The organism is Lentzea flava (assembly GCF_014648475.1).
GTDB lineage: Bacteria > Actinomycetota > Actinomycetes > Mycobacteriales > Pseudonocardiaceae > Lentzea > Lentzea flava.
The window spans coordinates 206-54,980 of the sequence record NZ_BMRE01000040.1 but is presented as its reverse complement, the minus strand read 5'-3'; the positions used below and the strand labels follow the sequence as shown (position 1 = coordinate 54,980).

The window sequence follows — 54,775 nt, the reverse complement described above, 5'->3', positions numbered from 1 at the left end:
AGGTAGGCGACGAGGCGCTGCGACGCGCTCACCGCCACCTCCACCGGCACGCCCGCGAGACCGCTGTTGGCCAGGAGCACCAGCGTCAGGTCGTGCGGCGAGAAGTCCGCCCGCAGCTGCCCGCTCTCCTTCGCCCGCTCCACCAGTGCGGCGAACCCCTCCCACGTCCTGTCCCGCACCTCGGAGTGCAGTTCGGGGAACGTCGAGACGAACGCGGCGGTGAACCCGCGGTCGGTCGCCTGCATCAGGCACACGTTCTGGATCACCGTGCAGAAGCCGCGCCACGGGTCCTCGTCCAGCAGTGCCTCTTCGATAACGGCCCGGCAGTGTGCGAACTGCTCGGTGAACGCCTCCACGACCAGCGATTCCTTGGTGGGGAAGCGCCGGTACAACGTCGCCACCCCAACGCCCGCACGGCGCGCGATCGCGGCCATCGGCACGTCGAGCCCGCGCTCGGCGAACAACTCTCGTGCGACGGCCAGCACCCGTGCACGGTTTTCCTGTGCGTCGGCGCGCAACTGAGACTGCGAGGCGGTCATTTCTTCTCACTTCGAGCCAAGTGGACGGGGGTCTCCACTTACCAGGCTACGTTGGACGTCATGGACTTCAAGGGACCGTTGGTGCGTCGCGTGAACAAGGCGATCGTCGGACTGCGCAACGCACCGCTCGTGGGGAAGCTGGTGCGCAAGGGCATCACCGTCGTGTCCTACACCGGAAGGCGGTCCGGTCGCACGTTCTCCACACCCGTTGGCTACCAACGGAAAGGCGACGTCGTGAACATCCAGGTGATGATGCCGGACGCCAAGACGTGGTGGCGCAACTTCAACGGCGAAGGCGGCCCGCTCACGTTGGAACTCGATGGCACGCAACGGACCGGGCACGCGACATCGCACCGTGACGACAAAGGTCGCGTCACGGTGCGCGTCCAGCTCTAGATCGCGAGGGTGGCCGATGGCCGTCTCCGCCAAGTAGCGTCGGCATGTGCCGGAGCAGGGAGAGGTCATCGCCGAGCGGTACCGGCTGATGTCGTTGGTCGGAAACGGGTCCATGGGGGTGGTCTGGCAGGCGCGCGACGAGCACACCGGCCGTGTGGTCGCGGTCAAGCTGCTCAACGCGGACCGGCGGTCTCCGGACGCGGTGGCGCAGATGCTGCGCGAGGGCCGGGTCGCCGGGCGGCTGCGTCACCCGCACGCGATCAGCGTGTACGACGTCGTGGAGCACGACGGCAAGCCCTGTCTGGTGCTGGAGTACCTGCCCTCCCGCAGTCTCGCGGCGCTGATCGCCGAACGGGGCGCACTGCCGCCGGGCGTCGTCGCGGACATCGGCCGGCAGATCGCCGCAGCGCTGGCGGCGGCACACGCAGAGGGGATCGTGCACCGGGACGTCTCGACGTTCAACGTCCTGGTCGCAGAGGACGACATCGCGAAGATCACCGACTTCGGCATCGCCCGCGCGGTCGGCGAGGGCACGGTGACCGATGCCCGCCTGATCGTCGGCACGCCGGCCTTCCTGGCGCCGGAGGTGGCGGCGGGTGAGGCGGCGACGTTCGCCTCGGACGTGTTCTCCCTCGGTGCGACCCTCTACGCGGCGCTGGAGGGCGTGCCGCCGTTCGGTGTGGACGAAAACCCCTACGCGCTCCTGCAACGCGTGGTGCGCGCGGAGGTCGAGCCGCCGCGGTCGGGTGGCCCGCTCGGCGAGGTGCTGCTGCGCCTCCTGCGCCGTGACGGGGCCGAACGTCCGACGATGGCCGAGGCCCACAAGCTGCTCGCCGCGGTCGCAGAGGGACTGCCGTTGCCCGCCGCGACCCCGAAGAGCGGGACGCGGCTGCTGCTCGTGCGCCGGCCACGCCGGGTGATCGCGATGGTCGCCGGTGCGGCCGCCCTGATCGCCGCCGGCGTGGTGATCGGCACCGTCGTGCAGGGCGATCGGCCGGGAAGTGCCCAGGCCAACCCCACCACGACGACGCCGGCGACCGCCTGCGATGCCCGCTACGAGGTGACCAACTCGTGGCCGGGCGGCTACCAGGTCGAGGTGACCGTGCGCAACACCAGCCCGCGCGGCCTGAGCGGCTGGACCGTCACGTGGCAACCACCCGCAGGCCACACCATCGGCAACCTGTGGAACGGCACCCTGACCCAGAACGCGACCGCGGTGACCGTCACCAACGCCGGCCACAACGCCGTGCTCGCCACCGGAGGCACCACCTCGTTCGGGTTCGTCGCCGCCGGCCCCGAACCCGCCCGCCCTGCCGTGACCTGCTCGACCGCCGCCTGAGCGAAAGGCCTACCGGTCGGCGGAAGCCAGGCGGCGGGGCTCCAGGAACGCGGCCACCAGGTAGGCGCCGCCGCCGAGCACCGCCAGCACGCCGAACAGGCCGGGCGCCGGCACGAACAGGGAAGCGGCCGCGACCAGCGCGAGCCAGGTGCCGAGGTTGTAGTGCAACCCGTTGCGGCGCACGGCTCCTTCGGCGATGTAGATCAGACCGACCACGATCGTCGACCCCGCCGGCCAGAGCACGGTCTGCAGCTCGGGTTGGTCGAACACGGTGCTCAACCCGGTGATCGCGAGACCGAGCGCCACGAACCCGGTCACCCAGGCCGTGCCCACCAGTTTCTCGGCACGGCGCTGTTCCGGAGACACGCTGCGCTGGATCCGCAGCGACACGTTCATGGCCAGCGCCGTGCCGACGGCGAGTCCGCCGGCGAGCAGCCCGATCGGCAGCCAGCCCGGCAGGTCCACCACGCCGGACCTGGACAGCAGCGCGGCACCGTGGCCGAAGACGTAGGCGAACGCGAAGCCGAGGTAGGCGGCGATCATGACGAGACCTCCGCAACGATGACGACCTTGCCCAGAACGGTGCGCGACTCGGCCAGCGCCAACGCGGAAGCGGCCTCCGGCAAGGGAATGCGCGCGGCGATCTGCGGCGTGAGCACTCCGGCGCCGACCAGGCGCAGCACCTGCGTGAGGTCGTCCCGCAGCCGGGCGCGGAACGCGGCGGGGCGGAAACGCTTGCCGGCCCAGAAGTTGTAGAAGCCCGCGCGCTTGCCGTTGGGCAGCAGGTTCCACAACATCAGGCGCCCGAACAGCTTCAGCACCGGCAGCATCGCGTTGCCCGGCTCGTCCTTCGTCGCGGCGGAGCCGTAGTTGACCAACGTGCCGCCCCGGCGCAGCAGCCGCCACGACTCGTGCAGGCCCGTCCCACCGACGTGGTCGAACACCGCGTCGACACCGTCGGGTGCGAGCTCGCGGATCCGGTCGTACATGTGCGGGTCGCGGTAGTCGACGGGAATCGCACCGAGCGCGCGCACTGCGTCGTGGTGACGGGTCGAAGCCGTGCCGATCACCCTGACCCCGGCGTGGCGAGCGAGCTGCACCAACGTCGAGCCGACGCCACCGTTGGCGCCCAGCACGACGATCGTGTTGCCGCGCTTGACCTTCGCGGTGCGGTACAGCATCTGCCACGCCGTGACTCCGTTGATCACAACGGTTTCCGCTGCGGCCGCGTCCACGTCGTCCGGCACCGGCACGAGGTCGGCGGCCTCGACGATCAGGTGGCTGGCCCACCCGCCGACCTTGGTGACGGCGGCGAACCGGCGCGACTTCAGCGAGGGCTCCACTCCGGGTCCGACGGCGACGACCGTGCCGACCACGTCGTAGCCGGGCACGAACGGGAACGGCGGCTGATCGAAGTACTTGCCCAGCCGCATCTGCTGCTCGGCGAACGAGACGCCGGTCGCGTCCATGCGCAGGACGACCTCGCCCTCACCCGGTGCGGGCAGCTCGCGGACCTGCACTTGCAAACCCGTGGGCTCGACGATCCCCGGCAGGACGATCTCGGTGGTGGTGCTCATCGGTCGACTCCTCGGCTCGTTGTGCTGACGGACGTAAGCTAACGGCCGTAAGTCTACGAAGGCAAGACCTAACGCCCATAAACTTTCAGGTGTATGGTTACGGCCGTGACGACCACCGAACCGCGCAAGCGCAACCGTCGGGGCGAGGGCGGCAAGCTGCGGGAAGAGATCATCGCCGCTGCGGTCGCGTTGCTCGACGAGGGCGGCGACGAACGCGCGGTCACCCTGCGCTCGGTCGCCCGCAAGGCGGGCATCGCCGCGCCGTCGATCTACGCGCACTTCGCGGACCAGCCGTCGATCATGCTGGCCGTGGTGCAGCAGGAGATGGACCGTCTCGCGGCAGCACTGCGCGAGGCCGACGAGAACGCGGGCCAGGACGCCCGGCAGCGGCTCTTCGCGGTGTGCAACGCCTACCTGGACGTCGCTCGGCAACACCCGCAGCGCTACCGGATCATGTTCGGCGGCCTGTGGACGCCGTCGGTGAACGACACCTCGATCACCGACGACGACCTCGAGTCACTGGGTGCGGAGGCGCTGACCCTGCTCGCGGACGTGCTCGGTGCGTGCGTGGATCAGGGAATCGCGCACGGCAGCGACGACCTCTACGGCGACGCGGTGGCGTTGTGGCTCGGGTTGCACGGCCTCGCGCACCAACGTGCCGTGGTGCGCAAGATGCCGGGGCCTGCCGACGTGGCAGACCGGCTGATCAAGGCACTCGCGCACCTCAAGGCCTAACCGAACACTTCCTCCTGGCCGCAGTTCATGACCACCTCGCAGTCGCAGTAGCCACCCAGTTCGGCCAGCGCGTCGGCGATCGGATCCCAGGCGAGGCCGTGTTCGTTCACCCAGCGCTCGGTGTGGCGCAGGGTGTGATCGCAGCCTTCCTCGGCCACGAGCACGTCGACGAACTCGACGAGAGCCGTCAGCTGCTCGCGGTCCAGGGGCAGGCCCGCGGTCCGCGCTTGGATCTCCGCGCGTTTGTACTGGTCGCGCAGTTCCCTCCGACGGGACTCGTCCGGTGGAGTGCCCATGTCAGGGAGCCTCGAAGAGCGTCGACACCGACTCGCCGACGTTGATCCGCCGCATCGCCTCCGCCATCGCCGGCGCGATGGACAGCACCTTCAGCTTCGGCACGACCTTCTCCTCCGGGATCGGCACGGTGTTCGTGGCGACGATCTCCAGCACGTCGTCGAACGCCTGCAAGCGGTCCAATGCGCCCGACGAGAACAACCCGTGCGTGCACGCCACGCGGATCGCTCCCGCCCCGCGCTCCCGCAGCTTGTCCAGCAGCTCGATCACGGTCGAGCCCTTCGCGATCTCGTCGTCGAGCACGATCACGTCACGCCCGGCGACGTCACCGATCACCGTCGAGATCTGCACGTTGTCGTCGGCGAACCGCTGCTTGGCGCCCGCGGCCACGGGCACCCCGAGAATCCGCGCGAAGTGCGCGGCCTCCTTGGCGTTGCCGAGGTCCGGTGACACCACGACCGTGTTCGACAGGTCGTGCCGGGAGAAGTGCGCGGCCAGTTCGCGCAGCGCGTGCAGGTGATCAACGGGCACCGAGAAGAACCCGTGCACCTGCGGCGAGTGCAACGTCATCGCCAGCACGCGAGACGCTCCGGCGGCCACCATCAGGTCGGCGACCAGTCGTCCGCCGATGGAGATCCGCGGCGCGTCCTTCTTGTCGGAGCGCGCATAGGCGTAGTGCGGCAGCACGACGGTCGTGCGGGCGGCGGAAGCGCCACGGGCAGCGTCCAGCATCAACAGCAGTTCGACGAGATGTTCCTGCACCGGCGGAACCAGTGGCTGGATCAGGAACACGTCCCGTTCCCGGCAGTTCGCCTGCAGCTGGACCTCGAGGCAGTCGTTGGCAAACCGGGTCAGGCGGCTGGGGGACAGGCCGACACCGAGGTGACGGCAGATCTCCTCGGCGAGGGAAGGATGGGCAGAACCACTGAAGACAGCGATGTCGCGCACATCCCGAAACCTAGTCGATGACCAGCACCAACTTGCCGTCCTTGAAGAACGGTGTGAGGTTCCCGCGCGTGTCGACGGTGTGCACTCCACGCGGTAAAACGGCCTCGATGGCCGTGAACGCGAGGATGTCCGAAACACCGTGACGGCCGCGCAACGACCGTTGACCCTGGAACCGCAGCGCGCGCCCCTCGCGGCGGTACTGGTGGGCCTCGGCAGCCACGGAGGCACCTGCGCGCAGCGTCTCCGGACCGGACAGGCGGCCTGACGAGGCACCGCGCACGGCGACGCCGAAACCCTGCTCGACCAGTGAGTTCACCACTGCGTCGGACGGGGGAACGGGCAGCAGGAAGGACATCGCGTAGTGGCTGTCGACCTCGTGCACCACGACTGTTCGAGCCGTGGTCAGCACCGTGTCGTGCAGCTCCAGCGCGATCTTCTCCGCTTCCCAGCGGTTTTCGTAGCCGGCGTCGATGCCGACGAAGGTGCTGGTCACCTGACCTCCACGAAGATCGGGTTGGTGTAGCACCACAGGTCCTCCCACGGGTTCGCGGCTCCCGGAGTGTCCGCCTGCGGTTCGAACGCACCGCGGTTGCCGTCGGTTCCGCGCAACCGGAGGTAAAAAGGCTCCCGGACGTTGCGGAACGTGTGCGTGAAGACCGCATAGTGCCAGCGCGGCTCGTAGGATCGCTCGACCTTCACGTGTGGCGTGGACAACGTTTCGGCTGACGTCCTGCCGGTTACCAGGCCTTTGACGAGGTCCAAACGACGGAGGCGCGGCACGAATCCCGCGCTGTTCGGGCGTGTCGCCAAACGTGCCTTGACCAGCACCGTCACGTCGGAGCCGCGCCGCACGCGCAGCCGTCCGCCCATGGTCTCGGAACCGCCAGTGCCGTGGACGCTGAACCGCAGGTCGTCGACCAGCCCGCCGTGCGAAACCCATGCCCGTCCGGCCCGCAGGCCCTCCATCACGGCGCCGCGCGTCCGCCGGGTCGCGCCGACGACGATCCGGGAGAACTCGCAGGGGAAGAAGTCGACGTAGGGCGGCGAGAGCTGGGGCGGGCCGGTCTCGACCGGGTCGAGGTGCTTGCCGGTGAGGTCGAACTGGTTGCCCGGTTCCGGCACGCGGACGATCGTGTCGCGCGAGTTGAAGTGCGAGTCGGAGTTCGACGTGATCCACCAGCCGAGGCCCTCGGCGAGCAGCGAGTCCCACACACCGCCGAGCTTCGCCGTCATCCAGTCGAAGCCGCCGTAGGTCCGGTAGGCCTCCGGCGGGTAGGCGGCGTACGAGTTGCCGCCGGGCTTGTTCGCGTACCCGCCGCGGTACCCGCCGGGACCGCGCACCGGGTCCCCGTCGCCCTGCGCACCGGGTGCGCCCTCCATGCCGACAACGATGTCGGGAGCCAGGTCGCGCATGTTCCGCAGTTCGTACGGCGCCACGCGGCCGTTGCGCATCGGGTGGTTCACGAGCACCAGCGCGGACTTCATGGTGCCGTTGCGGATCTTGGTCTGGAGCCACCGGATCGCGTCCAGCGCCTTGCGCTCGTTGGCGGGGCTGGAGGCCTCCTGCCCGTTCAGCCGCCAGTCGAACTGCCGCTCGAAGTCGCGCAGCACACCGGGCTCGTCGTGGCAGTCCTCGAAGAAGAGGGTCGCGTGCTCGGCGCCGGGGACGTTCCACTCCATGCCCTGCCACAGCAGCAGATGCGGGAACTTCTGCCGCGCCCGGCGGATGTCCGCGGCCGTCGCCTCGACGGAGTGCGCCTCGTGCGACGCGTGCCCGTGGTCGGTGATCACGAGCCAGTCGGTGCCGTGCCGCAACGCGCCGCGGATTTGCTGCTCGATGGTGTACATGCCGTCGTACGAGTACTGCGTGTGCGTGTGGTGGTCACCGGAAAGCCAGTGATAGCCAGAAGATGCCGACGCACGGCCGGTGCCCAGCACCCCCGCCAGACCAAGCGCGCTCGCGCCAGACAGGAAACGGCGGCGGGCTACTTCGGACACGGCTGATCCTCCACGCGACTGGTCGGTTCGTGGAGGCTAGACCGATCGGGTGAGGCGGAGGTAGCCGCTGAATGGCTGGTGAGAAAACGATTTAGACAGGCAGCAGGTCGACCCAGTCGAGGAACGGCAACGCGCCCGTGGCCTGCAACGCAGCCAGTCCCAGCCACACCGACAGGATCGTCACGATCGGCCCGACGATCGCCATCTCGACCACGCCGCCGGTCTTCATCCGCATGATCTTCGGCGGGGCCACCGGGAACCAGGTCTTGCCCATGATCGGGATCGGCCACAGGATCGGGCAGCCCTGCTCGGTGATCGCGTCGCCGACGTAGTGCGCGAAACACCCGACACCGACCGCGATTCCGCACGCCGCCGCGGAAGCGTTCGTCTGCGAGGTCCACGCGATCATCGCCCACGTGATCCCCGCGGACACCACCGTGATCATCAGCGCGTCCTGCTTGGGGTTCCAGTCGTTCATGATGCCGCGCACCGCGAGGCCCGCGAACACGAACATCAGCACCGGCAGCGCCCACTTCTGGCTGTTCTGCACGACGGCGGTGGTGAAGATCGCCGCGAACAACGCGAAGACGAGCGTGTGGGTGAGACCGCGATGTCCGCCGTCCCGCTTGGAATCCCTCTTCGTCCTCGTCGTCCGGTACACGAAGCTGCTCACCGCGTTGATGCCGGCGGACAACCCGCCGCTCAGTGCTCCGAACGTGCGCGAGATGGTCGAACCGGGGTGGTCGAGGTCGGGCAGCAGTGCCGCTCCGGTGGCGAGAACCGCGCCGACGGCCCAGCTCTGCGGCGTGAGTTGGCCGATCGGGTGACTCGACGCGAGTGCGGTGACAGCGCTCCAGGCGAGCAGCCCGCTCATCGCATGTGTTGGCCCAGTTGACACTTACGCCCCTTCTGGTGATCACCCGACGGTGAAAACACTAGCTGCCGGTATCAGGTGTCCGAGCCGAATCTCCATATCTCCGGACAACCAACTCCTCGGCAAGGAGCACGGACATGGCGCAGGTTTGGCTCATCACCGGCAGTTCCCGCGGCATCGGCCGCAAGACCGCCGAAGCGGTGCTCACCGCCGGACACCGGCTCGTCGCCACCGCGCGCAACCCCCGCGATCTCGACGACCTCGTCTCTCAACACGGCGACCGGGTCAGATCTGTTGCACTCGACGTGCGGAACGCGGAGCAGGCACGGGACGCGGTGGCGACGGCGGTCCGCGAGTTCGGCCGGCTCGACGTCGTGGTGAACAACGCGGGCGCTGGTCGCGTCACGTCGATCGAGGAGTGCTCGGAGGCCGACTTCCGCGACCAGCTGGAGATCAACCTCATGGGCGTGGTGAACGTGACCAAGGCCGCGCTGCCCGTCCTGCGCGAGCAGCGGTCAGGTCACTTCCTCCAGGTCGGGTCGACCGCCGGGCACATGGCGTTCGGCGGCGGGCTCGCGCCGTACGTGATGGCGAAGTTCGCGCTGCGCGGCTTCACCGAGTCGCTGGCCGCGGAGTGCGCGCCGTTCGGGGTGAAGGCGACGATCATCGAACTGGGAGGGTTCCAGACGGACTGGACCGGCCCCTCTCTGGTGGTGACCGAGCCGGGAGAGGACTACGTTCCGTCTGTCGGGGCAATGCTCGACATGATGCGTGGCGCGCACGGCAACATGCCTGGTGATCCGGCCAAGGCCGCGCGGGTCATGCTCGACGTGGTAGCCATGGACTCCCCTCCGCTGAGTCTGCTGCTCGGCAGCGACGCGGTGGACATGGTCCGGATGGCCGACCAGGCACGGAACGCAGAAATCGACAAGTGGGAGCACGTGAGCCGTTCGACGGACTTCGACCCTGAATCGGTGTAACCAGGGTCGCAGGCACACCTCGGCGGTTTACCAGTACGCTTGTCTTGCTTGCATCGTCGCGAGAGGAGCGCCCGGAGTTATGGGCAAGATCAAGGTTCAGGGCACCGTCGTCGAGCTCGACGGCGACGAGATGACCCGGATCATCTGGCAGTTCATCAAGGACAAGCTGATCCACCCGTACCTGGACGTCACCCTTGAGTACTACGACCTGGGCATCGAGCACCGGGACGCCACGGACGACCAGGTCACCATCGACGCCGCCAACGCCATCAAGAAGCACGGCGTCGGCGTCAAGTGCGCCACCATCACCCCCGATGAGGCGCGCGTCGAGGAGTTCGGCCTGAAGAAGATGTGGGTCTCGCCGAACGGCACGATCCGCAACATCCTCGGCGGTGTCGTCTTCCGCGAGCCGATCATCATCTCGAACGTCCCGCGCCTGGTGCCGGGCTGGACCAAGCCGATCATCATCGGCCGTCACGCGCACGGCGACCAGTACAAGGCCACCAACTTCAAGGTGCCCGGCGCCGGCAAGCTGACGATCACCTTCCAGCCGGAGGACGGCTCGGAGCCGATCGAGCACGTCGTCACCGAGTTCCCGGCGGAGGGCGGTGTGGCGATGGGCATGTACAACTACAACAAGTCCATCGAGGACTTCGCCCGCGCCTCGTTCTCCTACGGCCTGCAGCGGGGCTACCCCGTCTACATGTCCACGAAGAACACGATCCTGAAGGCCTACGACGGCGCCTTCAAGGACATCTTCCAGCGCGTGTTCGACGAGGAGTTCAAGGCGGAGTTCGACGCCAAGGGCCTCACCTACGAGCACCGCCTCATCGACGACATGGTCGCCGCGGCCATGAAGTGGGAGGGCGGCTACGTCTGGGCGTGCAAGAACTACGACGGTGACGTCCAGTCCGACACGGTCGCGCAGGGCTTCGGCTCGCTCGGCCTGATGACCTCGGTCCTGATGACGCCGGACGGCAAGACCGTCGAGGCCGAGGCCGCGCACGGCACCGTGACGCGCCACTACCGTCAGCACCAGGCCGGCAAGCCCACGTCGACGAACCCGATCGCGTCGATCTTCGCGTGGACCCGCGGCCTGATGCACCGCGGCAAGCTGGACAACACCCCCGAGGTGATCCGCTTCGCCGAGGCGCTCGAGTCGGTCGTCATCGAGACCGTCGAGGCCGGTCAGATGACCAAGGACCTGGCGCTGCTGATCAGCCCGGACCAGGAGTGGCTGACCACCGAGGACTTCCTCGCCGCGCTGGACGAGAACCTCAAGAAGAAGATGGCGTCGTTCTGACGTTCGCCTGATCAAGGCAGTCGAGAAGGCCACCCCGGTCACGCCGGGGTGGCTTTTTTCGTCCCGCGTCACCCGGTCGGTTCCTCTTGCGGGTGGTTGCCGCGCCGAGCCGTCCACAAGGGTCCTTCAGCCGCTATATCTGCAGGTCCAGGGCAGTGCGGCAGTCGGAGGCGGCGATGTTGGGCGTTCCCGTGCGGGGCATGATCGTGATCGGCGTGCTTGGCATCGCCGGTGTGATGTACGTGGCGAACGGCGGCAAGCCGATGAACAGCGAGAAGGGCGCCCAGATCTGCAAGGTCACGGTGACCGCGGACATCCTCAACGTCCGCTCGGGTCCCGGTGACATGCAGCCGATCGTCTCGACCATGCCGCGCGACGCCGTCGCCGACGCCCAGCCGCGCGTCGAGAACGGGTACCGGATGCTGAGCGACCGCCGGTGGGTGAGCACCCAGTTCGTCGCGTTGACCAGCGACTCGACCTGCAAGTGAGCGATCCTCCGAATTTCCGGCCTTTCCACGGCCAGGTGCCCTCCATAGGATTGACCCGGCTGGAGTAGCCGAACGCGCCGCCACGTGTTCCAACTGCGTGTGGCGAAAGGGCGTGTCCTGGTGGCGGTCACGAGTTCCGTGGTGTCCGACCGCAAGCGTGAGTTGACGGTTCTGCGGCGTGCGCTGGAGGAGGCCGCCGCGGGCGCGCCTTCTGTGGTGTGCGTCGAGGGTCGCGTGGGCATGGGCAAGACCTCGGTGCTCGCCGAGACCGTGCGGATGGCTCGCGAGCTGGGCTTCGAGGTCTTCCGGGCGCAGTGCTCGCCGTCGGAGCACGGGTTCCGGTTCGGTGTCGTCGCGCAGCTCTTCGAGAGCGAGGCCGACGAGATCCTGGACGGTGACGCGGACCAGGCCGCGATGCACCGGCTGCACCGCCTGGTTCGCGAGGTCTCGCTGGAAACCCCTGTGCTGCTGGCCGTGGACGACGTGGAGCACGCGGACGCGCCGTCGTTGAACTTCCTGTCGTACTTGCGAAGACGGCTGGGCGAGCTGCCCGTGGCCGTGGTGGTGACGCGCGGGCTCGCCGTGGACGCGACACCGTTGCTGCGCGAGGTGGTCGGGGACGCACGACGGGTCCGGCTGTCCGGTCTCGACCAGCTCGCGTGCGGCAGGTTCCTGCGGACGATCTTCGCGAGCGGTGTCACGGACGAGGTCGTCGCCGAGTGGCGGGTCGCCACCCGCGGCAACCCCTATCTGCTCGGACTGCGTCTTCGCGACCTGGGGGAACGGTCGGGCGAGCTGGTCGCCCGGCTCGCGCACGCCGGCGCGGAGGTGGTCGCGCTGGCTCGCTCGTTCGCGGTGCTCGGTGAGGCTGATCTGGCGTTGGCGGGCGCGGCGGCCGGGTTGGAGCCGCAGGAGGCCGTCGACGCGTCACGGGCGTTGCACGGCTTGGGTTTCGCGGGTGTGCCGATGGTGCTGACGACGCTGGAGCAGAGCACCACCGCGTTCGACCGGTCGGTGATCCACGCGCGTGCCGCGCGGTTCCGGCACGACGACCAGGCGCCGGTCGAGGACGTGGCGGCGCATCTGCTGGAGGCCGCGCCGATCGGGGAGGACTGGGTGCGGGACGTGCTGCGGATCGCGGCCCGCCGGTCCACTTCGGACAGAGCAATTGCCTGCCTGCGCAGGCTTCTGCGCGAACCGTTGCCGGACGACCTGCGCGGCGAGGTGCTGGTCGAGCTGAGCGAGGCGCAGTCGCTCGTCGACCCCTGCGCGGCGATCGCGTCGCTCAACAAGGCCGCGAGCGCGTCGATGGACGTGCTGGCCGAGGGGCGGATGGCGTTGCTGATCGCCTACGACCTCGCCGGGCGGCGGCTGTACCGGGACGCGGTCGCGAAGGTCGAGTCGGTGATCGCGCGGGTGTCCGGTGTGGACCCGGATCTCGCTCAGCGGCTGGACCTGTACGCGTTGTCGCTGGGGCTGGAGGAGTCGTTCTTCTCCGGTGAGGTGGAGACGCGGATCGCCCGGTTGTGCGGCTCCCGGATGACCTCGGCGCGCAACCAGCGGTTCCTCAACGCGGTGCTGGCGTACCGAGGCGCGTGCATCGGTGCGAGCCACGGGGAGACGCGACGGCGCGTGCAGTCGTCGTTGCCGCTGCACATCGGGCGCGATCTGATCGACCAGTTCTCGTTCGCGCACCTGATTGTGGCGTTGATCGGGATCGACGAGTACGAGCAGGCGGACCGGCAGTGCGAGGAGGCGCTGCGGGTGACGGCCGAGCGTGATCTCGCCGTGTGCGCAGCGATGGTGCAGGGGCTGCGGTGTCACGTGGCGCGGCGGCTGGGAACGTTGCCCGTCGCGGAACAGCTCGGCCTGGCGTCGCTGGCGCGGCTGGATGCGTTGGGGGCCAACCAGGACGGCAATCTCGTGATCGCCGTCGCCGGGCTCGTCGGCGCGTGGGTGGACACGGGAGACACGACGTCGGCTCTCCGGCTCGTGCGCGAACGCGAGCTCGACGGCGACCTGCCGGAATACGCGCACTACCACGCACTTCTGCACCAGCGCGGCCGTCTGCACATGGCTCTCGGCGACCCGGCGTCGGCGTTGCGCGACCACCTCGACTGCGGCCGCCGGATGGAACGACGCGGCGCGCGCAACCCGTCGTTGCAGCCGTGGCGTTCGCACGCGGCGTTGGCGCACATGGCGTTGGGGGAGCGGGATCAGGCACTGCGGCTGGCAGAACAGGAACTGGAACTGGCGCGGGACTGGGGTCTTGCCGTGCCGGTCGGGGTGGCTCTGCGCGTTTCCGGTGTCGTAACAGGCGATGTGGCGTTGCTGGAAGAAGCGGTGGTGACGCTGCGGTCCACGCCGGCGCGGCTGGAGCTGGCGCGGGCGCTGGTCGACTGGGGTGTTCTTCTGCGCACGTCGGGTCGTGGCCCGGAAGCGCTGGCGGCGTTGCGGCAGGGCCACGACACGGCGAAGAGGTGCGGCGCGATCCCGTTGATGGGCGTGGCGGCACGGGAGCTGCGTGCGGCGGGAGGCAGACCGGCCCGCACACCGTCGGGTTCGGTGCTGACCGCGCAGGAGGACCACATCGTGCGCCGCGCCGTGCTGGGCCTCACGAACCGGCAGATCGCGGCGGAGCTGTTCGTGACGCCACGAGCCGTTGAACTGCATCTGACGCGCGCGTATCGGAAACTGGGCATTTCCGGGCGACGCGATTTGGCGGCGGCATTGGAAAAGGCCGGCGCGTGAGGGCGTCGCCGGCCTTTTCTCGGATGCGTTACTTGATGACGACGATGCCCGACGCGACGATCTTGCCGTCGACCTTCTTGCCGTTGACGCTCACCGACGCGCCGACCTTCAGCTCACCGGAGACGACGGTCTTCTTGAGGTCGTAGTCCACGTCCACCGTCGTGGAGGCGTCGACGCGCACCTTGATGGACTTGCCCTTGACGACCGCGACGACCTCGCCGGTCACGTTCGCCGCTGCCTCGGCCGACTGGCTCGCGGCCGGCGCGGCGACGGCCTGGGCGGCACCGCCGAAGAGCACGGCGGTGGCGGCGAGACCGACGAGAACACCCTTGATCGCGTTCATTTGTTCTCCTTGGTGCTTTCGTGCTTCGGGAGATTTCCTGGGCCCGCCGAAAATCTGGCCCACGCCGATCCGCACGCTCAAGATCCGGGCACGAACTGTTCGTGTTCGCCGAAGTGCCGGTTTGCATTGGGCAACGGCTTCGGTGGCGTGTGGCAAACTTGCAGGCATGCTGCGGAACATGTTTCGGTGGGGCCGGGGTAGGGGCGTCACGCAGTGCTCCTGCACGCCCGAGTGGCAGGGTCTCTACACCGAGATCGACGGCCAGCGCCAGCTCGCGCTGCCCCGCGACGAGATGGCGACCATCGTCGGCTACCTCGACCTGACCGCGCACTGCGCTGGCTGCGGCGCCGAGTACCCGAAGCCCTGGGGCCTGGCCTCCAAGTAGGCTCCTCCGTCGTGCTCACGGTCTCCACGGTCAACGTCAACGGTCTGCGCGCCGCCGCCAAGAAGGGCTACCTGGAGTGGCTCGCCGCTTCCTCCGCCGACGTGGTGTGTTTGCAGGAAGTCCGCGCGGAGCCTGACGAACTGGCTGCGGAGGTCCACTCGCCTCTTGGTTGGCACGGCGTCTACGCCCCGTCGTCGTTGAAGGGCCGCGCGGGCGTTGCCGTGCTGTCGCGCGTTGAACCGTCATCGGTCCGCGTGGGCTTCGGTGTCTCCGAGTTCGAGTCCTCCGGCCGGTACGTGGAGATCGAGCTGCCCGGTGTCGTCGTGGCTTCGCTGTACCTGCCGTCCGGCGACGTCGGCACCGAGAAGCAGGACGAGAAGGACCGCTTCATGGCGGCCTTCCTGCCGTACCTCGTGTCGTTGCGCGAGAAGGCGGCCGTGTCGGGCCGTGAGGTGCTCGTGTGCGGCGACTGGAACATCGCGCACCAGCAGGCCGACCTGAAGTCCTGGAAGACCAACCAGAAATCGTCCGGGTTCCTGCCGTACGAGCGGGAGTGGATGTCGTCGGTGTTCGCCTCCGGCTACAACGACGTGGTGCGCGCGCTGCACCCCGACGTGGCCGGGCCGTACTCGTGGTGGTCGTACCGCGGCAAGGCCTTCGACAACGACTCCGGCTGGCGCATCGACTACCACGTGGCGACGGACGGGCTCGCGGCTCGGGCTCAGTCGGCGGTGGTGGAGCGGGCGGCGACGTACGGCGAGCGCTGGTCGGACCACGCCCCGGTCACCGTCGTCTACTCGGACTGAGAGCGCGCCGCGCCAGGTGATACCCGCCTGAAAGCGTTCGCCCTGCACAAGGACTCCGATGTCGAAGTTCCATGTGCGCTTAGGGGAGAAGCGCGGGGCCGACCTCGGTTCGCAACCAGTCATGTGCTGGTCGAGCTGAGGTATGCCCGCAGATCGACCGGCCGGAGACGAAAGGCGCTCTGGTGGTCGGCGAGATCATCACCATCTGTGCGGTAGCGGCTGCCGTTGCCAAGCCCGCGTGCGACTACCCCAAAGTCCGCGTGCTCGCGAAGAACGCGGACAAGACCGACATCCCCGAGATCGCGAAGGCCGCGTTCCGGAACTGGGCGCTGTCGCTGGAGACCGAGCACTGCGCCGACTGACCCAGCCCACCCGGCCTTTATCGCTCCTGTCGCCCACCCGACGGCTCGATTTCACCTGCCAGCTCCCCGAACATGAGCACGATTCACCATCGATGAATCGGGGGCGCGCTCATGACGGGTTTCAGCCGGCGTTCGTTTCTTCTGGCGATGGGAGTGGGCGCGGCGGGCGTGCCGCTGCTCGACCGCCAAGCGTTTGCGTTCACCACGGGTACCACGCTCGACGTCACCGCAACGCCGATCGGCACCAGCGGCTACCGCAGGCTCGCGGCGGGGCCTGGCTGGCCGACCGTCGTGCGCAGCGACCTGGTCCAGGCGAAGGCTGGCCGGGAAGCGCGGCGGCAGGCCCTGGCGAGCTTCGTGCAGTTCTCCGACATGCACATCTGCGACGCGCAGAGCCCGTTGCGGTTCGAGTACCTGCACCCGCAGATCGGTTCGGGGGCGCACCGGCCGCAGGAGACGCTGACCGCGCAGGGCTCGACGTCACTCGTCCGGCGCGTCAACGCCGTCCGGCGAGGCCCGGTGACCGGCCGGCCCTTCGACTTCCTCATGACGACCGGGGACAACACCGACAACCACGAGCACGTCGAGCTCGACTGGTTCCTCACGATCCTCAACGGTGGCCGCATCACGCCGAACACCGGCGACTCCAGGTACGAGGGCGTGCAGAACGCGGGCATCAGCACGTTCTGGCAGCCGGACCTGTCAGGCCAGGACGACTACAAGGCCAAAGGCTTCCCGCAGCTCACGGGGTTGCTCGACGCCGCGGTCCGCGAGTTCACCAGCCCCGGCCTGAACATCCCCTGGTACGCGACGATCGGCAACCACGACGACAGCGTGGTCGGCTCGTTGCCGGACGGGCTGCTCGACAGCTGGTACACCGGGCGCAAGAAGATCGTCGGGTTCGGCGACCCCGTGCAGAACGCGAAGGTTGCGCAGGCGTTCAACGACCCCAAGGCGATTCCCGAGGCGCTCACCATCCTCACGAGCGGTGGTGTGGTCAGGACCGTCACGCCCGATGATCGCCGCAGGCTGTTCACCACGGGTGAGTTCGTGCGCAAGCACCTGCCGACGGGCGGGCACGGGTACACGGAGGCCAACGCGGACGGCGTCGACGTCTTCTACACGTTCCGGATGGCGCCCGGCGTCACGGGAATCAGCATGGACACGACGAACCTCGCCGGGTTCGCCGAGGGCTCGATCGGGCTGCACCAGCTCAACTGGATCGAGAAGACCCTCAGGCGCAACAGCTCGCTCTACTACGACTGGCTCGGCCTGCCGCAACGGCAGAACGTCACCGACGAGCTGTTCGTCCTGTTCAGCCACCACACGTCCAAGACGATGGGCAACGTCCTGCCCGACCGGCGCCGGCCGCTGGACCCGCGCATGAACGGCGACGCGCTCGTGAACCTCCTGCACCGGTTCCCCAACGTGCTGGCGTGGGTCAACGGGCACACGCACCGCAACGTGATCACGCCACACCGGCACGAAACGCCCAGCAGGAGCTTCTGGGAGATCAACACCGCCGCGCACGTCGACTACCCGCAGCACGCCCGCGTGATCGAGGTAGCGGACAACGGCGACGGCACGTTGTCGCTGTTCACGACCCTTCTCGAAGCGGACGCGCCGTACCAGGTCGACTACGACGACCGGTCGGACGCGGCGCTGGCGAGCCTCTGCCGGGAGTTCACCTACAACGACATCCACTCGCGGACGAACCCGCTGGGCACGCCGCTGGACCGGAACACGGAGTTGCTGGTCAGCGTGCGGTGACGTAATCCTTGCCACACCCTGATCGCGGTGATCAGGAATTTCGGCGGCCTAAGGTCGTTGACGTGGCAGTGGACATCTCGCTAACCCCACCGCAGCCCCGTCCGAGTGCGGCGGCCATGAGGCGTGCGCTGCGCCGGGCCGCTGACGGTGCCGTGCTCGACGCGACCGAGGCCGCCGTGCTGCTGCACGCGCGCGGCGAGGACCTGGACGTGCTGTTGACCGCGGCGGGCAAGGTGCGGGACGCGCACCTGCTCGCCGAGGGCCGTCCCGGGGTCGTCACGTACAGCCGGTCGGTGTTCATCCCGCTGACCAGGCTGTGCCGCGACCGTTGTCACTACTGCACGTTCGCGACCGTGCCGCACAAGCTGCCCGCCGCGTTCCTCGAACGCGACGAGGTGCTGGCGATCGCGCGGGCGGGAGCGGCGCAGGGGTGCAAGGAGGCGCTGTTCACGCTCGGCGACCGGCCGGAGGACCGCTGGCCGGCCGCGAAGGAGTGGCTGGAGGCGCGCGGCTACGAGTCCACTTTGGACTACGTGCGCGCCAGTGCCATCGCGGTGCTCGAGGAGACGGGTCTGCTGCCGCACCTCAACCCCGGCGTGCTGAGCTGGGAGGAGCTGCAGCGGCTGCGGCCCGTCGCGTCCAGCATGGGCATGATGCTCGAGACCACGGCGGAGCGGCTGTGGAGCGAGAAGGGCGGGCCGCACTACGGCAGTCCGGACAAGGATCCCGCCGTCCGGCTGCGGGTCCTCACCGACGCCGGGCGCGTGAACGTCCCGTTCACCACCGGGATCCTGATCGGGATCGGCGAGAACCTCACCGAGCGCGCCGAGTCGTTGCTCGCGATGCGGCAGATCGCCAAGCAGTACGGGCACATCCAGGAAGTCATCATCCAGAACTTCCGCGCCAAGCCGGACACGGCGATGCGCGGCATGCCCGACGCCGACCTGACCGAGCTCGCCGCCACGATCGCCGTGGCACGCCTGGTGATGCCGTCGACCGTGAGCGTGCAGGCGCCACCGAACCTGGTCGGCGAGGAGTTCGGCCTGATGCTGCGCGCGGGCGTCGACGACTGGGGCGGCGTCTCGCCGATCACGCCGGACCACGTGAACCCCGAGAAGCCGTGGCCGCAGGTCGACCAGCTCGCCGACGTCACGCGCGAGGCCGGTTTCTCCTTGCAGGAGCGGCTGAACGTGTACCCGCGCTACGTCCGCGCGGCGGCGGGGCAGTGGATCGACACCCGGCTCACGGCGCACGTTTCCGCGCTGGCGCTGGAAAGCGGGCTGGCGAACCCGGACGCCGAAGTGGTCGGCCGCGAGTGGCAGGAGCCGGACGGCGGGCTCGACACGTTCGGCCGCGCGGACCTGAACACCGCGATCGACACCGAGGGCCGCACGAGCGACCGGCGCGGTGACTTCGACGAGGTCTACGGCGACTGGAACGAGCTGAAGGTTCCCGTTGCGCCGCAACGGTTTCCCGAAGACGTCCAACGTGGACTGAAGATCGCCGCGAACGACCCGGCGGCGTTGCTGGACGACACCGACGCCGCGATGGCGCTGCTGACGGCGGACGGCCCCGCGCTGGAGGAGATGACCCGCCTGGCCGACGACCTGCGGCGCGAGGTGGTCGGCGACGACGTCACGTACGTGGTCAACCGGAACATCAACTTCTCGAACGTCTGCTACGTCGGCTGCCGGTTCTGCGCCTTCGCCCAGCGTGAGCGCGACGCGGACGCGTTCCGGCTCTCGGCGGAGGAGGTCGCGGACCGCGCGCAGGAGGCGTGGGACGCCGGTGCCACCGAGGTGTGCATGCAGGGCGGCATCGACCCCAAGCTGCCGGTGACCTACTACGCCGATGTCGTGCGCGCGATCAAGAAGCGTCTGCCCGAAATGCACGTTCACGCGTTTAGCCCGATGGAGATCGTCTCCGCCGCGGCCAAGGCGGGCGTGAGCGTCCGCGAGTGGCTGACCGAGCTGCGGGAGGCCGGCCTCGACACGATCCCCGGCACGGCGGCCGAGATCCTCGACGACGACGTCCGGTGGGTGCTGACCAAGGGCAAGTTGCCGACCGCGACCTGGCTCGAAGTCGTCAGCACCGCCCACGAGCTGGGCATTCGATCGTCTTCGACGATGATGTACGGCCACGTGGACCACCCCGGCCACTGGCTGACGCACCTCCGCGTGCTGGCCGGGCTGCAGGATCAGACCGGCGGGCTCACCGAGTTCGTCGCGCTGCCGTTCGTGCACCGCAACGCCCCCATCTACCTGGCAGGAGTCGCGCGCCCCGGCCCCACCCGCCGCGACAACCGCGCCGTGCACGCGTTCGCGCGGCTGGCGTTGCACGGGCGGATCGACAACATCCAGTGCTCGTGGGTCAAGCTCGGCGACGAGGGCACCGCGGAGATCCTCAACGGCGGTGCGAACGACATCGGCGGAACGTTGATGGAGGAGACCATCAGCCGCATGGCAGGGTCCGAACACGGGTCGGCGCGTACTGTGCGTGAGCTCGAGACCCTGGCTTCACTAGCAGGGCGTAACGCCCGTCAGCGGACTACGACATATGGGCGAGTGCGAACCGATCATCAGTGACCGATAGTCTGATTCGGCGCATAGACGCTACCGGTGATCGGTAGCTTGGCGGCCAATCAGTCAGCAAGGTTCACTCTTCCGGGGTGGATCTGTGCCATGGGGAGGCTCGGCAAGTGCACGGCATGAGTCTGGTACTGAGCGCTGCGGTCGAGAGCAGCATGACCGGTACCGCTGCTGCGGGTCCCGTGGGTCTGGTCGCGGTCACGGCCGGCGTGGGTGGTCTGGTGTACGGCCTGGTGAAGCGCCGCAAGCCGGCCCCGGTCACCGCCGCCAACCAGCGCGTCGACCTGGTCCAGCAGGACACCGCGCAGAACTGATCCACCTGGTCTGAGAAGATTTCGTCCGTGTCCACGGAGAACGCACCCACCAGCCGCCCTCGTGTCCTGTCCGGCATCCAGCCGACGGCGGGCTCGTTCCACCTCGGCAACTACCTGGGTGCCGTGCGACAGTGGGTGGCCCTGCAGGAAGACCACGACGCGTTCTACTGCGTCGTCGACCTGCACGCGATCACCGTGGAGCAGAACCCGAAGGAACTGCGCCAGAACACCCGCGTCTCGGCCGCCCAGCTCCTCGCGCTGGGCATCGACCCCGACCGCGCGACGCTGTTCGTGCAGTCGCACGTGCCGGAGCACGCCCAGCTCGGGTGGGTCATGCAGTGCATGACGGGCTTCGGCGAGGCGTCGCGGATGACGCAGTTCAAGGACAAGTCCGCCCGCCAGGAGCAGTCCGTCGGCGTGGGCCTGTTCACCTACCCGATCCTGCAGGCCGCGGACATCCTGCTGTACCAGGCGCACTACGTGCCGGTCGGTGAGGACCAGCGCCAGCACCTGGAGCTGACCCGCGACCTGGCGACGCGCTTCAACTCGCGCTACGGCAAGACCTTCCGCCTGCCGGAGGCGTACATCGTCAAGGACACGGCCAAGATCTTCGACCTGCAGGACCCGACGGCGAAGATGAGCAAGTCGGTCCCCGGCGGTGTCGTCGAGCTGCTGGAAGACCCGAAGCGCTCGGCCAAGAAGATCCGCTCGGCCGTCACCGACACGGGCCGCGAGATCATCTTCGACGTCGAGAACAAGCCGGGCGTCTCCAACCTGCTGACGATCTACTCGGCCCTCACGGGCCGCTCGATCGACTCGCTGGTCGCCGACTACGACGGCAAGGGCTACGGCGACCTGAAGAAGGACCTCGGCGAGGTCTTCACCGAGTGGGTCACGCCGGTCCAGGAGCGCGTCCGCATGTACCTCGACGACGTCGCGTCGCTCGACAAGATCCTGGCCCGCGGCGCCGAACGAGCCCGCGAGGTCGCCTCGGTGACGCTGCGCCGTTCGTACGAGAAGATCGGTTTCGTCCTGCCCGAGTAGTGCACTTGCACTAGCGTTCTGACCGTGGACAAGTGGCGGCGGAAGTACGCGTGGCTGGACCACATCATGCTCGCGTACGAGCGCTACACCGAGAGCTACGGCACCCACTACGCGGCGGCCGTCACCTACTTCAGCATCCTGTCCCTGGTGCCGATCCTGATGATCGGCTTCGCGGTGGCGGGCTTCGTGCTGCAGTCCCAGCCGGACCTGCTGGCCGAGCTGCAAGCCAGCATCGCCAAGGCCGTGCCGGACAAGAACCTGCGCGACCAGATCAACGAGGCCGTGACCACCGCCCTGGACTCCAAGGGCACGGTCGGCATCATCGGTCTGCTCGGCGCCGCCTACTCCGGGCTGGGGTGGATGAGCAACCTCCGGGACGCGCTGACCGCGCAGTGGGGGCACGCCAAGGAGAACCTGCCGTTCCTGGGGACGTTGTGGCGGGATCTGCTGGCGCTGGTCGGTCTCGGGCTCGCGATCGTGCTGTCGTTCGGGATCACGGCCGCCGGGTCCGGGTTCGCGAACCACGTGCTGGAGTGGCTCGGGTTCGAAGACGCCGGGTGGGCGCGGGCGCTGCTCAAGATCGGCACCATCCTGTTGTCGTTGCTGGCCAACTGGATGGTGTTCCTGTGGGTGCTGGCCCGGTTGCCGCGCAAGCCCGTCGGGTGGCGCAGTGCGTTGCGGGGCGCGTTTGCCGCTGCCATCGGGTTCGAGTTCCTGAAGCAGGCGGCGACCGTGTTCTTGTCGTTCGTCACCCGGTCGCCCACTTCTGCTGCCTTCGGGTCCGTTATCGGTGTGCTGGTCTTCGCCAACATCGTGGCGCAGTTCCTGTTGTTCATCACCGCGTGGACGGCCACTGCTCGGGAGAACCGGGAGCCTGAGGTGGTTCCGGCGCCGCCTCCTGCCGTCATCCGGCCCGTGGTTTCCGTTCGGTCCGGGCCGTCGCCGTCCCTGATGCTGGGGGCTGGGGCGCTGGTCGGGGCGTTGCTCGGGGTTCGGTGGCGCAAGCGGTAGTCCTGGTCAAAACGAAACGGCCCCAGCGCGCGCTGGGGCCGTTGCTCGTTGCGGGGGCTCAGACGCCCTGTGCCGCCTGGGCGGCTTGGCGGCGTGCCCTTGCCGCTTTGGCTCGCTTGTTGCGGATGTAGAGGAACACGGCGGCCAGGAGGCCGATGCCTGCCGCTGCCGTGATCGGCAGGCCCACCGTGCCGAAGGCGGTGGGGGTGGGGCGGCCCGAGTTCGAGTCGGCGGCCGCCGAGTCGTTGGACGTTTCGGTGTTCTCCTGGGTGGAGGTGACCTTCGGTTTGGGCTGCGGGGCGCCGTCCACCAGCTTGCCGACGCCGCCGGGGCCCATGGCGAAGCCGTAGTCCAGCAGCTTCGCGGCCTGGTTGGTGATGTGCGTGGGCTGCTGCTGGCCGCGCAGCAGGACGACGACGAGGCGGCGGCCGTTGCGTTCGGCGGCGCCCACGTAGGTGTGCTGGGAGTCGTCGGTGTAGCCCGTCTTGCCGCCGATGGCGCCCTGGTAGCTGGTGAGCAGGCGGTTGTCGTTGTTCAGCATGATCGTGCCGCCGTTGCGGCCGGGGAACTGCGCCTGCTGGAGCTTGATGGCCTGGGCGAACTCGTCGTACTTCATCGCGCCGCGGAAGATCAGGCCAACGTCGTAGGCAGAGGTGCTGGTGCCGGGGGCGTCGAGACCGGACGGGGTCACCGCGCGGGTGTCGAGGGCGCCGAGCTCCTTCGCCATCGCGTTCATCTTGCGCAGGGCGTTCGGGACGCCGCCGAGCTGGCGGGCCAGGGTGTGCGCCACGTCGTTGCCCGAGGTGAGCAGCAGGCCCTGCAGCAGCTGGCGGACCGTGTACTGCCCGCCGTCCTTGAGACCCACGCAGGTGCACTCCTGCTGCGTGTCCTCGGCGCTGGCGGTGACGACGAGGTCGCCGCGCAGCTCCTTGGCCACGACCATCGCCAGCAGCACCTTGATGACGCTGGCCGGGCGCTGGCGGCCGTGCGGGTCGTACGCGGCGAGGACGGCGCCGCTGTCGATGTCCGCGAGCAGCCACGAGGCGGCCGTGATGCCGCTCGGGGGCTGCGCCGAGTTCGGCGGCAGGATCAGGCCGCACTCGCCCAGGCGGTCGCCGCCGATCGGCTTCTCCGGCACCTCCAGCGGGGGCGGCGCCTTCTGGCCGGGCGCCGGCTGCTCGGACGTGTCCACCGGGGGCGGCGGGGTCTCGCGGTTCGCGCACTGCGCCGAGGCGGCCTGCTGCGCGGTGCCGGTCGGTGCGGCGAACGCGGCTGTGGCCGTTGCTAGGACCAGGGCGACGATGAGCCGTTTGGTGAAGGGCACGCCTCCAGGCTATCCACCCCCGTTTAGCGTCTTGCACGCACCACGTCCGATACTGGTCGCCGTGAAGCTCTCGCGCCCGATGTCACTCTTCCTGGTGGCTTTCGGGGTCTGGTCGTGGGTGATCTGGCCCACGTTCCTGAAGAACATCTGGAAAGACCCACGTTCGTTCAGCGACGGACCTACCGCATTCTTCACCGTGCACCTGGTGCTCGTGATCGTCTCGCTCGTGCTCGGCAGCATCATCGGGGTGCTGGGCGTGCGGGGCTTCCTGGCCACTCGACGTCGATAGGAAACGCTGTGGAGTTCGTACGCCTGCTGCTGGTGTTCCTGCACCTGCTGGGCATGGGCATGCTCGTCGCGATGATCATGTTGCAGGCCAAGGCCGGCAAGGACGCGCCGGTCAACAAGGGCTGGCTGCACGGCGCCGCCCTGCAGCTGCTCACCGGCGTCGCGCTGGTCGGCATCGACCCGCTGGTCGACTCGGTGAAGTACGACCACATCAAGATCGGCGTGAAGCTGCTGGTCGTCGTGGCCATCGCCGCGGTCGTCGCCATCAACGTGAACAAGCCCAAGGCCCCGTCCTGGCTGATGCCGACGGCCGCGTCGCTCGTCGTGCTGAACGTGGGCATCGCGGTCTTCTGGACCTGATCGGGCGATGTCGGACGCACCCGTGGGTGATGTCCGCCCGCACCGCGCGCGACACGCTGTACGTGGGCGAACCATCGTGACATGTCACGTATCGCCTGTATCGGTGTGCTCGCCGCCGGAGCTGTGTTGACGATGGTCGCGCTGCACGGTGCCGCCTCGGAGGCCTCGGCCTCCGGGGATGGCCGGGTGTGCGCCGCCGCGTGGTGCCCGAAAGAACGTCCAGGATGGCGCACGCCTGCGCCGAGAGGTGACGAACCTCCCACCTCGACGTACCCGACCACCTGGACCAAGCCGTCCACGTCCACGTACACGAAGCCGTCGACCACCACGAGCACCAAGACGACGACTTCGACCACGACCACGTCCTCGACCAAGACGACGACGTCGACCACGTCGTCGACGAGCACGACGACCCCGCCGGTCTCAACGACGACGACCACGACCACGACGACCACCACTCCACCGACGACGAAGCCGCCGACGACGACCAAGCCGGTCGCGAAACCTCCGCGTCACCAGGACAACCGCCTGGCGAACACGGGCGCTTCGCTCGGCTGGCTGCTGTCGCTCGGCGTGCTGCTCGCCGTGGCCGGTGTGCTCCTGCTCCTGTTCGACCGCGCCAGGCACGGCCACCGGAGCTGACCGTCAAAAACTGTCGGTGGCGCTTGTCACACTGACTCCATGCTCATCGAACACCTGCGCGAACGCAGTGATCTGGGAGTCATCAGCGCCACCGCCCTGAAGTCGCTGGGAGTCTCGAACCCCTGGCGCCGATGCGAGCCGGGCGGGCCGTGGCAGCGCATGCACCCCGGCGTGGTGCTGCTGCACAACGGCCCGCCCACCCGCGACCAACAGGTCACCGCGGCCCTGCTGCGCGCGGGCCCCGGAGCCGTCCTGACGGGCGCGGAAGCCTGCCGCCGCCACGGCCTGCCCGCCTCCGGCACCGAGATCCACGTGCTGGTGCCGAATTCCGCCCGCGGCAGCGGCGCGCTGATCCTCGAACGCGCCGCACCGATGCCCGCGTCCACCGACGTGGGCGGATTCCCGGTGGTGTCGGCGGACCGCGCCGTGGTCGACGCGTGCCGCCTGCTGCGCTCGGCCGACTCCGCCACCGCCCTGGTGGCCGCGGCCATCCAAAAAGGCCGCTGCACGCCGGAAAGCCTCGCCGCGGAGGCCAGGACCAACCGCTACGGCACCAAGCTGGTCCGCGCCGTCCTGAAGGAGCTGGGCCGCGCGCAATCGGTGGCCGAGCGCGACGCCCGCCGCCTCTCCCGCCGGATCCGCCTGACCACACCGCACTGGAACGTCACGATCGCCGACGCCGACGGCCAGATCATCGGCAGACCGGACGCCTGGTTCGACGACGTGGGCCTGGCCTGGGAGATCGACTCGAAGGCGTTCCACTTCGGACCGCGCGACTACGAACGCACCCTCGCGCGCAACAGTCGTTACGCGGCAGCGGGAATCCTGGTCCTGCAAACGCTCCCGGCCCGCCTCCGCGACACCCCGGACGCGGTGGCTCGCGAGCTGAAGAAGGCCCACCGGGCAGCGGCAGCCCGGCCGAGACCGCCGGTGCGCATTGTGCCCCTCGATCACCCGGCGGCTTCTGGCGATCCGCCGCAGAAGTCGAAGCGGTAGACGCCGTGCCCGCCGACCACGACCAGGTCGGCGTTCCCGGCCCAGACGCAGTCGGCCACCGTGCCGTCGAGACGAATCGAGGTGAGGCACTGCCAGGTGGCGCTGTCGTAGATCCGCACGACCTGGTCCTCCGTGGCCACGGCGATCAGTGAGCTGTCCGGCGTCCAGGCAACCTCCTCGGCCCCGGTGGTGATCTCCACGAGAGTCACCTCGTGGGTCCAGGTGTTCGTGTTCCACACCCGCATCGAGTCCTCGTGGCCGATGACCAGCCAGCGTCCGTCCGGGGAGATTGAGGCACTGGTCGGCGGTTCGTCCACGGGGATGGTGGTCGTCACCTCGTTGGTGCGGAGTGCGATGACGAAGACCGCGGTGTCGGCGGCGACCACCAGTGAGTCGCCGGACGGGTCGACGGCTGCGCCGACGATCCTTCCCGTGGTCGATCCCTTCCGGCGTTGACGAGACCTGCGTTGGTTCTCCGCCGGTGGCCGCAAGGAGATTCGCACCGAGTTGTCGTCGAGCACGACGAAGATGGGACGACCCCAGATGGCCGTGTCCCAGAGCAGTGCCTGTCCGGAGGAGTCGACCGCGCAGACGAACGAACCGCCGGCGGTGGCTGACGTGAGCATGTGGCCGCGAGGGTTCTCCAGTGCTCGGCCAGCCAGCCAATCACTCTCATCGAGGAGGTGGATGCTGCTGTACTTCTTCACCAGCAACATGCTGCCGCCGTGAAGGGACATGAGAGCGCCGGCGCCGGCGGCGAACTCGAGTTCGAGCACGGGCTCCGCGAGATCGGAGCTGTGGATGCGTGTGGTTCTCGGCGTCGCGACCGCGAGCCACGAGCCGTCGGGCGCGGCTGCACAGGCGGACGCGGCAGTGTGTTGTTGTGTCTGTTCTGACGCGAGCGATGGATCCCACAGTCGTGCTGTCCTGTCGTCACTGGTTGACACGAGCACGGAGCCGTCAGGGGAGAAAGCCAGGGAATTGATCATAGAACCGTGCGCGGCCACCTGGCCGAGCAGACGCCACTCGGCGACGCTCCAGATGGAGATCATGCCTCGGTCGTCGGCGGTGGCGAGCAAGTCACCACGAGGGGAGAACGCAGCCGTCGTCAGATCTGTCTGATGCCGCAGCACGAGTGCGGACTGACCGGGCGCGGTCAGATCGCGCACCGTGAGACCGGTGCCGTCGACCAGCGCCATCCACCGGTGGGTGGGGTCGACCGCCATTCCGGCCCAGTAGCCCGTCGGCAGCTCGACGGGCGTCACCAGCTCGCCGGTGTCCGTGTCGAACAGATGCACGCCGCTGCCGTCGATGCCGAGCAGCGTGGTACCGGTCAAGGCAGCACAGTGGTCGAGGTCGTTCTCGATCTTGAACTTTCGCAGCTGCTTCCCGGTGACCACGTCCCACACGATCAGCTGCTTCCGATTGTTGACCGTGACCAGCGTGCGGCTTTCCTCCATGAAGGCGAAGCACCACACGGAGCCGTGGCTGTCGATGACGGTGTGCACCGTCCACGAGCTGGTGTCGAAAACGTGGACCAGCGCGCGGACACCCTCGACCGCGAGCCACTTGCCGTCCGGTGACAGAACACAGTTGCCGTACAGCGGTTCGTCGCTGCTGATGATCTGCAACAAGCGGCCGCTGCTCGGGTCCCACACACGAATCGTGTCGTCGTCGCTGACTGTGGCGAGCCACTTCCCCGTGGGCGCGAACGCGCATCCCTTGACCTCGTCGTCGTGTCCGACGAGCACTCGGTTCAGCGCCGGATCCGGCAGGTCCGGCATCGGCTCGCGCGGAACCAGCCGAGGCAATTCTCGTGTTTCGGCGATCGCCGCTTCCCGCAGCTTCTTCAGTGCCGGATACCGCACCAGCCGATGCGCCAAGGCGTTGACCACTGCGTGTTCGGGAACGGTCGGGGTGAGTGTGTGCCCCAGCTGGTCGAGGAACCGGGTGAGCTCACGGCTGTGTTCGTTGTCGACGAGGGCGACGTCCTCGGCGACCGCGACCGGGCCGAGCCTGCGCAACTTGCCGATGAGCCAGGCAGGCGTCTCCACCAGCTCGGCCAGCTCCTCGGTCCGCTGCGCACCGGTGAGGTGGTAGGCGAGCGTGCGCCACAGGTGTTCCTGCTCGCCAGGAAGCTGCCACCACCCGTCGCCTGGAAGCGTTGCGGCGACACCGTCGAGGAACGTGTTGTGCAGTGCGGTGAGGCGGTCGAGCCCGCACTCGTGGCGCAGGTACGAGCGGATGACGTCGTGCAGGCGCACGCGGTGCAGACCGGTCGCCAGCGAGAGGTCGACGATCTCCTGGCACAGCAGGTCGGTCTCGTCGGACGACAGACCGGCGGTGCGGTGCCAGAGCAACGCGATCAGGTCCCGCGGGATGTCGGTGTCCTCGGGGAAGATCGCCAGTTCGACGACGCGGTCGCGCCGTTCGCCGAGCAGGCTCAGCGAGGATTCGAGGGTGGCCGCGACGGTGCGGTCCCGGCGGTCCGCGTCGGTGACGTCGAGCGCGGCCGGACCCTCTTCCTGCAGGCGCTGCAACAGTTTTCGCGCGGTCTCGACCACGTCGGCGCCGGTGCGGTCCGCTCGGCGCAGGGCGGCGTTGGCCAGGCTGAGGGCGAGCGGCCACCGGCCGGTGATGTCCAGCAGGCCGTCCCTGACGGAGTCGGGCAGTCCGGCGAGGCCGCTGTTCACCAGCGCGCTCGCCTGATCCGGGCGCATCTCGTTGACCTCGACGGGTTCCGCATCGCCCGGCAGGACGTCCGGGAACCGGGTGGTCACCAGCAGCGTGCAGCCGCGGCCCGCGTCGAGGAACGGGCGCAGCTGCTCCGCGGACCAGACGTCGTCGACGACGAGCAGGGAGCGGCCGCGCTCCTTCAGCAGCGCGCCCAGGTGCATGCCCGCCTGCTCCGGCCGGGTGAGGCCGGGGCTCTGGCCGTCGATGCGCTTGATGACGTCGTTGATCGTGTCGGCGAGCGCGGCGCCGCGCACCTCCTGGCCGACGGTGACCCACCAGATGTTCGCGCCGAACGCCGCCTTGATCTCCGGGTTCTCGCAGACCTCCGCCGCGAGAGTGGTCTTGCCGAAACCGCCGGCGCCCCAGAGCCCGGTGGTGATGGCGACCTTGCGCGTTCCGGAGCCCAGCAGCAGCCGGACGATCCGGCCGGAGAGTTCCGGCCGGGCGACGATTCCGCCGGCAGAGGTCGCCGCAGGCGCGCCGAGGGGCTTGATGCGGCCCGCCGAGACCTGCCACACCGCCAGCGCGACCCAGACGGCGGCCAGCACCGCCAGCAGCACGAAGAACGTCCAGCTCCACCCCGACGTCAGCAGGTTCACGACGATGGCGACGGCAATGCTCACCACGGTGACTGCCGCCGCAGCGGTTGTCTGCTTCGTCAACGTGGGCTCCGTCCGGTCGTGCGGGTCCGGACAGACTTACCACGCCAAAGCAAAGCGCCGCGTCCGAACGGAACGCGGCGCTTCGGAAACAGAGAGATCAGACGCGCTTGAACAGCAGCGCGCGCTTCACTTCCTGGATCGCCTTGGTGACCTGGATGCCACGCGGGCAGGCGTCGGTGCAGTTGAACGTGGTCCGGCACCGCCACACGCCGTCGATGTCGTTGAGGATGTCGAGCCGCTCCTCAGCGCCCTCGTCACGCGAGTCGAAGATGAACCGGTGCGCGTTGACGATCGCGGCGGGGCCGAAGTACGAGCCCTCGGTCCAGTACACCGGGCACGACGTGGTGCAGCAGGCGCACAGGATGCACTTCGTCGTGTCGTCGAAGCGCTCGCGGTCGGCGACGGACTGGATCCGCTCGCGCGTCGGCTCGTTGCCGTACGTCACGAGGTACGGCTTGACGGCGCGGAACGCCTCGAAGAACGGCTCCATGTCGACGAGCAGGTCCTTGTTCACCGGCAGGCCCTTGATGGGCTCGATGGTGATCGTGGTCTGCTTGCCGCCCTTCTCCAGCAGGTCCTTCAGCAGGACCTTGCACGCCAGGCGGTTGACGCCGTTGATGCGCATGGCGTCGGAGCCGCAGATGCCGTGCGCGCAGGAGCGGCGGAACGTCAGCGTGCCGTCCACGTACCACTTGATGTAGTGGAGGAGGTTCAGCACGCGGTCCGAAGGGAGCGCGGGGATGTCGAACGAGTCCCAGCGCGGCTCGTCGTCGAACTCCGGGTTGAACCGGCGGATCTTGACGGTGACCGTGACAGCGCCGTCCGGAACCGGCGGCTGGGAACCGCGCGAGCCAGTGGTGGTTTCAGCGGTGGCGGTCATCAGTACTTGCGCTCCATCGGCTTGTACCGGGTAAAGGTCACGGGCTTGTAGTCGAGGCGGATGTCCGCGGTCAGACCCTCACCCTGCTTGTAGAACATGCTGTGGCGCATGAAGTTCGTGTCGTCGCGGTTCGGGTAGTCCTCGCGCGCGTGGCCGCCGCGGGACTCCTTGCGCGCCAACGCGCCGACGACGAGAACCTCGGCGAGCTCCAGCAGGAAGCCGAGCTCGACGGCCTCGAGCAGGTCCGTGTTGAAGCGCTTTCCCTTGTCCTGCACGGAGATGTGGGCGTAGCGCTCCTTCAGGGCCTGCACGTCGTGCAGCGCCTGCTTCAGCGTGTCCTCGGTGCGGTACACGGACGCGTTGGCGTCCATGGTGGCCTGCAGCTCGGTGCGGATGTCCGCGACGCGCTCCTGGCCGTGCTCCGACAGCGCGAGAGCGATCTGAGCCTCGACGGAGGCCGCCGGGTTCTCCGGCAGGTCGACGTGCTCGTGCGCCAGCGCGTACTCGGCGGCGGCGATGCCCGCGCGACGGCCGAACACGTTGATGTCCAGCAGCGAGTTCGTGCCCAGGCGGTTCGCGCCGTGGACCGACACGCACGCGCACTCACCGGCGGCGTAGAGGCCGGGGACGATGTTGTCGTTGTCCCGCAACACTTCGCCGTGGACGTTCGTCGGGATGCCGCCCATCGCGTAGTGCGCGGTCGGGTACACCGGGACGGGCTCGTGCACCGGGTCGACCGCGAGGTACGTGCGGGCGAACTCGGTGATGTCCGGCAGCTTGGTCTCCAGCACCTCGGCGCCGAGGTGCGTGCAGTCGAGCAGCACGTAGTCCTTGTTCGGGCCGGCGCCACGGCCTTCCAGGACCTCCAGCGCCATCGAGCGGGCGACGATGTCGCGCGGCGCCAGGTCCTTGATGGTCGGGGCGTAGCGCTCCATGAACCGCTCACCCGAGGCGTTGCGCAGGATCGCGCCCTCGCCGCGGGCACCCTCGGTCAGCAGGATGCCGAGACCCGCGAGGCCCGTCGGGTGGAACTGGTAGAACTCCATGTCCTCCAGGGGAAGGCCCTTGCGGAAGACGATGCCCATGCCGTCGCCGGTCAGCGTGTGGGCGTTCGACGTGGTCTTGAAGACCTTGCCGAAACCACCAGTCGCGAACACGACGGACTTGGCCTGGAAGACGTGGATCTCGCCGGTCGCGAGCTCGTACGCGACGGCGCCGGTGCAGACCGGGCCGTTCTCCGTCTCGGTGAGACAGATGTCGAGGACGTAGAACTCGTTGAAGAACTCGATGCCGTGCTTGACGCAGTTCTGGTACAGCGTCTGCAGGATCATGTGGCCGGTGCGGTCCGCGGCGTAGCAGGCGCGGCGCACGGCGGCTTCACCGTGGTTGCGCGTGTGGCCGCCGAACCGGCGCTGGTCGATCTTGCCCTCGGGCGTGCGGTTGAACGGCAGGCCCATCTTCTCGAGGTCAAGAACGGCGTCGATGGCCTCCTTCGCCATGATCTCGGCGGCGTCCTGGTCGACCAGGTAGTCGCCGCCCTTGATCGTGTCGAAGGTGTGCCACTCCCAGTTGTCCTCCTCGACGTTGGCGAGGGCGGCGCACATGCCGCCCTGGGCCGCGCCGGTGTGCGAACGCGTGGGGTAGAGCTTGGTGAGCACCGCGGTGCGGGCGCGCTGGCCGGACTCGATCGCCGCGCGCATTCCGGCACCACCAGCGCCGATGATGACTACGTCGTACTTGTGGAACTGCATTGTGGTGGGCTCCCCGCGCGGGTCAGTTCGAGATGTTCGGGTCGAAGGTGAAGATCACGAACGTGCCGAGCGAGACGATCAGCACCATCGAGACGTAGAGCAGCATCTTCAACCAGAACCGGGTGGAGTCCTTGCGGGCGTAGTCGTTGATGACCGTCCGCACGCCGTTGCCGCCGTGGATCTGCGCGAGCCAGAGCATCGCGAGGTCCCAGAACTGCCAGAACGGGGACGCCCAGCGGCCGGCGACGAAACCGAAGTTGATGCGGTGCACACCGCCGTCGAGGATGTTCATGATGAACAGGTGGCCCAGGACCAGGACCACGAGCAGCAGGCCGGAGAGGCGCATGAACAGCCAGCTGTAGAGCTCGCCGTTGCTGCGACGGGCCGCGGGACGGCGCGGCTGGCGGGGCTTGTCGAGTGCGAGAGACATGGTCAGTGACCCCCAACCAGCTCGGAGATCGTGCGCTCCATCATGAAGTAGAAGCCGGGGATCATGACGACGACCCAGACGGCCAGCACGGTCCAGAGCATGACCCGCTGGTACTTGGCGCCCTTCTCCCAGAAGTCGACCAGCATGACCCGGATGCCGTTCAGCGCGTGGTAGAGCACCGCGCCGACGAGGCCGACCTCGAAGAGGTTCACGACCGGGTTCTTGTAGGTCTCGATCACCGCGTCGTACGCGTTCGGTGACACCCGCACCAGTGCGGTGTCGAGCACGTGGGTGAACAGGAAGAAGAACGTGAGGACACCGGTGATCCGGTGGGCGACCCAGGACCACATGCCCAGATCACCGCGGTAGAGCGTCCCACCCCCTCGGGTGGTGCCCGAACGCTCGGGTGCGCCTGCGCTGGTCATGCGCCGAGGCCTCCAACGTCAGTGGTGGTGGTCGGTGAACAGTTCATGCCGACCATGACCGGAAAATCCTAGTCCCGCACGTTGGACCCGACCCAGCAGGCGCACCCGCTCTGTGATCGATGAGACACGCTGTCGATCGGCCAAGCGGTCTTTATCGATCCCGAAATGCGGTCCACGCCACAAATGGCGCGCGCGTACCGGGAAACGGAGGACGGCGGCCGGACCTCCGCCTTGGTCCGGGCCGCCGTCGTCGGCAAGGGCACTTGCCACCCCCTACACGACGGGGGGACCGCGAACGGTTCACCGTCGCGCCGAGAAACTTCGCCGAACTACGAACGCCGAGGTCAGCGATGCCGCATCCTGGGCCGCATGGGGAGGAATCTGCTGCCGGGAGGGCCGGTGGCGGGAGTGTCGTCGGCACTGGAGCGCTGGGCCCAGCGCGCGGAACTGCGCCGTTTGGACGACGATCAGTGCGTTGAAGCGGCCGAAGAGGACGTTTCACCACGCGCCGAACACGAGTGATCACCACAGGTGGGGCCAATGCGTCGAATGAGTAACCGATAGGGGTCTTTGTAGGTGCTCGCCGCAACAGTGTTGGTTACTAAGAGGTACGGTGCGCCGTCTAGAACCCAACGAGGTCGTTGGGGAGGAACCTCAGGGAGGAGACGAGCCGTGCGTCGTCGTATGCGTGGCGTCGCGGTCGCCGCGATCGCGCTCACCAGCGTGATGACTATGGCCGCCTGCGCGAAGGACTCGGGTGGCGGTAGCAACAACTCGAACACCGGCAGTGGTGCCGCCTGCGAGTTCGCCACGCCTCCCACAGCGCCTGCCACCTCGAACACCAGCAGCGCCGCCGGTGAGAAGGTGGACGGAAGCGCGCTGAAGGTCGGCCTGGCCTACGACATCGGTGGCCGTGGCGACGCGTCGTTCAACGACTCCGCCGCCGCCGGTCTGGACAAGGCCCTCGCCGACTTCGGCATCAAGAAGGAGAACACCAAGGAGCTCTCCGCTGCGCCGAACGAGGACGAGTCCTCCAAGCAGACCCGTCTGCGCCAGCTGGCCGCCGAGGGCTTCAACCCGATCATCGGTGTCGGCTTCGCCTACGGCGAGTCGATGAAGCTCGTCGCCGCGGAGTTCCCGAACGTCAAGTTCGGCCTGGTCGACGCGGCCGTCGAGGGCGCTGCCAACGTCACGCCGCTGACGTTCGCCGAGCACGAGGGTTCCTTCCTGGCCGGTGTCATCGCCGCGTACCAGAGCAAGAAGTGCCACGTGGGCTTCGTCGGCGGTGTCGAGATCCCGCTGATCCAGAAGTTCGAGGCCGGCTACGTCCAGGGTGCCAAGGCCGCCGCGCCGAAGATCCAGATCGAGAAGAAGTACATCACCCCGGCCGGTGACTTCACGGGCTTCCAGGACGCGCCGAAGGGCCAGGAGGCCGCGAAGGGCCAGATCGACAAGGGCGCCGACGTGATCTACCAGGCCGCGGGTGCGTCCGGTAAGGGCATCTTCTCGGCCGCCAAGCAGGCAGGCGTGCTGGCGATCGGTGTCGACTCCGACCAGTACAACCAGGCGACCGTCGCGGACACCAAGGACGTCATCGTCTCCTCGATGCTCAAGCGCGTCGACGTCGCGGTGTACGACTTCGTGAAGGCCGTCGCCAAGAACGACCTCGCGTCGCTGCCGAAGGTCTTCGACCTGAAGGTGAACGGTGTCGGCTACGCCACCTCGGGTGGCAAGATCGACGCGAAGCTGCAGGGCATCCTCGAGGGCTACAAGGCCCAGATCATCGAGGGCAAGATCAAGGTCGCGGACAAGCCGTAGTCCGCTAGCCAAAGCACACGCCGGGCCCTGTGAGGATCTGCCCTCACAGGGCCTGGTGCGTCGTATGAGGAGCCTCGACGATGAGCAGTTCCACGTCCGTACGGACGGACGATCCACCCGCGGTGGTGCTCACCGGCATCACCAAGCGATTCCCCGGTGTCGTCGCCAACAGCGACGTCCACCTGACCGTCCGCCGCGGCGAGGTACATGCCCTGTGCGGTGAGAACGGCGCGGGCAAGTCCACCCTGATGAAGATCCTCTACGGCATGCAGGCGCCGGACGAGGGCACCATCGAGGTCAACGGCGAGCAGGTGCGCTTCCGCACGCCGTCCGACGCCATCAAGGCCGGCATCGGCATGGTGCACCAGCACTTCATGCTCGCCGACAACCTCACCGTCCAGGAGAACGTGGTCCTGGGCGCCGAGGCGCTGCACGGCATCGGCCAGAAGGCCCGCAAGCGCATCATCGAGCTCTCCGGCCGCACCGGGCTCAACGTCGACCCCGGCGTGCTGGTCGAGCAGCTCGGTGTCGCGGACCGCCAGCGCGTCGAGATCCTCAAGGTGCTCTACCGCGGCGCCAAGGTGATCATCCTGGACGAGCCGACCGCCGTGCTCGTGCCGCAGGAGGTCAACGAGCTCTTCGACACCGTCCGCGGCATGCAGGAGCAGGGCTACACGTTCCTGTTCATCTCGCACAAGCTCGACGAGGTCCGCGCGATCGCGGACTCGGTCACGGTGATCCGCCGCGGCACGACCGTGGGCAGCGCGGACCCGAAGACGGTCTCGTCGCGCCAGCTCGCCGAGATGATGGTCGGCAGCGAGCTCCCCAGCCCGGAGACCCGCGAGTCCACCGTCACCGACAAGGTCGTGCTGGACGTCAAGGGCCTGAAGCTGATGACGCCGGACGGCTCACGGCCGATTCTCGACGACGTGGACCTGGTGGTCCGTTCCGGCGAGGTCGTCGGCATCGCCGGTGTCGAGGGCAACGGCCAGACCGAGCTCGTCGAGACGATCATGGGCATGCGCAAGGCCGGCAGCGGCACGATCACGTTGCTGGACAAGGACCTCACGAAGCTGGGCACGCTCGCGCGGCGCGAGGCGGGCATCGGTTATGTGCCGGAGGACCGCCACCGGCACGGCCTGCTGCTCACGCAACCCCTTTGGTACAACCGGATTCTCGGCTACCAGACGCGCAAGCCCGCGGCCAAGGGCATCTGGCTCGACACCGACGGGGCCAAGAAGGACACCGAGCGGATCGTCAGCGAGTTCGACGTCCGCACGCCGGGCATCGACGTGCCCGCGGCCGCGCTGTCCGGTGGCAACCAGCAGAAGCTCGTGGTCGGACGCGAACTGTCCGGCAACCCGGTGCTGCTCATCGCCTCGCACCCGACCCGAGGCGTCGACGTCGGCGCGCAGGCGTTGATCTGGGACGAGATCAAGCGCGCCCGCGCCGCGGGTCTCGCCGTCCTGTTGATCTCCGCCGACCTGGACGAGCTGATCGGCCTCTCGGACACGATCAAGGTCATGCTGCGCGGCCGCCTGGTGGCCGACGCCGACCCGAACACCGTCACGCCAGAGGACCTCGGCAGTGCCATGACGGGTGCGGGCAGCACGAGCGCGGCGGTGCACGAGACCGCGGTGGTTGAGGAAGGCGAGAACTGATGGGAAACCTGCGCGGCAAACTCCTGCCGCCCGCGTTGGCGATCGTCTTCTCGATGCTGCTGTGCGGCCTGGCGCTCGTGATCTCCGGCGCGAACCCGCTCAGCGCGTTCGGCGCGATGGTGACGCAGGTCGGCAAGGGCACGACGCTCGTCGACATCATCAACTCGACGGGCATCTACTACATCGCGGCGCTCGCGGTGGCGATCGGGTTCCAGATGAACCTGTTCAACATCGGTGTCGAGGGCCAGTACCGCGTGGCGGCCGTCGTCGCCGCGGTCGTCGGCGGCTCCATCGCGCTGCCGCCGGGCATCCACACGCTGGTGATCATCATCGTGGGTGCGCTCGCCGGTGCCGCCTGGGCCGCGATCCCCGCGATCCTCAAGGTGACCCGAGGCGTGAACGAGGTCATCTCGACGATCATGATGAACGGCCTCGCGATCGGCTTCTCCGCCTACCTGATCCGCCGCGACGTCTTCGGTGAGCTGCGGGGCAACAACATCCGCACGCCGGAGATCCCGTCCAGCGGCTGGATGCCCGGCATCTCGTTCGGCGGTTCCGGCACGATGTTCGGCTTCCTGTTCGTGGCCGTCGCGCTCGGCATCGGCTACTGGATCATGATGAACCGCACCCGGTTCGGCTTCGAGCTGCGGGCGTCCGGTGAGTCGTCGACCGCCGCGTCGGCCGGTGGCGTCAACGCCAAGAAGATGGTCCTGGTGTCGATGTTGCTCTCCGGCGCCATCGCAGGCCTGATCGGCCTGCCGGAGATGCTCGGCCGCGACCACACGTTCAGCCTGAACTTCACCGCGGGCATCGGTTTCTCCGGCATCGCGATCGCGCTGCTGGGCCGCAACCACCCCGGTGGCATCGCGTTCGGCGCGCTGCTGTGGGCGTTCCTGGACAAGTCGGGTCTCGCGCTCGACAACGTCGGTGTGCCGAGGGAGATCGTCACCATCATGCAGGGCTCGATCGTCCTGTCGGTCGTCGTCGCGTACGAGGTGGTGCGCCGCGTCGAGCTCGCCGCGGAACAGCGTCGCGTCGGCCGTGAGCTCGGAACTGTCGGAGGTGCCGCATGATCACGACGCTGGAGGAGAAGCCCCACGTCCCGGCGGCGCCTCGCAAGCGCAAGGTGCCCGGCTGGGCTGTCGGCCTGCTCGGTGTCGCCGGTGCGATCGTGCTGCTGTCGGTCACCTCGTACCAGACCGGTTTCCTGCAGCTGACGTCGTCGGGCACGACCCAGACCGCGGTCCGGCTGGCGCTGCCGATCCTGCTCGCCGGTCTCGGCGGCCTGTGGGCGGAACGCGCCGGTGTGGTCAACATCGGCCTCGAAGGCATGATGATCATGGGCACCTGGGGCGCGGCGTGGGCCGGCTACCAGTGGGGCCCGTGGGCCGCGGTGATCGCCGCCGTCGTGTTCGGTGCGCTGGGCGGTCTGCTGCACGCGATCGCCACCGTGTCGTTCGGCGTCAACCACATCGTCTCCGGTGTGGCGATCAACCTGCTCGGTGCCGGTCTGACGAAGTACCTGTCGACGCTGATCTTCGAGCCGCTGTCGCACAACCCGCGCCAGTCGCCGCCGGTCCAGCCGTTCGAGACGTACTCGGCGGCGGGTCTCGCCGACTGGCTCGGTGAGCTGGAGCAGGGTCAGCGCCTGATCATCTCGGACGTCGCGGGCATCCTGCGCGGCCTCGTCACCGGCGTCTCGCCGCTGACGATGCTGACGATCCTGCTCGTGCCGCTGTCGTACTACCTGTTGTGGCGCACCAGGTTCGGCCTGCGCCTGCGCTCGGTCGGCGAGAACCCGCACGCCGCGGACTCCCTCGGCGTGAAGGTGTACTTCCACAAGTACGTCGCCGTGATCGTCTCCGGAGCCCTCGCGGGTCTCGGCGGCGCGGCCCTGGTGCTGAACGCGGGCCAGCTGTCCTATCTGGAGGGTCAGACCGGCGGCCGCGGCTTCATCGGCCTGGCCGCGATGATCTTCGGCAACTGGCGCCCCGGCGGGCTTCTGGGCGGTGCGGCGCTGTTCGGCTACGCCGACGGCCTGCAGCTGCGTTCCGGCGGCGAGACTGTGCTCGCGCTGGTCTACGGCGTGGTCCTGCTGCTCGGCGTGATCGTGGTCTGGCAGCTGATCAAGCGCAGGTGGTTCTCCGCGGCTGCCGCGATCGTCGTGGCCGTCCTGCTCTACCTGCTGTACATCAGCCTCGACGAGATCCCCAGCGAGTTCGTGTCCTACGCGCCGCACATGGTGACGCTGGCCGTGCTGGCCGTGGCATCGCAGCGGTTGCGCATGCCGGCGGCCGACGGTGTGGTCTACCGCCGTGGTTGATTGGGAGTTGTTGCGAGCACGGGCGGTGGAAGCGGCGTCGTTCGCCCACTGCCCGTACTCGGGACTTCAGGTCGGGGCCGCGGCGCTGTGCGACGACGGCCGCGTTGTCGTCGGCTGCAACGTCGAGAACGCTTCCTACGGCCTCGGCCTCTGCGCCGAGTGCACCATGGTCGGCCAGCTGCGGCTGACCGGCGGCGGCCGGCTGGTCGCCGTGGCGTGTCGTTCCGGCAGCGGCGAGCTGCTGATGCCGTGCGGACGCTGCCGCCAGGTGATCTACGAGTTCGGCGGGCGCGAGTGCCTCGTCGACACCGCGCGCGGCCCGCTGCCGATGACCGAGGTGCTGCTCGACGCGTTCGGACCGGAGGACCTGCCATGAGTTTCTCGGCTGTGGACGTCATTCGCGCCAAGCGTGACGGTCATGTCCTGTCGGACGCGCAGATCGACTGGGTCATCGACGCGTACACGCGCGGTGTGGTCGCGGACGAGCAGATGTCCGCCCTGGCGATGGCGATCTTCTTCAACGGCATGTCGCCAGCGGAGACCGCGCGCTGGACGCAGGCGATGATCTCGTCGGGCGAGCGCCTGTCGCTGCAGGTCTCGCGCCCGACCGTGGACAAGCACTCGACCGGTGGTGTCGGCGACAAGATCACGCTGCCGCTGGCGCCGCTGGTCGCCGCGTGCGGTGCGGCCGTGCCGCAGTTGTCCGGGCGCGGGCTCGGACACACCGGCGGGACGCTGGACAAGTTGGAGTCGATCCCCGGCTGGCGGGCCGCACTGTCCACTTCGGAGATTCAAGCGCAGCTCTCCTCGGTTGGTGCGGTGATCTGCGCTGCCACCGAGGGCCTGGCTCCTGCCGACCGGAAGCTCTACGCGTTGCGGGACGTCACCGGGACGGTCGAGGCGATTCCGCTGATCGCGTCTTCGATCATGTCGAAGAAGATCGCGGAGGGCGCGGAGTCGTTGGTGCTGGACGTGAAGGTCGGGTCCGGGGCCTTCATGAAGGATCTGGCTTCCGCTCGTGCTCTCGCTGAGGCGTTGGTGGCCATCGGGGTTGAGCACGGTGTGCGGATTTCGGCGTTGCTGACCGACATGTCGGTGCCGCTCGGGCGTGCCGTCGGCAACGCGGTCGAGGTGGCCGAGTCCGTCGACGTGCTGCGCGGTGGCGGGCCTGCCGACGTCGTCGAGCTGACGGTGGCGCTGGCTTCGGAGATGCTGTCCCTGGCTGGAATTTCCGCTGACCCGGCCGCTGTGCTGGCCTCCGGTGAAGCGTACGAGACGTGGGCTCGGATGATCCGCGCGCAGGGCGGTGATCCGGAGGCTCCGCTTCCGGTCGGCTCGCACCGGCACGTCGTCACGGCACCCGCCTCCGGTGTCCTGTCCACTTTGGACGCTTATGGCGTCGGGGTGGCCGCCTGGCGGCTCGGAGCCGGGCGGGCGCGCAAGGAGGACCCGGTGCAGGCAGGGGCTGGCGTGCTCTGCCTGGCCAAGCCGGGAGACGCCGTGGAGGCCGGGCAGCCGTTGCTGGAGCTGTACACCGACACCCCGGACGCGATCGACGGCGCCCTGCAGGCGTTGGAGGGCGCGTACTCGGTGTCGGAGTCGGCGCCGGAACGGTCACCGCTCGTCATCGACACCATTCGCGGCTGAGGAACCAACGAGAACGGCCCCGGAGCTCACGCGAGCTCCGGGGCCGTTGACGTGTCAGGCGATCAGGCGCCCTCGGCCGCCAGGTCGTCGTCGTCCATGTCCTTGCCGCCGTTGGCCGGCTTCGGGCCGTTCTTGCGGGTGCGGCGCTGCGGACGCGGCAGGGCGGTGGGCGGCGGGGGAGGCGTGGGGGAGCCGCCGCCGAGGATGAGCTCGGCGAAGGTGGCCATGGCCTCGTCCAGCTGGCCGCCGATGCGCAGTTCGGACTCCTGGTTCGACTTGCGGACCAGGGACTGCAGGGCGTCGGTGTCCGGGCGGGCGCCCACGGTCTCGGCGACCTTCGACAGGCCCGCGTCCACCGAACCGCCGAGTTCGGCGATGCGGGCGGCGAAGTCGTCCTCGACCTTGTCCAGGCGGTCGGTCATCGTGTCGAGCTTCGAGGTGACCTGCTCCAGGCGGCTGGCGAGGGCCTCCAGGCGGTCGGCCGCGTCGACCTGGTCGCGGGTCTGCTCGATCGCCGCGTACAGGGCCGTGCGGGCCTCGTCCAGCTTGCCGTTGACGGCGTCGCGGGTGTCGGTGACGGCCGAGGCGAGTTCTGCGCGGGTCTCGGCCAGCGAGGTGGCCAGGGAGTCGCGGGTTTCGGTGACCGCGCCGGCCAGTTCGCCGCGGGTCTCCGCCACGGCGCCGGACAGCTCGGTGCGGGTCTCGGCGAGGGACGAGGCCAGCTGGTTGTGGCGGTCGTTCACCGCGGACACGAGCTTCTCGCGGCTGTCGGCGACGGCGGCGGCGAGCTCGGCGCGGGCGGCGGCCAGGGCGTCGCGCTGCTCGTCGGCGCGGCCGTGGATGCCGGAGAAGGAGTCGGCGAGGATCTTCTGCAGGGCCTCGCGGGTGCCGTCGAGGTGCTCGTGCACGCCCTCGTCGACCTCGTCGAGGCGGCCGCGCAGGGCGGCTTCGAGGGCCTCGATGCGCTCGCGCAGCGGGGTGGTGACGGCGCCGGGGATCGCGTCGACCTTGCCGTCCTGCTTGTCCAGGTGACCGTCGAGGTCGTCGATGCGCTTGTGGATGCTCGCGAGCTTGTCCTCGAGGCCGTCCATGCGGCCCGCGACGCCCTCGAAGCGGCCCGCGACGCCGTCGAGGCGGCCGTCCAGCTGGGCGAAGGGCTTGGCGAGCTTGTCGACGAGGGCGTCGACGGCACGGCCGATGTCGGCGACCGCGTTGTCCTGGGCCTCCAGCTTGGCGAGGGCCTCGTCCAGGCGCTCCGCGAGCACGCTGACCTCGGTGCGGTCCGGCAGCTCCGACAGGCGCTTGCGGACCGAACCCAGCGACTCCAGAGGCGACATCCGGGCGTGGATCTCGTCCAACGCGTCGAAGATCTGCTGCTGCTCGCTCTCACGGATCTCCGCGGCGCGCGTGAGCATGTTGCGCATCCGATCGAAGGACATCGTGGAGTTGTTGTTCTCTGTCACGGCTGAGTGCCTTCGTCCAGGGGAGGGGGAGACCACGGGAGCCTATCCGCGTCACGGCGCGTGTCTGTACCACCCCCGCCAGAAAATGGCCGGGCGCGGACGGGCGACTGACCCGATCAGGCTACCTCACTGCTCCGAACGCCAAGTTACTGGCCGGAAGCGTCCGATTGCGACCGGTGATGTTCCTACCTTGGGGTGACTCAAGCCGCGATCCGGTTGCAGAAAGTTGCTGATCACGGATCGGCAACATCCGTGAACCGACAAACGATCATAGTGGTAGCAAGATCATTTTGGCCAGCGCTGAAGCGGCGTGTCGCCTGAAGTAACGTGTAGCAATGTCCACGCCGCTTTCCTTGGAGACCATCCGCAGCGCGCCGAAGGTGCTGCTGCACGACCACCTCGACGGTGGCCTCCGCCCGCAGACGGTGATCGAACTCGCCGATGCCTCCGGCTACCAGGGCCTGCCCACCACGGACGCGGGCGTGCTCGGCGGCTGGTTCCGCGACAACGCGAACTCGGGGTCGCTCGTGCGCTACCTCGAAGGTTTTGCCCACACGTGCGGTGTCATGCAGGACGAGGCCGCGCTGGTGCGCGTCGCCGCCGAGGCCGTCGAGGACCTGGCGGCCGACGGTGTCGTCTACGCCGAGATCCGCTACGCGCCCGAGCTGAACACCGAGAAGGGACTCTCGCTGGAGCAGGTCGTCGAGGCCGTCCAGGAGGGCTTCCGCCTCGGCTCCGCCCGTGTCGCCGAGACCGGCCGCAAGATCCGCATCGGCACCCTGCTCTGCGCCATGCGCCAGAACGAGGGCTGGCTGCGCATCGCCGAGCTCGCCGTCCGCTACCGCGACCTCGGCGTCGTCGGGTTCGACATCGCGGGCCCGGAGGCCGGCTTCCCTCCCACCAGGGGCCTCGACACGTTCGAGTACCTGCGCCAGCAGAACGCGCACTTCACCATCCACGCCGGTGAGGCGTTCGGCCTGCCGTCCATCTGGGAGGCCATCCAGCACTGCGGCGCCGAACGGCTCGGCCACGGCGTGCGGATCGTCGACGACATCAAGGTGTCCGGCGACGGCACGGTCCAGCTGGGCCGCCTGGCCGCGTACGTCCGCGACCGCCGCATCCCGCTGGAGATGTGCCCGACCTCGAACCTGCAGACCGGCGCCGCGGCCAGCATGGCCGACCACCCGATCGGCCTGCTCGCCAAGCTGCGGTTCCGCGTCACCGTCAACACCGACAACCGCCTGATGAGCGACTGCACGCTCTCCAGCGAGTTCGCCGCGCTGGTCGACACGTTCGGCTACGGCTGGGCGGACCTGCAGTGGTTCACGATCAACGCCATGAAGTCGGCGTTCATCGGGTTCGACGAGCGGCTCGCGATCATCAACGAGCTGATCAAGCCGGGGTACGCGGCGCTCACCGCGTAGTCGTCTGCTGGGCCCACGCGCTCTCGTCGATCGGGCCGAGCTTCAGCAACGGCTCCCACCACGCGCGATTGGCCGCGTACCAGCGGATGGTGTCCCGGACACCGGCCTCGAAGCCGATCTCCGGGCGCCATCCGAGCTCACGGCCGATCCGCGCGGAGTCGAGCAGATAGCGCCGGTCGTGCCCCGGCAGTGGGCCGACATCGCCCGCGGCGAACGGCGGCGATGTCGGCGCGGCTGACCGGTGCCGCCAACGCCAGCGGCACCCACTCCGCGACGACGTCCAACGGTGAGGAACCGGTGCGGCGCAACGAACGCACGCGCAGCATCTCGCCGGCGCCCAAGGTGAGTGCGACGCTCGAAGGGAGAGGTTCCAGCGCACGCCTGACGGTCACGCGGCTGACCTCGTAGCGGCGGCCGAGCTCGGCCTCGCTCTACAGCCAAAAAGAGGGCCACCCGCGGGTGGCCCTCTTCATCGTTGAAACGCGTCAGTTGACGTTGAGCCGGTCCTCGAACTTCGCCTGCAGCTCGCGGAACGCGGCCACTTCGGCGTCGTACGGGGCGGACGGCGCGAGACGCGTCGGGTCCGGCGCGACCACGAAGGACACCAGCCAGCCGAGCGACTCGGACGATGCCAGCGCGTCCTTCACCGAGTCGTCCTCTGCCCACTCGCCCGCGTCCTCGAACAGTTCGACGGCGAGGTCGAGCTGCTGCGGGTCGAGGGCGTCCGGGCCCTCCTCCATGTCCTCGGCGATGCCGGTCAGCACGTAGACGTTGTCGTCGTCCACGTCGACGTCGAGCTCGCCCGCGGTGGCCTTGACCTTGACGTCGTTCCACGTCTCGACCTCGGCGAGGTCGTGGTCGTCGTTCTCGGCCACGAACCGGCTCAGTGCGCGCGGCGAGGTGAAGACCTCGATCTTGCCGCGGCGGCCGAGGAACACCGGGTCGTCGCCGAGGTAGCAGCGCAGCGTGTAGAACTCGCCGGCGGACGTGATGATCTTGATGGGGTCGATGCCGACCTCGGCCCAGAAACCGGTGGGCTCGGCGCTCTCCTCGGCGGAGTCCTCGTCGTCGGAGGTGTCGGCGGATGCCGCGGTCTCGGCCTCGAGCGCGGCGAGCTCCTCCTGCGCGATGGCGAGCTCCTTCTCCGGGACCTCCGGCGTGCTCACCACGCTGTCGATCGCGTCGAGGACCTCGTCCCACTTCTCGGAGACGATCTCGGACAGCTCGTCCCACAGCTTCGCGCCGTCGCGGCCGCTGAACGGCAGCGTGCCCTGCGGCAGCAGCGAGAAGCCCTCCGCGGAGTCGAGCACCTCGTGGACCTTCTCCAGGTCGCAGACGTCCGCGAGCGCGCGCACGATCGCGATGACGTCGGCGAGCTCACCGATCGTCCAGGTGTCCGGGTCCTCCGCGATCAGCTCGGGCACGCCGACGAGGTCGAACTGGTGGTTGTCGTCGGGCGAGAGGTCCGCGACGCCCAGCGACGGCACGATCGACCACGCCGGGTGGTCGGTGAGGTCGTGCTCCTCGGCGGTGCGGACGAAGGCGGCGAGGTGCGCGGCGTCGGGGAAGACGAACAGGTCCTCCTCGTCACCGAGGAACGCCTCCCACTCCTCGCCCTTCTCGCGCCAGCGGGGTGCCCACAGCGTGACCACGTCACCCTGCGTCAGCCCCAGCTCGATGGGGACGATGTCCTGCGCCATCCTGACCTCCCGGTCACGCCTGCCTGATGCCGTGGGCGAGCCTAACGGTGCTGATCACCGGCGCCCAAAGGGGTTCTCGAAGAACGCGTCCTCGTCGGGGTCGTCGACGATCGGCGTCCTGGGCCGCCGCTCGGGCGGTGCGTCTCCAGCTGCGGGTTTGGGCGGCACGACCGGGTTCCACGTCGACCGGAAGGGTGAATCGCCGGCGATCGATTCGACGTCGATCGCGATTCCGTCACCGAGCGCCAGCGCCATCTTGTTGAAGCTCGTCTGCACGGCGGCGTTGGTCGCGAGCCGCACTGTCTCCGTGACGACCTCGCCGACCGCCTGCGCGCCCTGCTGCAGCAACGCCGGGTGCAGGTGCAGCGCCCTGATCTCGCCCTTCGGCGACGCCGTGACCATGCACAGCCCGTTCGGGTGCTCGACCGTGGCCGTGAGGACCTCGAGGTCGCGCCGCAGCTGCTCGGTGGCCTGGATCCGTTCCTCGTTCACCGCCGCCACCCGAACTCGTCCTCGTCCTGCTCGCGCGTGAACCCGAGCTCGGTCAGCTCCCGCGGGTCGACCACGCGTTCCAGCGTCTGGTGCAGCCTGCTCGACGCGGCGCGCTGCGCCTTTTCCGCGACGCGCATGATCTCGGCGGCCAGCCCGTGCGGCCCCATCCGCAACGCCGCGGCGCTCACCGTGATCTGCTGCGGCGGACCGCCGGGTGTGGCGATCACCGTCACCGCGCCGTCCGGTGAGGACGCCCGCCCGGTGACGGGACCGCTGCGCTCGACGTGCTGCGCCACGGCCTGCTCGACATCGCGCACCTTCCTCGCGGCGCGCTCGACGTCGTCGTCCACCTGATCACCCCCTACTGCGACAGTGTGCCGCATGATCCTGCGTTCGGTCGTGCTGTTCGCCCTCGCCGCCCTGATGGAAATCGGTGGCGCCTGGCTCGTGTGGCAGGGCGTGCGGGAGCACCGGGGCTGGCTGTGGATCGGCGGTGGCGTGATCGCGCTGGGCGTCTACGGCTTCGTCGCGACGCTGCAGCCCGACGCGCACTTCGGCCGGATCCTCGCGGCGTACGGCGGCGTGTTCGTGGCAGGTTCGCTCGCCTGGGGGATGGTCGTGGACGGCTTCCGCCCCGACCGCTACGACGTGATCGGCGCCCTGGTGTGCCTGGCCGGCGTGGCCGTGATCATGTACGCGCCCCGGTGAGGTCAGCCCGTCGGGCGGTAGAAGCCGTAGAACGACATCCCGCTGTTGGTCGTGCGGATCTTGCTGACCTGCACCGGGTCGCCCGCCTCGACCATCTGGCCGTTGCCGATCACCATCGCCACGTGCCCGTCCCACACCACGAGGTCGCCGGGCAGCACCTGGTCCGGCGGCACCGAGGCGCCCATCGCCTGCGAGGACGCCGGACGCGGGATGTCGAACCCGGCGTTCTTGTAGGCCCACTGCGTCAGGCCGGAGCAGTCGGTGCCCTGGGGCGGGTTCGCGCCACCCCACACGTAGGGGGTGCCCAGGGCCGACAAGGCGTTCCGGACGGCCTTGGCCGCGGTCTCGTTCGGGGCCTCGGCACTGCTGCCGTCGGGCAGGTTCACGCCCACGCCGGTGCCGGGCTGCGGCGGGATCGCGACGGGAAGCCGGGGGCCCGAACCGCCGCCTCCGCCACCACCGCCGCCTCCACCACCGCCACCGCCGCCTCCACCGCCGCCCCCACCACCGGAACCGGAACCGGAACCCGTGTGGGAGTTGGAGTTCTGCTTCGGCGTGTCGGAAGCACTGGAAGCGGAGGTCGACCCGTCGTCGCCACCGAGCGGCTCGCCGAGCTTGCCGAGGGCGCCGACGTCCGGCTTCTGCAGGCCGTTCAGCTGCCCGACCAGCTGCGTGAGCTGGTCGCGCACCTTCTGCACCTCGGCGGAGGTCTTGGCCTGGTAGCCGGACGCCATCCCGGCGAGGTCGGCGAGAGCGGCCAGCACCACGCCCGGCCCTGCCACGAACGAAGCGGCGACCGCGGCCGCGAGCTTCGGCGTCGCCTTCGAGGTGAACTCGTCGATCAGGCCCTGGATCGCGGTTCGCCCGCCGGTCACCGCGGACACGCCGGTGGCGGCCACGGTCTTGAAGGCGGAAGCGTTGGCGGACAACGTGTTCGTGGCCGAAGCGAAGGTGGCAACGCGGCTGGTGAACGCGTTGGCCCTCTCTCCGGACCACGTGTTCAGCACGGCGTTGGCAGCCGAGGTGTGCCGCGTCCCCAGGTCCGTCAGAGCGGTCTGCGCGCGGCCGAACGCGTCGCCGGCACGCGTGGCGCCGCCGGTGTCGCCGTCCAGCTTGGCCAGGTCTTCCTTCATCGGCGCGATGAACGCGCTCAGGAGGCCTTCGACGCTCATGCGCGCGCCGCCTTGTTCAGCGCGGCCTTGTTCGCTTCCTCCTGGGCGATGTAGGCGTCACGGGCCTTCGCGACGGCCGTGCCGAGGCCCGCGAGACCGGACGACGCCGCCTTGAGGGCGTCCATCTGCGCCTGCGCGGCGGTCTGGAACGCGGCGTTGAGGCCCACCTCGTTGCCGATCTTGCCGAAGCAGTCGGCCGGCAGCGCTGTCGTGCCGCTCAACGTTCCGGTGCCGACCGCGCCGACCTCGCTCGCCAGACCGCTCACCGCCGACGCGTACCCCGTCAAGGCGTCGAGGTCGACCCTGAGACCCTGTTCCGCCATGTGAAGCTTCTTTCCCCCAGTCGTGACCTGTTCGCCTAGATCCTGCCCCGATGAGCGGTACCTCGCCCGACGTTCCGCCAAGATCATGGAACAGTGGGTGTGATCGAGCACTGGAACCGGATCCTGGCATGGCTGGCGGAGCACGCGCCCGCCACCCGTGCCGTGCTGCGGCCGAGGTATGACGCGCTGCCGGAGCTTCGGGTTCCGATCGATCTCCAGATGTGGTGGAGCGTCTACGGAGGCACCGAGGACGGCCTCTACGCCGAGATCCTGCCGCCCTTCTACACGCCGCTGGGCGCCGACCGGGCGTTCGTGCTCAGGGACACCCATCTGAGCAAGCCCGCGGACAAGTCCGAGGCGGGGTCGCCGACGACCGGCTTCCACCCCGAGTGGCTGCCGATCGCGTTCGACGGCACGGGTGACGTGCTCGCGGTGGACCTGCGGCCCGGCGTGCTGCGCGGCTGCGTGGTCGAGTGGGACCAGGAGCGCAACGAGATGGTCAAGCCGGAGTGGACGTCGATCGTCGAGATGTTCGACCAGGTCGCCACGGCGCTGGAGACGCGCAGCGCGGTCGGGCACTGCTTCCCCGAGGTCAACACGGCCGGTGAGCTGGGCTGGCGGACTAGCTGACGGCACGTTCCAGGATCCCCAGCGAGATCAGGCCTTCGATGATCTGGTCCACCCCCAGCGCCGCGAGCAGGACGCCGAGCACCCGCACGAGCACCCAGGCGTAGGTCATCTTCACCCACCGCATCAGGATGCCGAGCACCGCGATCGCGGCGAGGTCGAGCAGGATCACCGCGGCGAACCCGCCAGCCAGTGCGAACGTCGTCCCGACCGACTTCGTGTCCGACAGCAGGAACAGGTAGGCGAGCGCCACCGGGTTCGCGTAGTAGGCGGTGGCGAGCTCGTGGGTGCCGCGGGTGGGGTCGTGCGCCGGCTCCTGCTTGCGCCCGAGCACGAGGTCGAGCGCGTGCACGAAGAGGATCACGCCGCTGGCCAGGTAGAGCGAGCCCTCGCTGATGTGGAAGATCGAGAGCAACGCGCGCCCGGCCACCACCACGAACAGCCCGACGCCCAGCGCGATGGCGGTGGAGGTCAGCGCCACCCGCCAGCGCGTCCGGGAGTCGGCGCCCTCGGTGTCCATCAGGAACGCCAGGATGATCTTCGGCGGGCCGACCACGGCGACGAGGATGCTGAACGCCTCCACGAACTTCATGGCGATCATCGTCGAGCCGGGACGACGGCCCCGCGCGTTACCTCACGCTGGCGAGTGAACGCTGGGGCAGCGCGGCCGTCCGCACGCGGGCGTAGATCTTCACGGCGGTCAGCGCGCCGAGCCAGCCGAGCGCGGTGCCGGTGGTGTTGGTGATCAGGTCGTCGACGTCGAAGATCCGGTTGGCCCACATCAGCTGCGAGCCCTCGATGAGCAGCGAGACGCCGTACCCGATCAGCGCGGCCTGCCCGATGGTGCGCCTGCCCCAGAACATCAGCATCGCGCCGAGCGGGACGAACAGCAGCACGTTCAACGTCATCTGGTCGAACGCGATCTGCCCGTCGCGGAACGTGTCGGCGATCCACTGGAACGGCACCAGCTGCACGGCCTGGCGCGGCGGCACGGTCTGCACCGGCAGGAAGGTCGCGGAGAACAGCATGCTGGCGTACACGGTGATGGTCGCGCTGCGGAAGGTCAGCTGACGGAAGAACAGCTGCGGCAGCAGAAAGACGACCGACAGGAAAAGGCCCCACTGAATGCTCGCGAGCTGTGCATTGGTCATGAATCAAAGCTATGAAAATGGCTCTCAGCGGACATCGCGCTGAGAGCCACTTTCACCTCGTACTTACGGTCGAGTGCTACTCGGCCGCGTAATCCCGTGGGCTGATGCCGCGTAGTACCGGACCGCACGCCAGGGCTGCTACCAGCGCAACCACCACGCCGACGGCCACAGGGGCGACCACCCAGGGCGTCAGCGGCATTTCGCCGTGGCCCACCAGTCCGCGAGCCAGGACGAGCAATCCGAGGCCGACGGCAATGCCCGCTCCGCACGCCGCGATCGTGACCGCGAACACCGGCAGCGTCACTTCTCGGCGCAATGCGTGACGCAGCACACGAATTGGTGTTCCCGCCGCGATCAATGCACCGAAAGTGCGCCTGCGGTCGATCACGGACCCGGCCGCGGCCACCGCCGCGCCGATTCCGCCGAGCACCGCCGCGATCGAGAGACCGATGATCGTGGCCCGCTGCAGGTCCTCCATCAGCGTGTCGCCGTACAGCTCCCGTTGTTCGCCGTCGACCAGCCGGACGCCCGGCAGCGTGCCGATCAGCGCGGTGTGCACGGCGTCGCGGTTCTCCGGTGTCGTCGGCACGCCGACCATCGACACCTTGCCCTCGGTGCCCGGCAGCAGCTCCGGGTCGATCACGGCGCTGATGCGGCCGGAGCCGGTGAACGGCCGGGTTTCGTACTGCGCGGGCAGCGTCGCGGTCACCTGGTCCTTCTGCCCGGTCGACTTGAACACGTCGCCGGTCAGCTTCGAGTACGCGTACACGGCGGGACCGGGCCGGCAGCTCAAGCCGTTCAACACCTTCGCGACGTCAGCGCACCTGCCGACGATCACGTACGTCCCGTAGTCGGTGTCCTTGCCGGTGCTCACCGAACCGTCCAGCATCGTGGCGATCGGCGCCGAGGTCTGCAGCCGCAACGGTGTGACGTCGTGCGCCACCTGTTCGGCGACGATCGCGTCCTCCCGCCACGTGCCGTCGCGGAACGGCACCTGACTTTCCAGTCCTGGCAACATGGTCAGCGCCATCGAGCCGGTGAACACCGCGATGACCACACCGGCCGAACCGCGGAACGCCGCCACGGGATCACCGGACAGCCTGCGTCCCGCCAGCAACGTCGACGGCCTGCGCCACCGTCCGACGAAGAACCTGCCGACCCACGCCGTCACCACCGGCCCCGCCAGCACCAGGGCCAGCGCCACCGCGCCGAGACCGAGGAGCACCACGGTGAACTGGTTGTCGCCACTGGCTTCCTGCGCGTAGACGATGCCGAGGAAGAACACCCCCAGCGCGCCGGCGATCGTCAGCAACCGCCACGAGCGGACCTTGCGCTTCTCCTCCGCCGCGAGCGGTTTCTGCACCACGCGCCGCAGTCCCATGATCGCCGCCGCGACGACCAGCACCGGAGCGAGCACGGCGACGGCGGCCACGACCGCGGCCGAAGGCACGAAGTCACCCGGATACCAGGTGCCGCCCTCCCACGGGATCGTCGCGGTGAGGTGGCTGAACGGCTGGGCCAGCACCACGCCGAGCACGCTGCCCACGACGGCGCCGACCGCGGTCTCCGCGGCGGTCATCACGATGACCTGCCTCGGTGACGCGCCGGCCAGCCTCAGCGCGGCCAGGCGCCGCTCCCGTTTCGCCGCGGTCAGCCGAGCGGCCGACGCGACCAGCACGAGGCACGGCACGACGAGCACCACGAGCCCGACGCGGGTGAGCAGGTAGAGCATGCCGTGGTAGTCGTCGCGGTACGAACCGCTGCCACCGCGCAGACCTGCGGCCTGGTAGCCGTTGTCGAGCTTGTCCTGCCCGACGATCGCGACGAGTTCACCGGGGTACTTCAGCGCTTCCCGCCCGAGCTCGCCGATCTGCCTGCCGGGGAAGCGGTTGCCGAGTTTCTCGGCGGGTGTGCTGCGCACGAGGTCGGTCAACGCGGGGGACAGCAGCACCTCGCCGGCTTCGGGAAACTTCGTGATGCCCGCGGACACCGGCACATCGCCCTGCCGCAGCCGTGCGACGTCGAACCGTTGGATGAGCTTGCCGTCGAACGAATCGTGGTTCACCGCAACGGAGATCACGCCGCTCTGGTCGGGGTTGCCAACGAGGTCGCGCCAGGCCGTGCGATCCGCCCGCGCCTGCAGGCCGTTCGGTGCGGCGAGCAGCCACAGCACCAGCGACACCGCGATCATCACGCCGAGCGCGACCAGCGCGGTGGCGACCTGGCTGCGCCGGTCGCGGCGCAGCACCGCGAGCGCGATCCTCATGCCGACACCCCGGCGGCGATCCGGCCGTCCTGGATCTCGACCACGCGCAGCGCCCTGTCCGCGATCGCCTTGTCGTGCGTGACGATCACGACGGCGGCGTTGGTCTCCTCCGCCGCGGCCAGCAGGGCGGTCATCATCTCCTGGCCGGTGCGGGTGTCGAGAGCACCGGTCGGTTCGTCCGCGAAGATCACCCGCGGCCGGTGCGCGAGGGCTCGCGCGATCGCCACGCGCTGCGCCTGCCCGCCGGACAGCTCACCGGGGCGTCGCTTCTCCATGCCCTGCAGGCCGAGCCGCCGCAGCCACTCCACGGCCGCGGCGAGCGACTCCTCACGCGAACGGCCGGCGAGCAGCATCGGCAGGGCGGCGTTCTCCTCCGCGGTGAGCTCGGCGACGAGCATGCCCGACTGGAACACGAACCCGAACGCCGTGCGCCGCAGCTCGCTGCGTCCCGTCTCGTTCAGCTCACCGATCGCGCGCCCGTCGAGGAACACCTCGCCGCCGTCGGCGCGCAGGATGCCGGACAGCACGTGCAGCAGGGTCGTCTTGCCGGAACCGGACGGACCGACGACCGCCAGCACGTCCCCGGCGGAGATGTCGATGTCCACCCCGGCGAGCGCGTGCACGTCGCCGTAGGTCTTGACCAGGCCACGAGCGGCCAGAACCGAATTCATGCGTATCAAGGTGCCGGGGTCGCGCGGCGAAAACCTCAGCCTTGACGACACACCGGATCAGCCGGATGACCGAGGCCGGAGAGGTGTGGTGGTCCTACCGTTGTCTTCCGTGGACAGTCATCGGGGCCAATGGCCGATCGCCGCGGCACTCGCGTTGCTGATGCTGGGCGAGCTCGTGCTGATGAACGGGCCGCGCAGCGCGGAGGCACTGGTGTGGCTGCTCAGCGTGCCACCGTGCATCGCGGCCGTCACGTCGTTCAAGTCGCGCGCCTTCGCCGTTCCGGTGACGGTGGGGTCGATCTTCGTCTCGTCGTTCGTCATCCGGCTGTTCAACGTGAACCTGCCGACGCTGCTGAGCCCGCTGACCGTCGCCGAGACCGCCGCGTGCCTCGTCCTCACCGCCGTCATCGTGCGCGAGGAGCCGCGCCGCGCCGCCACCTGGTCGGTCGGCTCGCTGATGGCCGTGAGCTTCTTCGCCGCCATCGTCCGCGACAACTGGATCTCGTCCAGCAACTACAACGAGATGCTGGGCTCGCTGGTCCTGGGCTTCGGGGCCGTCGGCGTCGGCCTGTACTTCCGCGCGCGGGACGCCGAGAGCGGCAGGTTGATCGCGGCCGCCGTCACCGACGCCCAGAAGGAAGAACGGATCGCGCTGGCCCGTGAGCTGCACGACGTGGTCGCGCACCACGTCACGGGCATGCTCGTGCAGGCCCAGGCCGCGCTGGAGGTCTCCGACGACGACCCGAAGGCCGCCCACCGCCTGCTGCCGGGCATCGTCCGATCGGGCACGGAAGCCCTCGGCGCGATGCGACGCATGGTCGGCACGCTGCGGCAGGGCGAGAACGAGGTCGCGACGACCGATCTGGCGGCGGACGTCATCGCGACCGTCGAACGCACCCGCGAGCTCGGCTTCGAGACCAGGCTGCGCATCGACCTGCCCGACGAGGTGCCGCCCGAGCTCGGCCGCTCGGTGTTGCGCCTGGTCCAGGAGTCGCTGACCAACGTGCACAAACACGCGTTGTCCCCGACGATGATCGACGTGGAGATCTCCCGGACGCCGGGAGGAGCGCTGCGCGTGATCATCGCCGACGACGGCCGGCCGCACGAGCTGAACCAGGGCGGATACGGTCTCGTGGGTATGCGTGAGCGGGTGGACCTGCTCGGCGGCCTGTTCTCCGCGGGGCCGCGGGAGAACGGCTGGCAGGTGCTCGCCGAGCTACCTCTGGAAGGGAAGAAGTGATCTCGGTTCTCATCGCCGACGACCAGGAGATGGTCCGCGTCGGCTTCCGGATGATCCTCGAGAAGCAGCAGGACATCAAGGTCGTCGCGGACGTCGCCGACGGCATCAGCGCGGTGACCGCGGTCCGCGAGCACAACCCGGACGTGGCGTTGCTCGACATCCGCATGCCCGGCATGGACGGTCTCGAGGTCACCAAGAAGATCTCCGGCTCGACCAAGGTCGTGGTGGTGACCACGTTCGACCTGGACGAGTACGTGCACACGGCGTTGGAGAACGGCGCTTCCGGCTTCCTGACCAAGGACGCGGGCCCGGCGTTGCTGGTGGAGGCGGTGCGGGCAGCGGCTCAGGGCAACGCGCTGATCTCGCCCCAGGTGACCGTCCGGATGCTGGAGCACTTCTCCCGCCCGGCCGAACGTCCGGACCTCAGCCTGCTGACCGCACGCGAGCAGGACGTCGTGCGGGAGGTGGCCCGCGGCCTGAGCAACCAGGAGATCGCGTCGGAGCTCTACCTGTCCCTCTCCACGGTGAAGACGCACCTGGCGTCCGTACAAACGAAGCTCAACGTGAAGAACCGCGTGGGCATCGCGTCCTGGGCGTGGCGAGCGGGCCTGATCAACAGCTGAAAACGATGAACGGCGCTTTTGTCCACCTCAGGTGCACCTGGTGTTTTAACCAGGGGTGAGTTCGTTGGGACGGGTCGCCGCGTCAGCGGCGGCCCGTTTCTTGTTGTGTGGCTTGGGTTTGCGGGTG

Annotated in this window: 57 protein-coding genes (1 of these 57 only partly in view); 32 read left to right on the top strand and 25 right to left on the bottom strand. The window is 68.9% G+C overall.

Annotated features, from left to right (window positions below; all coding sequences use genetic code 11):
• On the bottom strand, positions 1-539 hold the 5' portion of the coding sequence (locus tag IEZ09_RS33325; RefSeq protein WP_189257787.1) for a TetR/AcrR family transcriptional regulator. It extends 76 nt beyond the left edge of the window; the window shows 539 of its 615 coding nt (coding positions 1-539); the start codon lies at positions 537-539; the stop codon falls past the left edge of the window.
• A gap of 60 nt (positions 540-599) precedes the next feature.
• Here IEZ09_RS33325 and IEZ09_RS33320 point away from each other — a divergent pair, with 60 nt between their 5' ends.
• Entirely contained in the window at positions 600-935 is a 336-nt protein-coding gene (locus tag IEZ09_RS33320) for a nitroreductase/quinone reductase family protein (RefSeq protein WP_189257786.1), read from the top strand.
• A 46-nt stretch (positions 936-981) separates the two neighbouring features.
• On the top strand, positions 982-2,274 hold the full coding sequence (locus IEZ09_RS33315; protein ID WP_189257785.1) for a protein kinase domain-containing protein: 1,293 nt from the start codon (positions 982-984) through the stop codon (positions 2,272-2,274).
• A gap of 9 nt (positions 2,275-2,283) precedes the next feature.
• On the opposite strand, the gene IEZ09_RS33310 is transcribed toward IEZ09_RS33315, so the two are convergent.
• Positions 2,284-2,817, bottom strand: coding sequence for an ABC transporter permease (locus IEZ09_RS33310; RefSeq protein WP_189257784.1), 534 nt, complete (start codon positions 2,815-2,817; stop codon positions 2,284-2,286).
• Complete coding sequence (locus IEZ09_RS33305) at positions 2,814-3,851, bottom strand: medium chain dehydrogenase/reductase family protein (protein WP_189257783.1); 1,038 nt, start codon at positions 3,849-3,851, stop codon at positions 2,814-2,816. The genes IEZ09_RS33310 and IEZ09_RS33305 overlap by 4 nt, the downstream gene beginning before the upstream one ends.
• A gap of 105 nt (positions 3,852-3,956) precedes the next feature.
• Between IEZ09_RS33305 and IEZ09_RS33300 the strand changes: the two genes are divergently transcribed.
• Complete coding sequence (locus IEZ09_RS33300) at positions 3,957-4,586, top strand: TetR/AcrR family transcriptional regulator (protein WP_229813174.1); 630 nt, start codon at positions 3,957-3,959, stop codon at positions 4,584-4,586.
• Here the strand turns inward: IEZ09_RS33300 and IEZ09_RS33295 are convergent.
• The 5 genes from IEZ09_RS33295 to IEZ09_RS33275 all read right to left on the bottom strand — a co-directional run bounded on the left by IEZ09_RS33295 (position 4,583) and on the right by IEZ09_RS33275 (position 8,724).
• Positions 4,583-4,882, bottom strand: a complete 300-nt coding sequence (locus IEZ09_RS33295) for a DUF2695 domain-containing protein (protein ID WP_189257781.1) — start codon at positions 4,880-4,882, stop codon at positions 4,583-4,585. The two genes, IEZ09_RS33300 and IEZ09_RS33295, sit on opposite strands and share 4 nt — an antisense overlap.
• 1 nt (position 4,883) lies before the next feature.
• Entirely contained in the window at positions 4,884-5,828 is a 945-nt protein-coding gene (locus IEZ09_RS33290) for a ribose-phosphate diphosphokinase (protein ID WP_189257780.1), read from the bottom strand.
• Positions 5,829-5,838: 10 nt separating this feature from the next.
• The gene (locus IEZ09_RS33285) at positions 5,839-6,321 is read right to left on the bottom strand and encodes a hypothetical protein (RefSeq protein ID WP_229813173.1); all 483 of its coding nucleotides are present in this window, start codon (positions 6,319-6,321) and stop codon (positions 5,839-5,841) included.
• Complete coding sequence (locus tag IEZ09_RS33280; protein WP_189257778.1) at positions 6,318-7,826, bottom strand: PHP domain-containing protein; 1,509 nt, start codon at positions 7,824-7,826, stop codon at positions 6,318-6,320. Before IEZ09_RS33280 ends, IEZ09_RS33285 begins: the two co-directional genes overlap by 4 nt.
• A gap of 91 nt (positions 7,827-7,917) precedes the next feature.
• Positions 7,918-8,724, bottom strand: coding sequence for a metal-dependent hydrolase (locus IEZ09_RS33275; RefSeq protein ID WP_189257777.1), 807 nt, complete (start codon positions 8,722-8,724; stop codon positions 7,918-7,920).
• 113 nt (positions 8,725-8,837) lie between these two features.
• Between IEZ09_RS33275 and IEZ09_RS33270 the strand changes: the two genes are divergently transcribed.
• From IEZ09_RS33270 to IEZ09_RS33255, 4 genes are all read left to right on the top strand, one after another.
• Positions 8,838-9,680 (top strand): SDR family NAD(P)-dependent oxidoreductase, encoded by an 843-nt coding sequence (locus IEZ09_RS33270; protein WP_189257776.1) that lies wholly within the window; start codon positions 8,838-8,840, stop codon positions 9,678-9,680.
• Positions 9,681-9,759: 79 nt separating this feature from the next.
• Entirely contained in the window at positions 9,760-10,983 is a 1,224-nt protein-coding gene (locus IEZ09_RS33265) for an NADP-dependent isocitrate dehydrogenase (protein ID WP_189257775.1), read from the top strand.
• 176 nt (positions 10,984-11,159) lie between these two features.
• A complete protein-coding gene (locus IEZ09_RS33260) occupies positions 11,160-11,471 on the top strand; it encodes an SH3 domain-containing protein (RefSeq protein ID WP_189257774.1) in 312 nt (103 codons plus the stop codon).
• Positions 11,472-11,591: 120 nt separating this feature from the next.
• Positions 11,592-14,222, top strand: a complete 2,631-nt coding sequence (locus tag IEZ09_RS33255) for an AAA family ATPase (RefSeq protein ID WP_189257773.1) — start codon at positions 11,592-11,594, stop codon at positions 14,220-14,222.
• Positions 14,223-14,250: 28 nt separating this feature from the next.
• Here the strand turns inward: IEZ09_RS33255 and IEZ09_RS33250 are convergent, their stop codons facing one another.
• Positions 14,251-14,565, bottom strand: a complete 315-nt coding sequence (locus IEZ09_RS33250; RefSeq protein ID WP_189257772.1) for a hypothetical protein — start codon at positions 14,563-14,565, stop codon at positions 14,251-14,253.
• A gap of 166 nt (positions 14,566-14,731) precedes the next feature.
• Between IEZ09_RS33250 and IEZ09_RS33245 the strand changes: the two genes are divergently transcribed.
• The 8 genes from IEZ09_RS33245 to yhjD all read left to right on the top strand — a co-directional run bounded on the left by IEZ09_RS33245 (position 14,732) and on the right by yhjD (position 22,845).
• A complete protein-coding gene (locus tag IEZ09_RS33245) occupies positions 14,732-14,950 on the top strand; it encodes a hypothetical protein (protein WP_189257771.1) in 219 nt (72 codons plus the stop codon).
• Between the two features lie 11 nt (positions 14,951-14,961).
• A complete protein-coding gene (locus IEZ09_RS33240; protein ID WP_189257770.1) occupies positions 14,962-15,756 on the top strand; it encodes an exodeoxyribonuclease III in 795 nt (264 codons plus the stop codon).
• A gap of 182 nt (positions 15,757-15,938) precedes the next feature.
• Entirely contained in the window at positions 15,939-16,118 is a 180-nt protein-coding gene (locus IEZ09_RS33235; protein WP_189257769.1) for a hypothetical protein, read from the top strand.
• Positions 16,119-16,229: 111 nt separating this feature from the next.
• Positions 16,230-17,888 (top strand): TIGR03767 family metallophosphoesterase, encoded by a 1,659-nt coding sequence (locus IEZ09_RS33230; RefSeq protein ID WP_189257768.1) that lies wholly within the window; start codon positions 16,230-16,232, stop codon positions 17,886-17,888.
• Between the two features lie 62 nt (positions 17,889-17,950).
• Positions 17,951-20,473 (top strand): bifunctional FO biosynthesis protein CofGH, encoded by a 2,523-nt coding sequence (locus IEZ09_RS33225; protein WP_189257767.1) that lies wholly within the window; start codon positions 17,951-17,953, stop codon positions 20,471-20,473.
• Between the two features lie 122 nt (positions 20,474-20,595).
• Positions 20,596-20,790 carry a hypothetical protein gene (locus IEZ09_RS33220; protein ID WP_189257766.1) on the top strand — a complete coding sequence of 65 codons (195 nt, stop codon included), beginning with the start codon at positions 20,596-20,598 and terminating at the stop codon, positions 20,788-20,790.
• A gap of 27 nt (positions 20,791-20,817) precedes the next feature.
• Positions 20,818-21,834, top strand: coding sequence for a tryptophan--tRNA ligase (gene trpS / locus IEZ09_RS33215; protein ID WP_189257765.1), 1,017 nt, complete (start codon positions 20,818-20,820; stop codon positions 21,832-21,834).
• Positions 21,835-21,858: 24 nt separating this feature from the next.
• The gene (yhjD, locus tag IEZ09_RS33210; RefSeq protein WP_229813170.1) at positions 21,859-22,845 is read left to right on the top strand and encodes an inner membrane protein YhjD; all 987 of its coding nucleotides are present in this window, start codon (positions 21,859-21,861) and stop codon (positions 22,843-22,845) included.
• Positions 22,846-22,903: 58 nt separating this feature from the next.
• Here yhjD and IEZ09_RS33205 read toward each other — a convergent pair whose 3' ends face one another.
• Positions 22,904-24,169, bottom strand: coding sequence for a D-alanyl-D-alanine carboxypeptidase family protein (locus IEZ09_RS33205; RefSeq protein ID WP_189257764.1), 1,266 nt, complete (start codon positions 24,167-24,169; stop codon positions 22,904-22,906).
• A 61-nt stretch (positions 24,170-24,230) separates the two neighbouring features.
• Between IEZ09_RS33205 and IEZ09_RS33200 the strand changes: the two genes are divergently transcribed.
• The 4 genes from IEZ09_RS33200 to IEZ09_RS33185 all read left to right on the top strand — a co-directional run bounded on the left by IEZ09_RS33200 (position 24,231) and on the right by IEZ09_RS33185 (position 26,455).
• Entirely contained in the window at positions 24,231-24,458 is a 228-nt protein-coding gene (locus IEZ09_RS33200; protein ID WP_109639091.1) for an SCO4848 family membrane protein, read from the top strand.
• An 8-nt stretch (positions 24,459-24,466) separates the two neighbouring features.
• Positions 24,467-24,817, top strand: coding sequence for a hypothetical protein (locus tag IEZ09_RS33195; protein WP_112226843.1), 351 nt, complete (start codon positions 24,467-24,469; stop codon positions 24,815-24,817).
• 81 nt (positions 24,818-24,898) lie between these two features.
• Complete coding sequence (locus IEZ09_RS33190) at positions 24,899-25,459, top strand: hypothetical protein (RefSeq protein ID WP_189257763.1); 561 nt, start codon at positions 24,899-24,901, stop codon at positions 25,457-25,459.
• A gap of 39 nt (positions 25,460-25,498) precedes the next feature.
• Entirely contained in the window at positions 25,499-26,455 is a 957-nt protein-coding gene (locus IEZ09_RS33185; protein WP_189257762.1) for a hypothetical protein, read from the top strand.
• Here IEZ09_RS33185 and IEZ09_RS33180 read toward each other — a convergent pair.
• The 5 genes from IEZ09_RS33180 to sdhC form a co-directional block, all read right to left on the bottom strand.
• Positions 26,410-29,853 (bottom strand): NB-ARC domain-containing protein, encoded by a 3,444-nt coding sequence (locus tag IEZ09_RS33180; RefSeq protein ID WP_189257761.1) that lies wholly within the window; start codon positions 29,851-29,853, stop codon positions 26,410-26,412. The genes IEZ09_RS33185 and IEZ09_RS33180 overlap by 46 nt on opposite strands.
• A 97-nt stretch (positions 29,854-29,950) precedes the next feature.
• On the bottom strand, positions 29,951-30,733 hold the full coding sequence (locus IEZ09_RS33175) for a succinate dehydrogenase iron-sulfur subunit (protein ID WP_189257760.1): 783 nt from the start codon (positions 30,731-30,733) through the stop codon (positions 29,951-29,953).
• Positions 30,733-32,484 carry a succinate dehydrogenase flavoprotein subunit gene (gene sdhA, locus IEZ09_RS33170; RefSeq protein WP_189257759.1) on the bottom strand — a complete coding sequence of 584 codons (1,752 nt, stop codon included), beginning with the start codon at positions 32,482-32,484 and terminating at the stop codon, positions 30,733-30,735. Before sdhA ends, IEZ09_RS33175 begins: the two co-directional genes overlap by 1 nt.
• Before the next feature lie 22 nt (positions 32,485-32,506).
• Positions 32,507-32,914 carry a succinate dehydrogenase hydrophobic membrane anchor subunit gene (locus IEZ09_RS33165; RefSeq protein WP_370467765.1) on the bottom strand — a complete coding sequence of 136 codons (408 nt, stop codon included), beginning with the start codon at positions 32,912-32,914 and terminating at the stop codon, positions 32,507-32,509.
• 2 nt (positions 32,915-32,916) lie between these two features.
• Complete coding sequence (gene sdhC / locus IEZ09_RS33160) at positions 32,917-33,339, bottom strand: succinate dehydrogenase, cytochrome b556 subunit (RefSeq protein WP_167974524.1); 423 nt, start codon at positions 33,337-33,339, stop codon at positions 32,917-32,919.
• Between the two features lie 369 nt (positions 33,340-33,708).
• Between sdhC and IEZ09_RS33155 the strand changes: the two genes are divergently transcribed.
• The 7 genes from IEZ09_RS33155 (at position 33,709) to IEZ09_RS33125 (ending at position 40,788) form a co-directional block, all read left to right on the top strand.
• A complete protein-coding gene (locus tag IEZ09_RS33155) occupies positions 33,709-33,861 on the top strand; it encodes a hypothetical protein (protein ID WP_189257758.1) in 153 nt (50 codons plus the stop codon).
• Between the two features lie 162 nt (positions 33,862-34,023).
• Positions 34,024-35,157, top strand: a complete 1,134-nt coding sequence (locus tag IEZ09_RS33150) for a BMP family lipoprotein (RefSeq protein ID WP_189257814.1) — start codon at positions 34,024-34,026, stop codon at positions 35,155-35,157.
• Between the two features lie 80 nt (positions 35,158-35,237).
• On the top strand, positions 35,238-36,818 hold the full coding sequence (locus tag IEZ09_RS33145) for an ABC transporter ATP-binding protein (RefSeq protein WP_189257757.1): 1,581 nt from the start codon (positions 35,238-35,240) through the stop codon (positions 36,816-36,818).
• Positions 36,818-37,891 carry an ABC transporter permease gene (locus tag IEZ09_RS33140; RefSeq protein WP_189257756.1) on the top strand — a complete coding sequence of 358 codons (1,074 nt, stop codon included), beginning with the start codon at positions 36,818-36,820 and terminating at the stop codon, positions 37,889-37,891. The genes IEZ09_RS33145 and IEZ09_RS33140 overlap by 1 nt, the downstream gene beginning before the upstream one ends.
• Entirely contained in the window at positions 37,888-39,141 is a 1,254-nt protein-coding gene (locus IEZ09_RS33135) for an ABC transporter permease (RefSeq protein WP_189257755.1), read from the top strand. The genes IEZ09_RS33140 and IEZ09_RS33135 overlap by 4 nt, the downstream gene beginning before the upstream one ends.
• Complete coding sequence (locus IEZ09_RS33130) at positions 39,134-39,517, top strand: cytidine deaminase (protein ID WP_229813169.1); 384 nt, start codon at positions 39,134-39,136, stop codon at positions 39,515-39,517. Before IEZ09_RS33135 ends, IEZ09_RS33130 begins: the two co-directional genes overlap by 8 nt.
• Positions 39,514-40,788: a thymidine phosphorylase gene (locus IEZ09_RS33125; protein ID WP_189257753.1), complete on the top strand. Its 1,275-nt coding sequence runs from the start codon at positions 39,514-39,516 to the stop codon at positions 40,786-40,788. The genes IEZ09_RS33130 and IEZ09_RS33125 overlap by 4 nt, the downstream gene beginning before the upstream one ends.
• Positions 40,789-40,850: 62 nt before the next feature.
• Here IEZ09_RS33125 and IEZ09_RS33120 read toward each other — a convergent pair whose 3' ends face one another.
• On the bottom strand, positions 40,851-42,251 hold the full coding sequence (locus tag IEZ09_RS33120; RefSeq protein WP_370467764.1) for a coiled-coil domain-containing protein: 1,401 nt from the start codon (positions 42,249-42,251) through the stop codon (positions 40,851-40,853).
• A 335-nt stretch (positions 42,252-42,586) separates the two neighbouring features.
• Here IEZ09_RS33120 and IEZ09_RS33115 point away from each other — a divergent pair, with 335 nt between their 5' ends.
• Both IEZ09_RS33115 and IEZ09_RS33110 read left to right on the top strand, forming a co-directional pair.
• A complete protein-coding gene (locus IEZ09_RS33115; RefSeq protein WP_189257752.1) occupies positions 42,587-43,675 on the top strand; it encodes an adenosine deaminase in 1,089 nt (362 codons plus the stop codon).
• A gap of 222 nt (positions 43,676-43,897) precedes the next feature.
• A complete protein-coding gene (locus IEZ09_RS33110) occupies positions 43,898-44,083 on the top strand; it encodes a hypothetical protein (protein ID WP_229813180.1) in 186 nt (61 codons plus the stop codon).
• Between the two features lie 77 nt (positions 44,084-44,160).
• Here IEZ09_RS33110 and IEZ09_RS33105 read toward each other — a convergent pair whose 3' ends face one another.
• The 3 genes from IEZ09_RS33105 to IEZ09_RS33095 are packed head-to-tail and all read right to left on the bottom strand — an operon-like array spanning position 44,161 to position 46,217.
• The gene (locus tag IEZ09_RS33105; RefSeq protein ID WP_189257750.1) at positions 44,161-45,375 is read right to left on the bottom strand and encodes a SatS C-terminal domain-containing protein; all 1,215 of its coding nucleotides are present in this window, start codon (positions 45,373-45,375) and stop codon (positions 44,161-44,163) included.
• Between the two features lie 54 nt (positions 45,376-45,429).
• Positions 45,430-45,867, bottom strand: a complete 438-nt coding sequence (locus IEZ09_RS33100) for a YbaB/EbfC family nucleoid-associated protein (protein ID WP_189257749.1) — start codon at positions 45,865-45,867, stop codon at positions 45,430-45,432.
• A complete protein-coding gene (locus tag IEZ09_RS33095; protein ID WP_229813167.1) occupies positions 45,864-46,217 on the bottom strand; it encodes a YbaB/EbfC family nucleoid-associated protein in 354 nt (117 codons plus the stop codon). Before IEZ09_RS33095 ends, IEZ09_RS33100 begins: the two co-directional genes overlap by 4 nt.
• 31 nt (positions 46,218-46,248) lie before the next feature.
• Here IEZ09_RS33095 and IEZ09_RS33090 point away from each other — a divergent pair, with 31 nt between their 5' ends.
• A complete protein-coding gene (locus IEZ09_RS33090; protein ID WP_189257748.1) occupies positions 46,249-46,575 on the top strand; it encodes a YnfA family protein in 327 nt (108 codons plus the stop codon).
• A gap of 2 nt (positions 46,576-46,577) precedes the next feature.
• Here the strand turns inward: IEZ09_RS33090 and IEZ09_RS33085 are convergent, their stop codons facing one another.
• Complete coding sequence (locus IEZ09_RS33085; protein ID WP_189257747.1) at positions 46,578-47,747, bottom strand: bifunctional WXG100 family type VII secretion target/C40 family peptidase; 1,170 nt, start codon at positions 47,745-47,747, stop codon at positions 46,578-46,580.
• The gene (locus tag IEZ09_RS33080; RefSeq protein ID WP_189257746.1) at positions 47,744-48,070 is read right to left on the bottom strand and encodes a hypothetical protein; all 327 of its coding nucleotides are present in this window, start codon (positions 48,068-48,070) and stop codon (positions 47,744-47,746) included. Before IEZ09_RS33080 ends, IEZ09_RS33085 begins: the two co-directional genes overlap by 4 nt.
• A 93-nt stretch (positions 48,071-48,163) precedes the next feature.
• On the opposite strand from IEZ09_RS33080, the gene IEZ09_RS33075 reads away from it, so the two are divergent.
• Positions 48,164-48,700 carry an SMI1/KNR4 family protein gene (locus IEZ09_RS33075; RefSeq protein WP_189257745.1) on the top strand — a complete coding sequence of 179 codons (537 nt, stop codon included), beginning with the start codon at positions 48,164-48,166 and terminating at the stop codon, positions 48,698-48,700.
• Here the strand turns inward: IEZ09_RS33075 and IEZ09_RS33070 are convergent.
• From IEZ09_RS33070 to IEZ09_RS33055, 4 genes are all read right to left on the bottom strand, one after another.
• The gene (locus IEZ09_RS33070; protein WP_189257744.1) at positions 48,693-49,289 is read right to left on the bottom strand and encodes a MarC family protein; all 597 of its coding nucleotides are present in this window, start codon (positions 49,287-49,289) and stop codon (positions 48,693-48,695) included. The genes IEZ09_RS33075 and IEZ09_RS33070 overlap by 8 nt on opposite strands.
• Before the next feature lie 37 nt (positions 49,290-49,326).
• Entirely contained in the window at positions 49,327-49,848 is a 522-nt protein-coding gene (locus IEZ09_RS33065) for a VanZ family protein (RefSeq protein ID WP_189257743.1), read from the bottom strand.
• Positions 49,849-49,924: 76 nt separating this feature from the next.
• On the bottom strand, positions 49,925-52,114 hold the full coding sequence (locus IEZ09_RS33060) for an FtsX-like permease family protein (RefSeq protein WP_189257742.1): 2,190 nt from the start codon (positions 52,112-52,114) through the stop codon (positions 49,925-49,927).
• Positions 52,111-52,785, bottom strand: a complete 675-nt coding sequence (locus IEZ09_RS33055) for an ABC transporter ATP-binding protein (RefSeq protein ID WP_189257741.1) — start codon at positions 52,783-52,785, stop codon at positions 52,111-52,113. Before IEZ09_RS33055 ends, IEZ09_RS33060 begins: the two co-directional genes overlap by 4 nt.
• 109 nt (positions 52,786-52,894) lie before the next feature.
• Here IEZ09_RS33055 and IEZ09_RS33050 point away from each other — a divergent pair, with 109 nt between their 5' ends.
• Complete coding sequence (locus IEZ09_RS33050; RefSeq protein WP_189257740.1) at positions 52,895-54,025, top strand: sensor histidine kinase; 1,131 nt, start codon at positions 52,895-52,897, stop codon at positions 54,023-54,025.
• Entirely contained in the window at positions 54,022-54,648 is a 627-nt protein-coding gene (locus tag IEZ09_RS33045; RefSeq protein ID WP_189257739.1) for a response regulator, read from the top strand. The genes IEZ09_RS33050 and IEZ09_RS33045 overlap by 4 nt, the downstream gene beginning before the upstream one ends.
• Positions 54,649-54,775 lie beyond the last annotated feature (127 nt).

Coding starts and splice junctions, on each gene's coding strand:
- IEZ09_RS33165 (WP_370467765.1), bottom strand. CDS start 32,914: ATGTCTCTCGCACTCGACAAGCCCCGCCAGCCGCGCCGTCCCGCGGCC.
- IEZ09_RS33295 (WP_189257781.1), bottom strand. CDS start 4,882: ATGGGCACTCCACCGGACGAGTCCCGTCGGAGGGAACTGCGCGACCAG.
- IEZ09_RS33265 (WP_189257775.1), top strand. CDS start 9,760: ATGGGCAAGATCAAGGTTCAGGGCACCGTCGTCGAGCTCGACGGCGAC.
- sdhC (WP_167974524.1), bottom strand. CDS start 33,339: ATGACCAGCGCAGGCGCACCCGAGCGTTCGGGCACCACCCGAGGGGGT.
- IEZ09_RS33090 (WP_189257748.1), top strand. CDS start 46,249: ATGATCCTGCGTTCGGTCGTGCTGTTCGCCCTCGCCGCCCTGATGGAA.
- IEZ09_RS33115 (WP_189257752.1), top strand. CDS start 42,587: ATGTCCACGCCGCTTTCCTTGGAGACCATCCGCAGCGCGCCGAAGGTG.
- IEZ09_RS33185 (WP_189257762.1), top strand. CDS start 25,499: ATGCTCATCGAACACCTGCGCGAACGCAGTGATCTGGGAGTCATCAGC.
- IEZ09_RS33190 (WP_189257763.1), top strand. CDS start 24,899: ATGTCACGTATCGCCTGTATCGGTGTGCTCGCCGCCGGAGCTGTGTTG.
- IEZ09_RS33155 (WP_189257758.1), top strand. CDS start 33,709: ATGGGGAGGAATCTGCTGCCGGGAGGGCCGGTGGCGGGAGTGTCGTCG.
- IEZ09_RS33260 (WP_189257774.1), top strand. CDS start 11,160: ATGTTGGGCGTTCCCGTGCGGGGCATGATCGTGATCGGCGTGCTTGGC.
- IEZ09_RS33125 (WP_189257753.1), top strand. CDS start 39,514: ATGAGTTTCTCGGCTGTGGACGTCATTCGCGCCAAGCGTGACGGTCAT.
- IEZ09_RS33070 (WP_189257744.1), bottom strand. CDS start 49,289: ATGAAGTTCGTGGAGGCGTTCAGCATCCTCGTCGCCGTGGTCGGCCCG.
- IEZ09_RS33305 (WP_189257783.1), bottom strand. CDS start 3,851: ATGAGCACCACCACCGAGATCGTCCTGCCGGGGATCGTCGAGCCCACG.
- IEZ09_RS33055 (WP_189257741.1), bottom strand. CDS start 52,785: ATGAATTCGGTTCTGGCCGCTCGTGGCCTGGTCAAGACCTACGGCGAC.
- IEZ09_RS33135 (WP_189257755.1), top strand. CDS start 37,888: ATGATCACGACGCTGGAGGAGAAGCCCCACGTCCCGGCGGCGCCTCGC.
- sdhA (WP_189257759.1), bottom strand. CDS start 32,484: ATGCAGTTCCACAAGTACGACGTAGTCATCATCGGCGCTGGTGGTGCC.
- IEZ09_RS33150 (WP_189257814.1), top strand. CDS start 34,024: ATGCGTGGCGTCGCGGTCGCCGCGATCGCGCTCACCAGCGTGATGACT.
- IEZ09_RS33250 (WP_189257772.1), bottom strand. CDS start 14,565: ATGAACGCGATCAAGGGTGTTCTCGTCGGTCTCGCCGCCACCGCCGTG.
- IEZ09_RS33085 (WP_189257747.1), bottom strand. CDS start 47,747: ATGAGCGTCGAAGGCCTCCTGAGCGCGTTCATCGCGCCGATGAAGGAA.
- IEZ09_RS33080 (WP_189257746.1), bottom strand. CDS start 48,070: ATGGCGGAACAGGGTCTCAGGGTCGACCTCGACGCCTTGACGGGGTAC.
- IEZ09_RS33220 (WP_189257766.1), top strand. CDS start 20,596: ATGAGTCTGGTACTGAGCGCTGCGGTCGAGAGCAGCATGACCGGTACC.
- IEZ09_RS33145 (WP_189257757.1), top strand. CDS start 35,238: ATGAGCAGTTCCACGTCCGTACGGACGGACGATCCACCCGCGGTGGTG.
- IEZ09_RS33105 (WP_189257750.1), bottom strand. CDS start 45,375: ATGGCGCAGGACATCGTCCCCATCGAGCTGGGGCTGACGCAGGGTGAC.
- IEZ09_RS33140 (WP_189257756.1), top strand. CDS start 36,818: ATGGGAAACCTGCGCGGCAAACTCCTGCCGCCCGCGTTGGCGATCGTC.
- IEZ09_RS33060 (WP_189257742.1), bottom strand. CDS start 52,114: ATGAGGATCGCGCTCGCGGTGCTGCGCCGCGACCGGCGCAGCCAGGTC.
- IEZ09_RS33065 (WP_189257743.1), bottom strand. CDS start 49,848: ATGACCAATGCACAGCTCGCGAGCATTCAGTGGGGCCTTTTCCTGTCG.
- IEZ09_RS33110 (WP_229813180.1), top strand. CDS start 43,898: ATGTCGGCGCGGCTGACCGGTGCCGCCAACGCCAGCGGCACCCACTCC.
- IEZ09_RS33175 (WP_189257760.1), bottom strand. CDS start 30,733: ATGACCGCCACCGCTGAAACCACCACTGGCTCGCGCGGTTCCCAGCCG.
- IEZ09_RS33245 (WP_189257771.1), top strand. CDS start 14,732: ATGCTGCGGAACATGTTTCGGTGGGGCCGGGGTAGGGGCGTCACGCAG.
- IEZ09_RS33270 (WP_189257776.1), top strand. CDS start 8,838: ATGGCGCAGGTTTGGCTCATCACCGGCAGTTCCCGCGGCATCGGCCGC.
- IEZ09_RS33230 (WP_189257768.1), top strand. CDS start 16,230: ATGACGGGTTTCAGCCGGCGTTCGTTTCTTCTGGCGATGGGAGTGGGC.
- IEZ09_RS33320 (WP_189257786.1), top strand. CDS start 600: ATGGACTTCAAGGGACCGTTGGTGCGTCGCGTGAACAAGGCGATCGTC.
- IEZ09_RS33310 (WP_189257784.1), bottom strand. CDS start 2,817: ATGATCGCCGCCTACCTCGGCTTCGCGTTCGCCTACGTCTTCGGCCAC.